The organism is Nocardia bovistercoris (assembly GCF_015674855.1).
GTDB lineage: Bacteria > Actinomycetota > Actinomycetes > Mycobacteriales > Mycobacteriaceae > Nocardia > Nocardia bovistercoris.
On sequence record NZ_JADMLG010000020.1, the window covers coordinates 1 to 57,671 of the forward strand.

The 57,671-nt window shown below is 68.8% G+C and carries 40 protein-coding genes and 1 pseudogene (1 of these 41 running past the window's edge); 11 read left to right on the forward strand and 30 right to left on the reverse strand.

The genetic code is table 11. The annotated features are described in order from the left end of the window. From IT779_RS32445 to IT779_RS32455, 3 genes are all read right to left on the reverse strand, one after another. Window positions 1-1,110 (reverse strand): cytochrome P450 (locus tag IT779_RS32445; RefSeq protein WP_196153303.1); only part of this gene is annotated, 1,110 nt, incomplete at its 3' end. Between the two features lie 94 nt (window positions 1,111-1,204). Continuing rightward, window positions 1,205-2,503, reverse strand: a complete 1,299-nt coding sequence (locus tag IT779_RS32450; RefSeq protein ID WP_196153304.1) for a glycosyltransferase — start codon at window positions 2,501-2,503, stop codon at window positions 1,205-1,207. Window positions 2,504-2,559: 56 nt separating this feature from the next. After that, window positions 2,560-3,765, reverse strand: coding sequence for a cytochrome P450 (locus IT779_RS32455; protein ID WP_196153305.1), 1,206 nt, complete (start codon window positions 3,763-3,765; stop codon window positions 2,560-2,562). 227 nt (window positions 3,766-3,992) lie between these two features. On the opposite strand from IT779_RS32455, the gene IT779_RS32460 reads away from it, so the two are divergent. After that, on the forward strand, window positions 3,993-5,153 hold the full coding sequence (locus tag IT779_RS32460) for a DegT/DnrJ/EryC1/StrS family aminotransferase (protein ID WP_196153306.1): 1,161 nt from the start codon (window positions 3,993-3,995) through the stop codon (window positions 5,151-5,153). Then, on the forward strand, window positions 5,150-5,866 hold the full coding sequence (locus IT779_RS32465; RefSeq protein WP_198429194.1) for an HAD-IA family hydrolase: 717 nt from the start codon (window positions 5,150-5,152) through the stop codon (window positions 5,864-5,866). Before IT779_RS32460 ends, IT779_RS32465 begins: the two co-directional genes overlap by 4 nt. 144 nt (window positions 5,867-6,010) lie before the next feature. Here the strand turns inward: IT779_RS32465 and IT779_RS32470 are convergent, their stop codons facing one another. From IT779_RS32470 to mhpA, 5 genes and pseudogenes are all read right to left on the reverse strand, one after another. Beyond that, window positions 6,011-6,208: a hypothetical protein gene (locus IT779_RS32470; protein WP_196153307.1), complete on the reverse strand. Its 198-nt coding sequence runs from the start codon at window positions 6,206-6,208 to the stop codon at window positions 6,011-6,013. Window positions 6,209-6,257: 49 nt separating this feature from the next. Beyond that, window positions 6,258-6,578, reverse strand: a pseudogene (locus IT779_RS39150) (hypothetical protein); the annotation flags it as partial. Then, a complete protein-coding gene (locus IT779_RS32475; protein WP_196153308.1) occupies window positions 6,475-6,723 on the reverse strand; it encodes a hypothetical protein in 249 nt (82 codons plus the stop codon). The pseudogene IT779_RS39150 and the gene IT779_RS32475, both read right to left, overlap by 104 nt. 127 nt (window positions 6,724-6,850) lie before the next feature. After that, window positions 6,851-22,282, reverse strand: a complete 15,432-nt coding sequence (locus tag IT779_RS32480; RefSeq protein WP_196153309.1) for a type I polyketide synthase — start codon at window positions 22,280-22,282, stop codon at window positions 6,851-6,853. A 41-nt stretch (window positions 22,283-22,323) separates the two neighbouring features. Continuing rightward, window positions 22,324-23,823 (reverse strand): bifunctional 3-(3-hydroxy-phenyl)propionate/3-hydroxycinnamic acid hydroxylase MhpA, encoded by a 1,500-nt coding sequence (mhpA, locus tag IT779_RS32485; protein WP_196153310.1) that lies wholly within the window; start codon window positions 23,821-23,823, stop codon window positions 22,324-22,326. 263 nt (window positions 23,824-24,086) lie between these two features. On the opposite strand from mhpA, the gene IT779_RS32490 reads away from it, so the two are divergent. Genes IT779_RS32490 through fabG form a run of 3 tightly spaced genes read left to right on the forward strand, consistent with a single transcriptional unit; the run spans window position 24,087 to window position 30,048 of the window. Beyond that, window positions 24,087-28,076, forward strand: coding sequence for an amino acid adenylation domain-containing protein (locus IT779_RS32490; RefSeq protein ID WP_196153311.1), 3,990 nt, complete (start codon window positions 24,087-24,089; stop codon window positions 28,074-28,076). Further along, entirely contained in the window at window positions 28,073-29,302 is a 1,230-nt protein-coding gene (locus tag IT779_RS38955) for a cytochrome P450 (RefSeq protein ID WP_196153312.1), read from the forward strand. The genes IT779_RS32490 and IT779_RS38955 overlap by 4 nt, the downstream gene beginning before the upstream one ends. After that, window positions 29,293-30,048, forward strand: coding sequence for a 3-oxoacyl-ACP reductase FabG (fabG, locus tag IT779_RS32500; RefSeq protein ID WP_332839069.1), 756 nt, complete (start codon window positions 29,293-29,295; stop codon window positions 30,046-30,048). Before IT779_RS38955 ends, fabG begins: the two co-directional genes overlap by 10 nt. A 62-nt stretch (window positions 30,049-30,110) precedes the next feature. Here fabG and IT779_RS32505 read toward each other — a convergent pair whose 3' ends face one another. Together IT779_RS32505 and IT779_RS32510 are read right to left on the reverse strand one after the other, a co-directional pair. Beyond that, window positions 30,111-31,049, reverse strand: coding sequence for an ROK family protein (locus IT779_RS32505; protein WP_196153314.1), 939 nt, complete (start codon window positions 31,047-31,049; stop codon window positions 30,111-30,113). Beyond that, window positions 31,046-32,146 carry a Gfo/Idh/MocA family protein gene (locus tag IT779_RS32510; protein WP_196153315.1) on the reverse strand — a complete coding sequence of 367 codons (1,101 nt, stop codon included), beginning with the start codon at window positions 32,144-32,146 and terminating at the stop codon, window positions 31,046-31,048. Before IT779_RS32510 ends, IT779_RS32505 begins: the two co-directional genes overlap by 4 nt. Before the next feature lie 611 nt (window positions 32,147-32,757). On the opposite strand from IT779_RS32510, the gene IT779_RS32515 reads away from it, so the two are divergent. Both IT779_RS32515 and IT779_RS38645 read left to right on the forward strand, forming a co-directional pair. Further along, a complete protein-coding gene (locus IT779_RS32515) occupies window positions 32,758-33,546 on the forward strand; it encodes a thioesterase II family protein (protein WP_196153316.1) in 789 nt (262 codons plus the stop codon). Between the two features lie 4 nt (window positions 33,547-33,550). Continuing rightward, a complete protein-coding gene (locus IT779_RS38645) occupies window positions 33,551-33,676 on the forward strand; it encodes a hypothetical protein (protein WP_269781690.1) in 126 nt (41 codons plus the stop codon). A gap of 1 nt (window position 33,677) precedes the next feature. Here the strand turns inward: IT779_RS38645 and IT779_RS32520 are convergent, their stop codons facing one another. After that, window positions 33,678-34,421, reverse strand: coding sequence for an alpha/beta hydrolase (locus tag IT779_RS32520; protein ID WP_198429196.1), 744 nt, complete (start codon window positions 34,419-34,421; stop codon window positions 33,678-33,680). A 361-nt stretch (window positions 34,422-34,782) separates the two neighbouring features. Here IT779_RS32520 and IT779_RS32525 point away from each other — a divergent pair, with 361 nt between their 5' ends. Both IT779_RS32525 and IT779_RS32530 read left to right on the forward strand, forming a co-directional pair. Next, a complete protein-coding gene (locus IT779_RS32525) occupies window positions 34,783-34,959 on the forward strand; it encodes a hypothetical protein (protein WP_196153317.1) in 177 nt (58 codons plus the stop codon). Between the two features lie 122 nt (window positions 34,960-35,081). Further along, window positions 35,082-35,372, forward strand: a complete 291-nt coding sequence (locus tag IT779_RS32530) for a hypothetical protein (protein ID WP_196153318.1) — start codon at window positions 35,082-35,084, stop codon at window positions 35,370-35,372. Window positions 35,373-35,466: 94 nt separating this feature from the next. Here the strand turns inward: IT779_RS32530 and IT779_RS32535 are convergent, their stop codons facing one another. The 3 genes from IT779_RS32535 to IT779_RS32545 form a co-directional block, all read right to left on the reverse strand. Beyond that, window positions 35,467-35,751: a hypothetical protein gene (locus IT779_RS32535; protein ID WP_196153319.1), complete on the reverse strand. Its 285-nt coding sequence runs from the start codon at window positions 35,749-35,751 to the stop codon at window positions 35,467-35,469. Then, window positions 35,748-36,953 carry an amidohydrolase family protein gene (locus IT779_RS32540; protein WP_196153320.1) on the reverse strand — a complete coding sequence of 402 codons (1,206 nt, stop codon included), beginning with the start codon at window positions 36,951-36,953 and terminating at the stop codon, window positions 35,748-35,750. Before IT779_RS32540 ends, IT779_RS32535 begins: the two co-directional genes overlap by 4 nt. A 67-nt stretch (window positions 36,954-37,020) precedes the next feature. After that, the gene (locus IT779_RS32545; RefSeq protein ID WP_196153321.1) at window positions 37,021-37,887 is read right to left on the reverse strand and encodes an amidohydrolase family protein; all 867 of its coding nucleotides are present in this window, start codon (window positions 37,885-37,887) and stop codon (window positions 37,021-37,023) included. Window positions 37,888-38,138: 251 nt separating this feature from the next. Between IT779_RS32545 and IT779_RS32550 the strand changes: the two genes are divergently transcribed. Then, window positions 38,139-38,726: a TetR family transcriptional regulator gene (locus IT779_RS32550; protein ID WP_196153322.1), complete on the forward strand. Its 588-nt coding sequence runs from the start codon at window positions 38,139-38,141 to the stop codon at window positions 38,724-38,726. A 36-nt stretch (window positions 38,727-38,762) separates the two neighbouring features. On the opposite strand, the gene IT779_RS32555 is transcribed toward IT779_RS32550, so the two are convergent. The 16 genes from IT779_RS32555 to IT779_RS32630 all read right to left on the reverse strand — a co-directional run bounded on the left by IT779_RS32555 (window position 38,763) and on the right by IT779_RS32630 (window position 57,321). Beyond that, complete coding sequence (locus IT779_RS32555; RefSeq protein WP_196153323.1) at window positions 38,763-41,462, reverse strand: branched-chain amino acid ABC transporter permease/ATP-binding protein; 2,700 nt, start codon at window positions 41,460-41,462, stop codon at window positions 38,763-38,765. A gap of 1 nt (window position 41,463) precedes the next feature. Further along, window positions 41,464-42,186 carry an ABC transporter ATP-binding protein gene (locus tag IT779_RS32560; RefSeq protein ID WP_196153324.1) on the reverse strand — a complete coding sequence of 241 codons (723 nt, stop codon included), beginning with the start codon at window positions 42,184-42,186 and terminating at the stop codon, window positions 41,464-41,466. Between the two features lie 72 nt (window positions 42,187-42,258). Further along, complete coding sequence (locus IT779_RS32565) at window positions 42,259-43,449, reverse strand: ABC transporter substrate-binding protein (protein ID WP_196153325.1); 1,191 nt, start codon at window positions 43,447-43,449, stop codon at window positions 42,259-42,261. A 384-nt stretch (window positions 43,450-43,833) separates the two neighbouring features. Then, a complete protein-coding gene (locus IT779_RS32570; RefSeq protein ID WP_232542323.1) occupies window positions 43,834-44,526 on the reverse strand; it encodes a hypothetical protein in 693 nt (230 codons plus the stop codon). 55 nt (window positions 44,527-44,581) lie between these two features. Then, window positions 44,582-45,538 carry an MlaD family protein gene (locus IT779_RS32575; protein WP_196153326.1) on the reverse strand — a complete coding sequence of 319 codons (957 nt, stop codon included), beginning with the start codon at window positions 45,536-45,538 and terminating at the stop codon, window positions 44,582-44,584. Further along, a complete protein-coding gene (locus IT779_RS32580; RefSeq protein WP_196153327.1) occupies window positions 45,535-46,545 on the reverse strand; it encodes an MlaD family protein in 1,011 nt (336 codons plus the stop codon). The genes IT779_RS32575 and IT779_RS32580 overlap by 4 nt, the downstream gene beginning before the upstream one ends. Then, window positions 46,545-47,639, reverse strand: a complete 1,095-nt coding sequence (locus tag IT779_RS32585; protein ID WP_196153328.1) for an MlaD family protein — start codon at window positions 47,637-47,639, stop codon at window positions 46,545-46,547. The genes IT779_RS32580 and IT779_RS32585 overlap by 1 nt, the downstream gene beginning before the upstream one ends. A gap of 1 nt (window position 47,640) precedes the next feature. After that, the gene (locus tag IT779_RS32590) at window positions 47,641-48,588 is read right to left on the reverse strand and encodes an MlaD family protein (RefSeq protein WP_232542324.1); all 948 of its coding nucleotides are present in this window, start codon (window positions 48,586-48,588) and stop codon (window positions 47,641-47,643) included. A gap of 47 nt (window positions 48,589-48,635) precedes the next feature. Beyond that, the gene (locus IT779_RS32595; protein ID WP_196153330.1) at window positions 48,636-49,655 is read right to left on the reverse strand and encodes an MlaD family protein; all 1,020 of its coding nucleotides are present in this window, start codon (window positions 49,653-49,655) and stop codon (window positions 48,636-48,638) included. Beyond that, on the reverse strand, window positions 49,652-50,728 hold the full coding sequence (locus IT779_RS32600) for an MlaD family protein (protein WP_196153331.1): 1,077 nt from the start codon (window positions 50,726-50,728) through the stop codon (window positions 49,652-49,654). Before IT779_RS32600 ends, IT779_RS32595 begins: the two co-directional genes overlap by 4 nt. A gap of 4 nt (window positions 50,729-50,732) precedes the next feature. Continuing rightward, window positions 50,733-51,560: an MlaE family ABC transporter permease gene (locus IT779_RS32605; RefSeq protein ID WP_196153332.1), complete on the reverse strand. Its 828-nt coding sequence runs from the start codon at window positions 51,558-51,560 to the stop codon at window positions 50,733-50,735. Then, window positions 51,560-52,249 (reverse strand): ABC transporter permease, encoded by a 690-nt coding sequence (locus IT779_RS32610; protein WP_408637814.1) that lies wholly within the window; start codon window positions 52,247-52,249, stop codon window positions 51,560-51,562. Before IT779_RS32610 ends, IT779_RS32605 begins: the two co-directional genes overlap by 1 nt. 601 nt (window positions 52,250-52,850) lie before the next feature. Continuing rightward, window positions 52,851-53,696 (reverse strand): enoyl-CoA hydratase-related protein, encoded by an 846-nt coding sequence (locus IT779_RS32615; RefSeq protein ID WP_196153333.1) that lies wholly within the window; start codon window positions 53,694-53,696, stop codon window positions 52,851-52,853. Beyond that, complete coding sequence (locus IT779_RS32620) at window positions 53,693-55,210, reverse strand: class I adenylate-forming enzyme family protein (RefSeq protein WP_196153334.1); 1,518 nt, start codon at window positions 55,208-55,210, stop codon at window positions 53,693-53,695. The genes IT779_RS32615 and IT779_RS32620 overlap by 4 nt, the downstream gene beginning before the upstream one ends. 100 nt (window positions 55,211-55,310) lie before the next feature. Continuing rightward, entirely contained in the window at window positions 55,311-56,273 is a 963-nt protein-coding gene (locus tag IT779_RS32625) for a PDR/VanB family oxidoreductase (RefSeq protein ID WP_232542325.1), read from the reverse strand. A 58-nt stretch (window positions 56,274-56,331) separates the two neighbouring features. Beyond that, the gene (locus tag IT779_RS32630) at window positions 56,332-57,321 is read right to left on the reverse strand and encodes a GNAT family N-acetyltransferase (RefSeq protein WP_196153335.1); all 990 of its coding nucleotides are present in this window, start codon (window positions 57,319-57,321) and stop codon (window positions 56,332-56,334) included. A gap of 101 nt (window positions 57,322-57,422) precedes the next feature. Between IT779_RS32630 and IT779_RS32635 the strand changes: the two genes are divergently transcribed. Then, window positions 57,423-57,671: the 5' portion of an aromatic ring-hydroxylating oxygenase subunit alpha gene (locus tag IT779_RS32635; protein WP_196153336.1), read on the forward strand. Its footprint extends 921 nt past the window's final position; 249 of the gene's 1,170 nt are visible here — the first part of the coding sequence; the start codon lies at window positions 57,423-57,425; its stop codon lies beyond the right edge, outside the window.

Here is a 57,671-nt window from a genome sequence, read left to right on the forward strand (position 1 = left end):
CAGGTTGACCGGTACGTCGTCGCGGACGCGGATATCGCTGTAGCGCTCGATCAGAATCTCCATCGCGATCCGCACCTCGAGCCGCGCAAGAGGCGCACCCAAGCAGAAGTGAATACCCTTACCGAAAGTCAAGTGGGAGTTGGACTCCCGATGGATGTCGAACCGATCCGGATCGGCGAACACACGCTCATCACGGTTCGCGGTGGTCAACCACGCGAGCACGAACGCACCGGCCGGAATCCGCTGCCCGCCGATCTCGGTGTCCTCGGTCACCCGTCGCCCCGACACCCGGGAGAAGGACGGCCGCAAACGCAGCGATTCCTCGATCGCGGCCGGAATCAGCGCGGGTTTCGCCCGCAGATCCGCCCAGACCTCCGGGTTCTCGTGCAGTGCGAGAACGATATTACCCAGGGCGGAGGTCGCGGTGACGTGCCCGGCGAGCAACAGATTACCGAGGTAGCCGACGGCTTCCTCGTCGTCCAGCCGCACGCCGTCGTCCTGCACCGCCAGCAGTTTGCTGGTCAGGTCGTCGCCCGGATTCTCGCGGCGGTCGCGGACGAATTCCAGTAGGTGAGTGTGCAACTCGCGCGTCAACGGCACCGGATCGGCGTTGTGCACCTCGAAGAAGATATCGGACAGCCGCTTGACGAACCGACGGTCGGTGACCGGAATGCCGAGCAGCTCGGCGATGACGATGAACGGCATCGGATGGCCCAACCGCTCGATCAGATCCCACCGATCACCACCGGCGTCCGCTTCGTCGAGCAGCCGCACTGTCACCTCCGTGATCCGCGACTCGAGTTCGGCCACCCTTCTCGGGGTGAACGCCCAGCTGATCAGACCGCGCATGCGATGGTGCACCGGATCGTCGGCCCGGACGAAGTTGCCCTTCTTGAACAGGTCGTAGTCTTCCTGCTTGGGCGCGAGCGGGGCGACGGAGGAGAAGGTCACCGGGTCGGTCAACACCCGGACGGTGTCGTGATAGCCGAACACGTGCCACGCTTTGATCTTTTCGTCGAAATGCACGGCCCCGCGCTTGCGCAGCACATCCAGATGGGCGAGAAATCTGGACAGTGTCCGTTCGGACTGTTCGGACTGTTTCACACTCATAGAACTCACTTCTCTCGTGCCGTCCGGTCCACGTAGGAAGGACAGCGGCGGCCCGCGAGGACGGGAGGCCGTTCGAGCCGAAGCTCGGACCGCGTCAAAGGAACTCGGTCAGGCGGGTCACGAGCTCCGCGGGGCCGGGCATGGCGGCGATCTCGGCGGCGAGGTTCTCGGCCGCCCGTCGGGCGTCAGGATCGGTCAGCAGTTCGGCGGCCGCCTCGGCGACGACCGCCGCGGATACGACATGGGCGCGCCGCTGCTCGTCCCGGTCGACTTCGTCGGGCAGTAACCGCTTGCCCGCGCCGGTGGCCGCCACCGCGCTCGCGTTGAGGAAGCCGTCGAACCGGATGGGCAGAAACAGCTGTGGCAGAGCGACAGCGGCGGCGGCGAGGGTGGTCCCCGAGCCGCCGTGATGGACAACGAGATCGACCAGCGGCAGCAGATCCGCCTGCGGCACCCAGCCCTCGAGGTGCACATTGCCGGGAAACGCGCCCAGATCGTCCAAGGAGATGTTCGGCCCGGCCGCGACCACCACATCGACGTCGAGGGCGGATACTCCTTCGACGGTGGTACGCAGCGCGCGGGCGGTGCCAACCGTGGTGCCCAACGTCAGGTAGACCAGCGGTCGTTTCCGCTCGGCCGCCACGATCCGCGGCAGCGCGCTGGATTCGCCGAATGCCATCGGACGCAACGGCACCCGTTCCGGACGATCCAGGAACGACGATTCCTGGAGCGAGGACGGATAGATGTCGAGGTATCGGTCACCGAGCAGGTAGTGCCCCTCGGACAGCTCCACGCCGACCTCGGCGGCGACCTCGTGCAGCAGCGTCATACCGCGCTGCCGCCACTGTCTGGCCGCGAGCACCCACGGGAGCGTGCGCACGGCCGATGCCGCGGCCCCCGATACGCCTGCTGCGGTGCGGTCGTCGCCGTGGCGCCCGGATTCGCCGTCGGCGTCTTCTCGGTCGATCGCATCCGCTTGGGCGTTGGAATGACACAGTGCGGGAATATCGCAGCGGCGCGCCGCGAGCCCGGCTCCCGGGTTGCCCGCTTCGTACACCACCAGGTCGGGTCGTTCGGCCCGCAGCACGGGCATCAGATCGGTGGCGAACCTGCGGGGCAGTACCTCGTTGAACGCGCGGGCCGCTGGCTCGAGCCAGTCCTGGCGCAGCCGCTTCCCGGTCTTGCCTTCCGGCTCCCCGAAAACGATGCCGAAGGCATCGTGAATCGGAATTCCGACGGAAACAGTGCGGAATCCGAGGCCGAGCAGCAGCGGGTGGAATTTCTCGCCGGTGGCGTAGACGACGTCGTGGCCCGCCGCACGGGCGGCGATGGCCAGCGGCAGCAGCGGGTAGATGTGACCGTAGCCGGAAAGACTGGAGAAAATTATCTTCATGGCATCGAAAAATGCATGACGGAGACCTCATCCCTCGATTCGACAGCACCCGTGCGTCAGGCTCGGCGCACCTCGATGGGCAGCCGGTTGACGCCGATCATCGCCCAGGGATTGCGCAGGTTGACCGGTACGTCGTCGCGGACGCGGATATCGCTGTAGCGCTCGATCAGAATCTCCATCGCGATCCGCACCTCGAGCCGCGCAAGAGGCGCACCCAAGCAGAAGTGAATACCCTTACCGAAAGTCAAGTGGGAGTTGGACTCCCGATGGATGTCGAACCGATCCGGATCGGCGAACACACGCTCATCACGGTTCGCGGTGGTCAACCACGCGAGCACGAACGCACCGGCCGGAATCCGCTGCCCGCCGATCTCGGTGTCCTCGGTCACCTGCCGCCCCAGGCGCGGGAACGGCGGCCGGAAACGCAGTGACTCCTCGATCGCGGCCGGAATCAGCGCGGGTTTCGCCCGCAGATCCGCCCAGACCTCCGGGTTCTCGTGCAGTGCGAGAACGGTATTGCCCAGCGTCGAGGTCGCGGTGACGTGCCCGGCGAGCAACAGAAGGCCGAGGAAGCCGACGGTCTCCTCGTCGTCGAGCCGTACGCCGTCGTCCTCGACCGCCAGCAGCTTGCTGGTCAGGTCGTCGCCCGGATTCTTGCGGCGGTCGCGGACGAACTCCAGCAGGTGGGTGTTCAATTCGCGCAACAGCGGCGCGACATTGTTGACCGCGCTTTCCCCCAGGGAGTCCAGCGACTCCTCGGGATCGACATTGTGCACCTCGAAGAAGGTGTCGGAGAGCCTGCGGACGAACTGACGGTCGGTGACCGGAATGCCGAGCATCTCGGCGATGACGATGAACGGCAACGGATAACCCAGCTGCTCGATCAGATCCCACTGAGGGCCACCGGCGTCCGCCTCGTCGAGCAACTGCACGGTCACCTCCGTGATCCGCGACTCGAGTTCGGCGATCATCTTCGGGGTGAACGCCCGACTGACCAGACTGCGCAGCCGTTGGTGCACCGGGTTGTCGGCCCGGACGAAGTTGCCCTTCTTGAACAGGTCGAAATCTTCCTGTTTCGGGGCCAGTGGGGCGACGTCGGAAGAGAAGGTCACCGGGTCGGTCAGCACTTGATAGGTGTCGTCGTAGCCGAGCACGTGCCACGCCTTGATCTTTTCGTCGAAATGCACGGCGCCGCGCTCGCGCAGCCCATCCATGTATGCAAGAAAATTGGACAGTGTCCGTTCGGACTGTTTCACGCTCATGAAGGCTCACATCTCTTGTTCCGCCGGATTCCGCGATTTCCCCCAGCCACGGTAGGTCCGGGCCGAACCGGCCGGACATCCTTCACATTGCTAGTTGTCGTCGCCGCGGGACGCGCGCCGGAATGGCCTGCGTGAAAGCGGCTGTCGCGCTGTCAGGTTGAGGGATAGTGACGCTCTCGTTCGACGTCGTACCGTAAGGCGCATCGACCAGAAGGAGCCAGGTAGAAATGAGTCCGCGACCCGGGCCGACCTTTCCGGATTGGCCACAATTCGATGACACCGAACGCCGAGCTCTCGATCGCGCACTGACCCAGGGCCAGTGGTGGCGCATGGGCGGCAACGAGGTGGACAGCTTCGAGCGGGAGTTCGCGGAGTATCACGGAACCCGCCACGCCCTCGCTGTCACCAACGGCACGCACGCTCTGGAACTCGCTCTCCAGGCCATGGGCGTGGGAGCGGGCGCCGAGGTGATCGTGCCCGCGTTCACCTTCATCTCCTCGTCCCAGGCCGCGCAGCGGATCGGGGCCGTCGCCGTGCCCGTCGACGTCGATCCCGACACCTACAACATCGACGTGACCGCCACCGCCGAGGTCATCACACCACGTACCCGCGTGATCATGCCGGTGCACATGGCGGGTCTCGTGGCCGACATGGACGCACTCGACAAGCTCGCCGCCGACGCCGGTGTCCGGATAGTGCAGGACGCGGCCCACGCGCACGGCGCGCGGTGGAGGGGCAAGCGGGTGGGCGAGCTGGACTCGATCGCGGCGTTCAGCTTCCAGAACGGCAAACTGATGACCGCGGGCGAGGGCGGCGCGCTGCTGTTCCCGGACGCGGACGAGTACGAGAAGGCATTCCTGCACCATTCCTGTGGCCGTCCACGCACCGACCGCGGCTATCACCACCGGGTGGCGGGCACGAACATGCGGATGAACGAGTTCTCCGCCGCCGTCCTGCGCGCTCAGCTGGGTCGCCTCGACCGTCAGATCGAGTTGCGGGAGCAGCGGTGGCCGTTCCTGTCGGCGCTGCTTTCCCGGATACCGGGCGTCCGGCCGCAGGGTGGTGACACTCGAGCCGACCGGAATCCGCACTACATGGCGATGTTCCGGCTTCCCGGTTGGTCGGAGGAGCGGCGAAATCTCCTGGTCGATCGTTTGGTCGAGAGGGGGATCCCCGCCTACGCCGGGTTCCGCGCCATCTATCGCACCGCGGCATTCTGGGAGACCGGCGCACCCGAGGAGTCCGTCGACGCGATCGCGCGGCGATGCCCCAATGCCGACGCGATCGGCCGGGACTGCGTCTGGCTGCACCACCGCACCCTGCTCGCGTCGGAGCAGGTGCTCACCGAGACCGCCGAGATCGTGGCCGACGCGGTGGCCGCCGGATGAGGATCCGCACCGAACCCGACCGTGACGATCCCGACCGTGACCATCCGGTGGTGGGCGGACCGATGCGCAGTGTGGTGATCTTCGACCTCGACGGCGTGCTGGTGGACAGTCACGAGGTGATGGGCCGGGCATTCGCCGTCGCGTACGCGGAAGTGGTCGGCCCGGGTACGGCTCCATTCGCCGAGTACCAGCGTTACCAGGGCCTGTACTTCCCGGAGATCATGCGACGGATGCGCCTACCGCTGGAGATGGAGGAACCGTTCGTCCGGGAAAGCTACCGGCTCGCGGACCAGGTGCCCGTGGTGGACGGGGTTGCCGACCTACTCGGGACGCTGCGCACCCGCGGGTTCCGGCTCGCGGTGGCCACCGGGAAGGCGGGTGCGCGAGCGCGCGCACTGCTGACCACGCTCGACTTGATCCGATACTTCGACCACGTGGTCGGCTCGGATGAGGTCGTCAACGCCAAACCCGCACCGGATATCGTGTTGCGCGCGCTCGACCTGCTCGACGCGGCGCCGGACACGGCCGTCATGGTGGGCGATGCTCCCGCCGATATCCGCAGCGCCCGCAGCGCCGGGGTGACCGCCGTCGCGGCGACCTGGGCGACCGTCGACGAAGACGACCTGATGGCGGCCGGTCCGGATCTGGTCGTGCACTCACCCCATGAGCTTCTGCCGATATGCCCGCCGGTGTCCGTTCCGGATCGGCGGTGACGGGCCGGCCGCGCCCCCGATAAAGCGTTGCTGCCAAGCTATTTCCGTGCTTTCATGACCGCGCCGCCGGTGTCCGTTGCGGGCCGGCGGCGACGGGGGGCCGCATCGCCGATAAAACATTGCCGCCGAGCTTCTTCCGTGCTTTCATAACCGCACCGAGATGTCCTCTCCCGCGATTTCCGCCAATGTCGACACCAACTCCGCAGGCACGGACTGGAACCGGATCTCCCGGCGCGAACGCTCGGCGACATCGCGATAGGCCCGGTCGCCGAGCAACTCGCCGACCCGGGATTCGATGCGCGCCACGGTGATCTCGCTGTGGAGCAGATGGTGGCCCCGCACCGCAGGCCGAGAAGATGTCCCCGGTGGTCATCTGCTCGGAGATCTGACCGATGGCCAGTTGGGGCATGCCGTAGACGCCTGCGGTGAGCGCGGCGCCCACCCCACCCTGGTGCACGACCGCCCGACAACTCGGTAGCGACAGGCGCAGGGGCAACGACTCCGCCACCCCACACGCCGTCCGGCACCGGGCCGAGAGCCGCGAGAGTCGCCGTGGACGGCGAGTACGACCTCGACTCCGAGATTCGACACCGCCTCGATCGCCCGGGTCAGCGGTCCGTCGCCGCCGGATGCCGGTCGGGCAGGGATCGATCCACGCCGACGGTGCGGTCCTCACCGCAGCGCCGAACTGCCGATAGATGTCGACATACACGGGCAACGGCGCCGGGCTGTTCTTCGTCATCCCCGGTGCGAGCGGCCCGCCCACCGAAATGCGCGAGGGCCGGAATGCCGAGCGCCGCAGCGGCGACGAGACCGGCGAAGGTGATCGATTCGTACACGATCAGGTCCGGCTGCATGCCGCGCGAACTTCACGAACACCCGCCATCGCCTTCGGCGAGGTCGTACATCGTGTTCGCCATCAGTGCGAACCAATGTCGCGTCGGGAGTCGTCGAGTTCGTCCGAGGTCGGCCCTGCTCGCGGGCTCACCCGCGCACTGTCTCGAGCCGCCCGACGAGGTACCTGGTCAGCGCCGCCGGGGTCGGGTTGTCGAACACCGCGGCCGGGGTGACGGCGATGCCGGTATGGCCGCTCAGGCGCCGGGTCAGGTCGAGGGCCATCAGGGAGTCCAGACCGACTTCGAAGAATCCGCGTTCCGGCTCGACCGGTTCGTCCAGACGCAGGACGCGAACCAGCTGTGCCTGCACCAGGTCCGACATCGTCTTCTCCCGCTCCGCGCCGACCTGTGTGGTCAGCAGCTCGACCCACCGACCCGGCTGCTCCGCGTCGGCCTGCGCTCGGTACGCCGAGCGCCGTGTCGGGCGTACCAGACCGCGCAGCAACGGAGGTACCGGCAGGCCTGGCTCCGGCGCCGCCCACCGCTGCGGCTCGCCGGGAATCGGGAACGGTTGGCCGGTCTCGACAGCCGAACTCAGCGCCCAGTCTTCGCCGTCGACCGACATCGGCGCGCGGGCTCCGCAGTGCGCGGCGGCGGCCCGGGCGAGCCCGTCGGCGGCCGCCGTCGCCGCCCGATCCGCCGGACCGCTCAGTTCCGCCGTCGTGGTGACGACGGCGAACAACGCGAGGTCGTGGTCGGCAGTGAGTTCGGCGAGATATCGCAGCGACTCGCTCCGGGCGCCGAGGACCGTACCGAGCCGTTCGGAGTCCAGCTCCGCCAGCGGCGTGCGGTCGGCCATTCCGGCGGCGTGCACCACACCGGTCAGCGGGTGCCGCGCCGGGATCTCGGCCGGCAGTCGACGCAGCGCGTCCCGGTCGGCCGCGTCACAGGCCACGACGGTCACGACCGCGCCGAGCGCGGCGAGTTCGGCGACCAGATCCGCCGCCGCGGGAGCGGCCGGACCACGGCGGCTCGCGAGGACCAGACGGCGCACGCCGTGGTGGGCGACCAGATGCCGGGCCACGCGGGATCCGGCCCGGCCGGTGCCGCCGACGATCAGGACCGTGCCCGCCGGGTCGAGCGGCCGGACCGCCGGTCCGGCTTCGGCGACGGCCGACAGTCGGGGGATGTGGACGCGTCCGGCCCGCACCGCCGCCTGCGCGAGGCCGACCGCCCGCACCGAGTCCAGACCGACGTCGGGATCGGCATCCGGATCGACGTCGACGAGCGCGAACCGATCGGGGTATTCGGCCTGAACGGCGGCGATCATGCCCCGGACGGCCGCCGCGGCCGGATCGAGTGCGGCATCGGGATCGACCGGGACCCCGTCGCGCGTCCTGACCACCAGCCGGGAGCCCGCCAGGCCGGGCTCGTCCAGCCATGCCTGCGCGACGGCGAGCGCACGCACGCATGCCGCGACGGGTTCCGTACCGAACGCGACGTCGAGGACCGCGACAGCATCGGCCAGGACGGACGGATCGTCACCGAGTTCGAGTACATCGTCGTCGCTGTGCACCGGGATGATTCGCGGCGGGGTCGTGGCGGTTTCCCGATCGAGTTCCGCCCACTCCATCCGCAGCGCGCCGCCCCGCAGGCCGCGGCGGGGCTCACGCGCGGGCCGCGTCGCGATCCGACCCGCGGTCAACACCGTACGACCGGTGTCGTCGGCCGCGGTCAGGGTGAGGCCGTCCTCGGCCGGGCGCAGCCTGACGCGCAACGAGGCGGCACCGGTCGCGTACAACTCGACATCACGCCATACCGCCGCGCGGTCGCCGTCCGCCGCACGGCTCGCGGCGTGCAGCAGCAGCGGGTGGATGCCGAAAGCGGCGGCCTCCTCGCGGAACTCGTCGGGCAGGACCAGCTCCAGGAAGGTCTCCTCGGCGCGCCGCCAGACGCGGTGTACGGCTCGGCCGCCCGCGCTGTCCGGCGGCCAGACCGCGGTCACCGGATCGGCGCCGTCCAGCGGGCAGGCCGCGGTCACCGGATCAGCGCCGTCCGGCGGCCAGACCGCGAGTTCGGACTCTCCCGTATCGGCGCCGGTCGAGCCGACGAGCACACCCGTCGCGTGCAGCGTCCAGCCCGACCGGTCGCCGACGGCCGAGGCAGGGGTCGACCGCACGGTCACCGTTCGCCGACCGGCCGGGTCGGTCCCGCCGACGCAGACCTGCACCGCCAGCGCCGCTGCCCGGTCCAGCCACGCGGGCTCGATCACGTCGAGCTCGGCGATCGTTCCGCAATCCAGCTCGTCGCCAGCCCGGATCGCCAACTCGACCCAGACCGAGGCGGGTACCTCGACCGGGCCGTCCCCTGTGGCACGGGCGAGCCAGGGCTGCCGGTGCGCGGACAGCCGCCCGACGGCGAGCACACCATCGGAATCCGGCAGGCCCGCCACCACGGTCAGCAGCGGGTGACCCGATTCCTCCGCCGCCGCGACGACTCCCGAACCGCCGCGCAACCAGTAGCGGCGATGCTCGAACGGATGGGTCGGCAGGTCGCGGCACAGCTCCCGCCAAGCGAGTCCGTCGCCCGGGACGGCGGCCGACCAGTCGACCGGCAGCCCGATCGCGAATGCCTCGGCCATCGCGGTGAGCACCTGATGTGCGCCACCGCGGTCGCGCCGCAAGGTGCCGATCACCCCGACCGGCCGACCGGCGTCGGCGACGACATCGAGAATCGAGGAAACCAGGCCGGGATGCGGGGACACCTCGATGACCGCTCGCATGTCGGCGGTCACCGCGCGGACGGCGTTTTCCAGTTCGACCGGCCTGCGCAGGTTCCGGAACCAGTAGCCCGCGTCGAGAACCTCGTCCGGGCCGATCCACCGGCTCTCGACCGTGGAGTAGAACCGCGGCGCGCCGTCGACCTCGCGCACCCGGCGCGCACCGACGCCGTCGAGCCGGTCCAGCATCGGGCGTTCCAATTCGTCGACGAGGAAGGAGTGCGACGCGTAGTCCGCCCGCAGCCTGCGGAACCAGATCCGCTGCTCGGCGGCGAAGGTCGCGAGTCGCTCGATGGCGGCGACCTCGCCGGAGACGCCGACCATCGCGGGGCCGTTGACCGCGGCCAGCTCGAGCCTGCCCTCGTACGGGGCGAGCAACTCCGTCGCCCGCGCGCGGCCGACGCCGAGGACGAGCATTCCGCCCGAGGGAGGCAGCGCCGCGGCCAGCCGGGAACGCACCACACAGACCTTCAGCGCGTCGTCCAGCGACAGCAGCCCCGCCAGATACGCCGCGGCGAGCTCCCCCTGTGACGATCCGATCACCACCTCGGGGGTGATTCCGGCTCGGGCCCAGAGCTGCGCCAGCCCGGTCATCAGCACGAACGCGGCGGGCTGGACGACGTCGGTCCGGGACAGATCGTCGTCGCCGAGCGCCTGTTCGAGTGTCCAGTCACAGTCGTACTCGTCGAGCAGCGCCTGGCACCGGGCCACCCACGACCGGAATTCCGCGAAGTCGGCCATCAGCGCTCGGCCCATGCCCGCCCAGCCGCCGCCCTGGCCGGGGAAGACGAAGACCGCGCCGTTGCCGGGACCGGACCGTCCTGCGACCACCTCCGGGTCGACATCGTCGGCGGCGAGTCCGCGCAGCCGCCGCGCCAGGTCGACGTGATCGGCCGCGAGCACGGTGGCGCGAGCCCGATGCCTGGTCCGGCCGAACGCCAGCGCGGCGGCGAGCAGCGGCAACGAAGGCCGCCCGAGGTCCACGGCGTCCGCCAGCCGGGTCGCGACCACGGCGAGACGGCTCGGGTCGCCCGCCGATACGACGAACGGCAACAGGCCGCCCGCGCCGGACTCGGCCGGTTCGGTCGCGGTGACCGGTGCGCGTCGAGGCGGCTCCTCGAGGATGACGTGCGCATTGGTGCCGCTCGCCCCGAACGCGGAGATACCCGCGCGGCGCGGCCGATCCTGGCGGGTCGGCCACGGCCGCGCCTCGGTGAGCAGCCGGATCGTGTCGGCGGACCAGTCGACCTCGGGGGTCGACGCGTCCACGTGCAAGGTCGCGGGCAGCATCCGGTGCCGCATGGCCAGCACCATCTTGATCACACCCGTCACCCCCGCCGCCGCCTGGGTGTGGCCGATATTGCTCTTCACCGATCCCAGCCACAGCGGCTCTCCGGTCTCGCGCCTGCCGTAGGTCGCCTGGAGCGCCTGCACCTCGATCGGGTCGCCGAGCCGGGTGCCCGTACCGTGCGCCTCGACGACATCCACCTCGGACGGCGCCAGTCCGGCGACCGCGAGCGCCCTGCGGATGACCCGCTGCTGCGCGAGCCCGTTCGGAGCGGTCAGGCCGTTGGAGGCGCCGTCCTGGTTGACTGCGGAGCCTCGGATCACGGCGCCCACCGTGCTCCCCTGCGCCGTGGCGTCCGGAAGTCGCTGCAGCAGCACCACACCGACACCCTCCGACCAACTGGTCCCGTCCGCGGACGCCGCGAAGGCCTTGCACCGCCCGTCGACCGCGAGTCCTCCCGCTTTGGCGAATTCGACGAACGCGTTGGGCGTCGCCATGACCGTGACGCCACCGACGACGGCGAGCGAACACTCGCCGTTGCGCAGGGCCTGCATCGCCAGATGCATCGTGACCAGCGACGAGGAGCACGCCGTGTCGACCGACATCGCGGGCCCCGTGAAGCCGTACACGTAGGACACGCGGCCCGACGCCACCGAGAGCGCACCACCGGTGACCCGCAGACCGTCGGTCTGCGGGTCACCGCCCTGCATCCCGTATCCCTCGCCCATCACGCCGATGAACACCCCGACATCGGAACCTCGATAGGCGGCCGGGTCGAGCCCCGCGTCCTCGAATGCGTCCCACACGACCTCGAGCAGCAGCCGCTGCTGCGGGTCCATGGCCATCGCCTCGCGCGGCGAGATGCCGAAGAATCCGGCGTCGAAGTCGGCCACGTCGGTCAGGAAGCCGCCCGCCGCCACCGGGACAGCGGACAGATCCCAGTCCCGATCGGTCGGCACCGCCGACCGACCCTCGCCGCCCGCGGCGAGCAGTTCCCAGAACCCGTTCGGGCCGCGCACACCGCCCGGCAGTCGGCAGCCGAGCCCGACCACCGCGATCGGATCGGCCGGGTGCGCCGCCACAGCGGTCTCGACCTCGGCCTGCGCGTCACGGCCTGTTAGCCGCTCACGGAGGAATCGGGCCAGTTCCACCGGCGTCGGATAGTCGAAGACCAAGGTCGCGGGCATGGCGAACCCGGCCAGGGCGCTGAACCGGTTACGCAGCTCGAGCGCGCCGAGCGAGTCCATACCGGCGGCCTGGAACGGCGCGTCGGGCGCGATGTCCTCGGCCGACGGATACCCGAGTATCAGCGCCGTTGAGGTGCGGACCAGGGACAGCAGGGTGCGCTCCTGCTCGGCCGCCGACCTGCCCGCCAGCGAGTCCGCCAGATCACCGGCGGATGCCGTCCGGCCCGCCCGGCGACGCACTCGGACCAGGTCGCGCAGCAGCGGCTGCACCGGTGCACCGTCGGCCGCGTCGGCCCGCGCGGCGGCGAGGTCGAGTCGGATCGGCACGAGCTGGGCCGCACCGCTGTCGACGGCCGCGTCGAACAGGGCGAGCCCGTCCTCTTGGCGCAGCGGCGACACGCCCGCGCGGCGCATCCGCGCCCGGTCCGCGTCACCGAGGTCGGCGGTGATGCCGCCCTCCTGCGCCCACAGACCCCAGGCCAGCGAAACGCCGTGCCGCCCGTTCGCGCGCCGGATCGCCATGAGACCGTCCAGATAGGCGTTGGCGGCGGCGTAGTTGGCCTGTCCGGCCGAGCCGAGCAGGCCTGCGGCGGAGGAGAATGTGACGAACGCGGCGAGGTCGTGGTCGCGGGTCGACTCCTCCAGGTGGCGGGCGGCGTCCGCCTTCGGACCGAAGACGGCGTCGAGCCGGTCCGGCGTCATCTCGGCGATCAGCCCGTCGTCCAACACACCCGCGGTGTGCACGATCGCGGTGAGCGGGCGCTCCGGCGGGATCGCGGCGATCATCGCCGCCACCGCGGCCCGGTCCGCGACGTCACAGCTGATCACCGACGTTTCGGCGCCCAGCTCGGACAGCTCGGCCACCAGTGCGTCGGCGCCGTCCGCCGCGCTGCCACGCCTGCTGACCAGGAGCAGCCGCCGAACGCCCCGGGTCCGCACCAGGTGCCGCGCGACGAGCGCGCCCAGCGACCCGGTACCGCCGGTGATCAGCACCGTCCCCTCCGGATTCCACGAGGTCGGCTCCTCGACCCGCGGCCCGGCTTCGGCGAGGCGGGGGACCCGGAAACCATCGGCGCGGGCCGCGAGCTGTGGCTCGTCGAGGGTCAGCGCGGTTCGCAGGACCGATCCGGCGTCGAGGCCGGACTCCGTGTCGAGCAGCAGCACGCCGGGCATCTCGGCCTGGGCCGCGCGGACCAGGCCCCACACGGCGGCACCGGTCGCGTCGGTGACGCCGCCGGTCCCGCCGTCGACGCCGCCGCGGGTCCGCACGACGAGCCTGCGGTCCGCGATGGCCGCGCGCTGCCATGCCTGGAGCACGGCCAGGACGCCCGCGAGTACCTCCGCGGGCGGGCCGGTCGGTGGGTCGTATACGAGTACCGGCGGCCGACCTGGTGCGGCGACATCCTCGGCGCTGTGGATTTCGACGGGCGCAGACCGGTCGTGCGGTACCGCGCGGACGGCCACGGGGTGCCACGCCACCCGGTACATCGCGTCCATCACTGGGCGAGCGCCGAGGTCCTCGGGACGGATCGGCGTCGAGCCGATCGAGCGCACGGACAACACCGAGCGGCCGGCCTCATCGGTCGCGTCGAGACTCCAGCGATCGTCGTCCAGCCGGTGCAGATGAGCGCGTAACCTGCGCGTCCCGGCTGCCCGCAGCACCACCGACTCCCATCGCGTCGCGATCGAACCGGGGTCGATCACCATTCGGGTCACCGTGTCGAGCAGGGCCGGGTCGAGGCCGAACCCCTCGGACTCCGCGTCGTCGGCGAGCGCGACCTCCACGAAGGTGTCCGCGCCGCGATGCCACAGCCCGAGCAACTCCGAAGGCCCGGTGGCCGCCGTGTCGGTCGCGACCGGTTCGGCGTCGGACGGCGGCCACACGGGTACGGGTCCGGGTTCGACGACGGACCCGGCTTCCAGAGTGCCGACGGCATACCGGATCCAGCTCGTCGCGCCTTCGCGCGCACCGTGGACGGTGAACGGGCGAGTGCCGCCCGCATCGGCTCCGACCACGATCTCGAGCCGCACGACCGTCTCCTCGGAGAGGGTCAGCGGCGCCTCGACCGTCAGGTCGCCCAGTACGCCGCAGCCGAGCTCGTCACCCACCCGCACGGCGAGGTCGATGAAGGCGGCGGGGGGCAGGATCGCCACGTCGTGCAGTCGGTGCCCGGCGAGCCAGGGATGAGTCGTCGACGCCAGCCGGGCGGTGCCGATGAGACCACCGGTGTCCGGGACCGGCACGATCGCCGACAGCAGCGGATGCTCGACCTCGACCTGCCCCAGATCGGCCACGTTCACCGCGCCGGGTGCCGGGGTCAGCCAGTAATGCTTGCGATCGAACGCGTATGTCGGCACCGCCACCCGCGGAGCGTCCGCAGGCACCAGCGGATGCCAGTCCACCGGCACTCCCCGCACGAACAACGCGGCCAGCGCGTCGATCACGGTGTCCGGTTCGCCCTGCCCGTCGCGCAGCGCGGACACGCACACCGGTTCGTAGCCTGACTCTGCCGCCGTCTCCAGGATCGGCGCGGACAGACCCGCCCCCGGACCGAGTTCGACGAACAGTCGCCCACCGCGGTCCAGGGCGGCGCGGACGCCGTCGGCGAAGCGCACCGTGCGCCGGACGTGGTCGACCCAATAGCCGGGGTCGGTCAGGTCGGCTCCGTCGTGGGCGACCACCGGAATCCGGGCCTGCTGCCAGACCACGTCCGCGATCGCGGAGCGCAATTCGGCGAGCATCGGTTCCATGCGCGCCGAGTGGAACGCGTGCGACACCGGCAGTCGGTGCACCTTGCGGCCTTGTTCCCGCAGTGTCCGCAGCGCGGCATCGACTGCGTCCTCGTCTCCGGAGAGCACGACCGAGGCCGGGTCGTTCACCGCGGCCAAGCCGACGCCCGCGCCGAGGAACGGTCCGACCTCCTCCTCCGTCGCGGCCACCGCGGCCATCGCGCCACCGGTGGGCAGCGCCTGCATGAGGCGGCCGCGGGCGGCCACCACGGTCGCCGCGTCATCGAGCGACAGCATGCCCGCCGCGTGCGCCGCGGCGATCTCGCCGACCGAATGCCCGAGCAGCAGAGCGGGGCGCACGCCCCAGGATTCGACGAGCCGGAACAGCGCGGTCTCGACCGCGAACAGCGCCACCTGGGTGTAGACGGTCTGGTCGAGCAGAGCTGCCGCCGCACTGCCCGGCTCGGCGAAGACCACATCGCGGACGGATCGGTCGACGACGTCGGCCAGCCGCTCGTCCAGCCGCGCGCACGCGTCGTCGAACGCGGCGGCGTAGACCGGGAATCGGTCGTAGACGGCGCGGCCCATGCCCGGCCGCTGCGCGCCCTGACCGGGGAATACGAAGACCACCGACGCCGCGGCGCCCGCGGCCACGGCGCCGAGCGCCGTGCCTCGGCCCGCCGCACCCGCCGCGAGCGTGTCCAGACCCGCGAGCAGCGCGACCGGGTCGTCGGCGGTGACCACCGCTCGGTGCGGGAGCAGCGCGCGGTCCGCGACGAGCGCCCGGGCCGCCCCAGGCAGCGACAACCCCTGCGCCACGGCGGTGCGCAGCCGCCGCACCTGTCCGGTGAGCGCCGCCGCGCTCTGCGCGGACAGGACGAACGGCAGCGCGACCGGCGCGACGTCGTCGCCCCGCGCCTGCGCGGCCTGCTCGGGGATCTGTTCCAGGATCAGGTGAGCATTGGTGCCGCTGATGCCGAACGACGAGATTCCGACGCGGCGCGGCCGGTCGACTTCGGGCCAGTCGACGGCCTCGGTCAGCAGCCGCACGTCACCGTCCGACCAGTCGACATGGGGGGTGGGTTCGTCGACGAAGAGTGTGGGCGGCAATTGCCCGTGCCGGATCGCCTCGACCATCTTGATCACCGCGACCACACCGGCCGCCGCCTGTGTGTGGCCGAGGTTGGACTTCACCGTGCCGAGCCACAACGGTCGCCCGTCGGAACGGTCGCGGCCGTAGGTCTCGATGATGGCCTGCGCCTCGCTCGGATCACCGAGCGTGGTGCCGGTGCCGTGTGCCTCCACGGCGTCGACGTCGTCCGGGCCGATGCCGGACGCGGCGAGCGCGGCACGGATGACCCGCTGCTGGGCCAGGCTGTTCGGGGCGGTGAGGCCGTTGGACGCGCCATCCTGGTTGATCGCGGAACCGCGGACGACCGCGAGCGGGCGATGTCCCTTGCGCAGCGCGGTGGACAGTCGTTCCAGCACGACCACGCCGACCCCTTCGGACAGCACGGTGCCGTCGGCCGCCGCGGCGAACGCCTTGACCCGACCGTCCGCGGCCAGGCCCCTCGCCCGCGAGAACCCGGTCAGACCGACCGGTGACCCCATGACGGCGACCCCGCCCGCGAGCGCCGCCTCGCATTCGCCCTGACGCAGCGCCTGGGCGGCCAGGTGGATCGCCACCAGCGAGGACGAGCACGCGGTGTCGATCGTCATCGCGGGACCCTCGAGACCGAACAGGTACGCCACCCGGCCGGATGCCACGCTGCCCGCCGTCGCGGTGGTCGTGAAGCCCTCGAACTCCGCAGGCACGCGCGCCAGGTCGCCCAGGTAGTCGTGGATGGACATACCGGTGTAGACGCCGACGGATTCGCCGCGCAGCGACGAGGGATCGATGCCCGCCGTCTCCAGTGCCTCCCACGTGGTTTCCAGCAGTAGCCGTTGCTGGGGGTCCATCGCGGTCGCCTCACGGGGCGAGATCCCGAACAGCGCGGCGTCGAAATAGCCCGCGTCGTGCAGGAAGCCGCCCTGCCTGGTGTAGGTGGCGCCCGGCCGGTCCGGGTCCGCGGCCAGCAGTCGGTCGAACTCCCAACCGCGATCGACCGGCAGCGGGGACATGCCGTCGCGGCCTTCGGCCACGAGATCCCAGAGCTCGGCGGGTGTGGTGACCCCGCCGGGCAGGCGGCACGCCATGCCGACGATCACGATGACATCGTCGGTGGCCAGCGCCGGCCGCTCGGGGATATCACGCGCGGCGCCCGCATCGGCCGACCCTCGGACCTTCTCGACGAGGTGAAGGGCCAGCTGCCGTGGGGTCGGGTAGTCGAAGATCAGCGTGGCCGGAAGTTTGACCGCGGCCGCCGTCGTGAGCCGGTTGCGCAGTTCGACCGCGGTGAGCGAGTCGAATCCGATCTCGCCGAAACGGGTGTCATCGGCGGAAGGGTCGACATCGGCGATACCGAGCACGGTCGCGAGTTCGGTGCGCACGAGGGCGAGCACCAGGTCGATCTGCTCCTGATCGGTGAGCCCGGCCAGACTCCGGCCGAGCGCGCTGCCCGGCCGGACGGCGACGGCGCGCGCCGTCCGCCGCGGCGAACGCACCAGCGACCGGAACAGTGCAGGCACGACACCGTCGGCGCCCGCCTCGTCACGGACCGCACCGAGGTCGAGTCCGATCGGCACCAGCAACGGAGCCCCGGCGCGGATGCCCGCGTCGAAATCGGCCAGCGCCTCGGCGGTCGGCATCGGTCGTACACCGCCCCGGCTCATCCGGGTTCTGTCGGTCTCGGCGAGATGGCCGGTCATCCCGGTGACCGAGCTCCACAGTCCCCAGGCCAGCGCCACCGCGGGCAGTCCGGCGGCGGCGCGCGCGGCCGTCACGGCTTCGGCATACGCGTTCGCGGCCGCGTAGTTGGCCTGGCCCGCGGAGCCGAAAACACTGGCCGCCGAGGAGAATACGGCGAAGACCTCGGGGGGGTCGTCCCGGGTCAGTTCGTCGAGGGTGCGCAATGCCGCCTTCGGCGCGAACACCCGGGCCAGGCGGTGCGGGTCGAGGCCGGTGAGGACGACGTCGTCCAGCACCCCGGCCGCGTGGATGACGCCGGTGAGCCTGTGCTCGGCCGGGACGGCGGCGAGCAGCGTGGTGAGCGCTTCGCGGTCCGTGATGTCGCACGCGGCCACCCGGACCGACGCGCCGAGGCTGCCCAGTTCGGCCACAAGTTCGGTCATTCCCTCGGCCGCGGCGCCGCGACGGCCCGCCAGCACCAGATGCCGTACGCCGTGCTCGGCGACCAGATGCCGGGCCAGCAGCGTGCCGAGCACGCCGGTCCCGCCGGTGATCAACACGGTGCCGCCGTCGGCGAACCCGGCCGCCGACACGGTGCGCACCGCACGGGCCAACCGTGGGGCCGACACGGTGTCCCCGCGCACCGCGACCTGCGCTTCGCCCGCGGCCAATCCCGCGGCGATGGACGCCGCGCCGTCTGTGCCCGACTCGACGTCGATCAGGACGATCCGGTCCGGGTGCTCGGCCTGCGCGGAGCGCACCAACCCCCAGACCGCGGCGCCCGCGGGATCGGTGACCGGACCCGACGCCGCGACCGCGCCGCTGGTCGCCACCACCAGGGGCAGCGACGCGAGGTCCGGCTCCTCCAACCAGGTCTGGATCACCTCGAGCACCCGGTTCAGCAGCGGCAGCGGTTCGGCATCCGCGTCCGATCGCGCGTCGAGCACGGCGATGTCGGGGCTGGATTCGCCGAGCTCGCCATCCATGGCGAGCCGCACCACATCGCCCGAGCTCCCCACCGTGACCTGACTCCTCGGCGCGGTGGTCGACAGTGCCACGGGCAGCGGCGTCCAGTCGACCTGCCAAAGCGAGTCCGGTGCCCGGCCCGCCGTATCCGTGATCGGTAGCGACACCAGCGATTCCATGGACAGCACGGGCGCGCCGGTACCGTCCGCGGCGTCGAAGGACAACGCGTCCGGTCCGCACGGCGCGACCCGGACCCGCAACGCGACGGCGCCATGGGCATGCAGCCGGACGCCGTTCCAGGCGAACGGCAGCACGGCGCTGTCGTCCGCGCGCCGATGGAAGGCGTTCGCGTGCAGGGCGGCGTCGAACAGCGCGGGATGGATGCCGAACCGGTCGACGTCGTCCCGGTGGTCGGCGGGCAGCGCCGCCTCGGCGAAGATCTCCGCACCGCGCCGCCAGACGGCGGTCAACCCGGCGAAGGCCGACCCGTACCGGTATCCGCGGTCGGCGAGGCGGTCGTAGAAGTCGTCGACCGGTTCCGCGACGGCGCCGGGCGGCGGCCATGCGCCGAAGTCGAAACCGCTGCTCGGCGACCGGTCATAGGCGTCGGAGAGCAGTCCGGCGGCATGCCGGGTCCACTCGCCCCCGGTATCGGAGCTGTGCACCTGCACCGCACGGCGACCCGCGGCGTCCGGTGCGCCGACGGAGACCTGCAGGCTGACGGAGGAGTCCGCCGCGAGCATCAGCGGCGCCTCGATCACCAGCTCGTCGATTACGCCGCAGCCGAGCTCGTCGCCGACCTGGATCGCCAGGTCGACGTAGGCGGTGCCGGGCACAAGGACGTTGTCCCGAATGCGGTGCCCGGCCAGCCACGGATGGGTCGCCAGTGACAGGCGGGAGGTGCACACCACACCATCGGTCTGCGGGAGTCGCAGCACCGCACCGAGCAGTGGGTGGCCGCTGGTCACCTGCCCGAGCGCTTCGGCCCCCGCGGCGGCGGTCGGCATGGTGATCCAGTACCGCTGGTGGTCGAACGGGTAGGTGGGCAGCTCGACCCGCCCGGCTCCGGCGCTCTCGGGCAGCAGGGTCGGCCACGCCACCGGTACGCCGCGCACGAAGACCTCGGCGGCCGAGGTGGCCAGCCGGGCCGGACCGTCCTCCTCGCGCCGGATCGACCCGACCGCGAGTACATCCGCGTCCAGCTCCGCCGCGATCCCGGTGATCGACGGCAGCAGCACCGGATGGGCGCCGAGCTCGATGAAGACCCGGTGGTCCCGGGCGATCAGATCGCGCGCGGCGGGTTCGAACAGCACCGGCCGACGCAGGTTGCGATACCAGTATTCGGCGTCGAGCGCCTCGTCCTGCCCGCGGCCGAGCTCGACCGTCGAGTGGAACGGGATGCGCGGCGCGGCGGAGGTGACCGCGGCGAGATCGCTCAGCAGCGCGGAACGCACCTCTTCCACGTAGTGGCTGTGCGACGCGTAGTCCACCGGTATCCGGCGGAACCTGGTGGCGCTGTCCGCCAGCCGCGCGGCGAGCTCGTCCAGCGCGGCGCCCGCACCGGCGACCACCACCGAGGCGGGCCCGTTGAGCGCCGCCACCTGCAGGCGTTCGCCCCACGGTGCGATCAGGGCGCGCACCGCTTCCTCGGCGAGCCCGATCGATGCCATCCCGCCCCCCGCGGGCAGCAGTTCGGCGATGGCCTGGCTGCGCAATGTCACCACTCGGGCGGCATCGGCCAGCGAGAGCGCTCCCGAGACGCAGGCGGCCGCGATCTCACCCTGCGAATGACCGATGACCGCGTCCGGGACCACGCCGAGCGATTCCCAGACCGCCGCCATGCCGAGCATCACCGCGAAGCACGCGGGCTGCACGACATCGACACGGTCGAGGTCTTCGGCGTTCTCGCCGCGCAGGACATCGACCAGCGACCAGTCGATCCACGGTTCGAGCGCCTTCTGGCACTCGGCGATCCGGTCGGCGAAGACCGGCGAGGTGTCCAGGAGCTGAGCGCCCATGCCGACCCACTGGGTGCCCTGTCCCGGGAAGACGAAGACGACCTTGCCGGGCCCGCCCGTGCCGACCGAGCCCGCGATCACCCCGGCCCCGGTCCGGCCCTCGGCCACCGCCGCGAGCCCCGCGCGCAGTTCCGCCCTGGTCCGCGCGACCACCACCGCGCGATGATCGTGTACCGCGCGTCCGGTCGCCAGCGCGTGCGCCAGATCACCGAGCTCCACGTCCTCGTCCACGATGCCGGTGAGCCGCTCGCCCAGATTGGCCAGAGCGGTCGCCGTCTTGGCCGTGACGACGAACGGGAGCGCCCCACCGTCGACGGCCCGCGTACCCGTCCCGCCGATCTCGGGCTCACCAGGCTCGGCGATGTCACGCTCGGCCTGCTCGGGAGCGTCGCGCTCGCTCGGTTCGGCCACATCGCGCACGCGCGGATCGGGTGCGGTCGGCGCCTCTTCCAGGATCATGTGGACATTGGTTCCACTGGCGCCGAACGCGGAGACGCCGGAACGGGCCGGACGACCGGTGTCGGGCCACGCGCGGCCCTCGGTCAACAGCTCGACGGCGCCCGAGGACCAGTCGACCTGCGGAGTCGGCGCGTCGACGTGGCGGGTGGCGGGCAGGTAGCGGTGGCGCAACGACAGAACGGTCTTGATCACCGCCGCGACGCCCGAAGCGCCCTGGGTGTGGCCGAGCACCGATTTGACCGAACCCAGGTGCAGGGGCCGCCGCGGGTCGCGTCCCCGACCGTAGGTGGCAAGCAGTGCCTGCGCCTCGATCGGGTCGCCGAGCGTCGTACCGGTTCCGTGCGCCTCCACGGCGTCGATCTCGTCCGCCGACAACCCGGCGGCGTCGAGCGCGGCGCGGATGACACGCTGCTGCGCAGGCCCGTTCGGGGCGGTCAGGCCGTTCGACGCGCCGTCCTGGTTGACCGCGGAGCCACGGATCACCGCGAGCACCGGGTGCCCGTTGCGCTGGGCGTCGGACAGCCGCTCGAGCAGCACCACGCCTACTCCCTCGGCCCAACTGCTGCCGTCCGCCGCCGCGGCGAAGGATTTGCATCGGCCGTCGCGCGCGAGTCCACGCTGCCGGGCGAACCCGACGAAGCCGCCCGGCGTCGACATCACGGTGGATCCGCCCGCCAGCGCCATCGCGCACTCGCCCCGGCGCAGCGCCTGGGTCGCCAAGTGGATCGCGACCAGCGAGGACGAGCACATCGTGTCGACGGTGACCGCCGCTCCCTCGAGCCCGAGGCAGTACGCCACCCGGCCCGAGGCGATGCCGCCCGCGCTGCCGAGCGCGCGTTCGAGGCTGAGGAAATCCAGCGCGCCCGCGATGTCGGGCGCGTAGTCCTGGTGCACGATGCCTGCGTAGACGCTGGTCGTGGTGCCGCGGAGGCTGTCGGGGTCGATCCCGGCGCGCTCGATCGTCTCCCAGCACACTTCGAGCAGTTGCCGCTGCTGCGGATCCATCGCCGTCGCCTCGCGCGGCGAGATCCCGAAGAACCGCGCGTCGAATTCGGCGGCGTCGTGTAGGAATGCGCCCTGTTCGACGTACGTCGTTCCGGGCGTGTCCGGGTCCGGGTCGTACAGGTTGGCCAGATCCCACCCCCGGTCGTCGGGGAACGGGGTGTAGACGTCGATGCCCTCGGTAACCACCCGCCAGAAGTCCTCCGGCCCGGCGATGCCCCCCGCGAAGCGGCACCCCATCGAGACCACCGCGATCGGCTCCGAGGCCGCGGCGAGCAATTGGCTGTTCCGCCGTTTCAGTCGGGTCGTCTCCTTGACCGACTCGCGCAATGCCCGGACGAGATCGTGATCTGAGGTACTCACATCGGTCAACGCTAGGGGCGGGAAACGGCGGCCGGAATCCCTCAGCCTGACGGACGATGCGCCCCGATCCGGTCGAGCAGACCGCCCGCCAACGCGGCCGTCGCGCCCGCGACGGCGGTGCCGTAGACGTGGTAGTCCGGCCGGACCAGAACCGACGCCGCGCTCCGGTCCCGCAGGTAGTCCAGATATCCGGAATCGGTCCGGTCTTCGGGGTCGAGGTGGACGACGGCGGCGCCGAGCCCGGACAACAGGGCGCGCTCGATGTCGCCGAGCGCCTCCGGCGGTTCGGTCGTGATCAACAGGAAGCCCGCGGCGATCAGGGCGTCGTGTCGCCCGCCGGGGATCACGTCACCGCCGCCGGGCCGGAGCAGTCCGGCGGTCAGCGGTGTCGCCTCCGGCGGTGGCGTCGGTCGGCCGCCGCCGTTGGCCAGGATCGACGCGTCGCGGTCGGCGGCGGCGGCCGGATCGGTGACGCAGATGACCCGGCCGAGTCTGACCGAGGCGAGTACGGCCGCCTTGGTGTGGGCGCGCCGCTCGACGGTGTAGGTGTCGAGCAGCCGTTCGTCGGCCCGGCCGCCGAGCGCCATGTCCAGTTTCCACGCCAGATTGCTGACGTCGCGGATACCCGAGCACATGCCCTGACCTGCGAACGGCGGCATCAGATGGGCGGCGTCGCCCGCGAGGAACACCCGGCCCCGCCGCCACTGCTGCGCCCACCGGGCATGAGATCGATACACCCCGCTCCTGAGCAGTTTCGCCGTCTCCGGTGTGATGCCGTGCGGCGCCAGCAGCCGCCACGCCGTGTCGACGTTGTCCAGTTCGGCGGCGGACTCCCCCGGCAGGCACATGAATTCCCAGCGCCGCCGATCACGCCCGCTGCCGACCAGGGTGGTTGGCCGGGCCGGATCGCACAGTTGCACATTGGTCGGCACGAATTCGCGGGCCTCGTGCAATTCGACGTCGCACAGCAGCCACTCGAAGGAGAACCCGAGGTCGGTCATCGGCACGGCGCTCAGTTCGCGCACGACGCTGTTGGCCCCGTCGCAGCCGACCAGCCAGTCGGCCGGGAAGGCATGGGTGGCGCCGGTGTCGTCCTCGGCGATCGCGGTGACATCGTCCTCGGTCTGGCGAATATCGATGACCGACAGGCCACGCCGGACCTCGACCCCGGCTTCGGCGGCCAGCGCGGCGCCGAGCAATCGCTCCAGCGCCGGTTGGTGCATCGTATTGGCGTCCGGCCACCCGTACCGGCCGTCCTCGGCGAAGGTGATATCGAGCAGGACCTTGCGGTCCGCGCCGCGCCACTGGTAGCCGGTCGCGGGTACCGAGATCTCGGACAGACCCGCCCCGACGCCCGCGGCCGCCAGCAGTCGGGCGGTCTCCCCGTCGAAGCTGGTGGCGCGGGGCAATCCGAAGACCTCGCGATGCCGCTCCAACACGGTCACCCGGCGGCCGCGGCGGGCCAGCAGACTCGCGAGGACCGCACCGCTCGGACCGCAGCCGACGACCACGACGTCGGCCGGTGAGGGCGAAGTAACCATGTCACGCCTTCCGCTGGACCTTGTGGCGACTGCGCGACCATACGCAGCCGACGCGGCGCGCTGCCATCGCTCGCCCTGACAGTGCCCGCGCACGGCCACGGGCGCGGCGCTGGTCGGCACTGTCAATACGAGGGATCCGCGACGGCGCCCGCCGCCCATAGCGTTGCCGTGCACACCTTTACAACGAGCTGGTCAGCACTGGCGCCCGGCCGCGCGGCCGATCCGCCGGTCGCGAGATCGTCGAGCTGCATCGGAGATCAACATTGCGGAGGAACGACCACTACGTCCGCCGGATTCTCGGTCGGCTCGACGCCGACCCCGGCGCCATCACCGTGACGCTCGGGGACGAGCCGTTCTCGGCGGAGCGGGTCGCCAGGGCGATCCGCACGACAGCGGCGTGGATGCGATCGGCAGGCGTCGGCCCCGGCGCCTCGGTCGCCGTGCTGACCAGTCCGAACACACCGGCGACGCTGATCTACCGCTACGGGGCGAATCTCCTCGGCGCGACGGCGGTCCACATTCGGGGAATCAACGCCGCCGACCCGCACGACGAGATGAGTCCTCGAGTCCAGGCCGAGATCCTGGCCGGTCTGCGGCCGACCGTGCTCGCGGTGGACCAGGACAACCTCGAACGGGCCCGTGGCTTGCGCGCCTCGGCCGGATCGGAATTCGGCATCGTCGCACCCGGTCCGTCCGGACCCGGCGTGCTCGACATGACCCTGGCTCCGGCCTCGGAGTTCGACGACTCGACGGCCGCAGCTCCGGAGATCGCGGCGGTGACGTTCACCAGCGGCTCGTCGGGCAGGCCGAAGGGCGTCAGCTGGCCCTTCGCCGTCAAGAACGACATGGCCGCCGTCATGGTCGACGCCGAACCGGCCGTATGCCTGGTCACCGGATCCCTCACCCATTCCAGCGGCTTCTCCGCCGATGACGTGATCATCGCCGGGGGCGCGGTGGTGCTGCACAACGGGTTCGAGGCCGAGGCGGTACTGCGTGCCGTGGCACGACACGGCGTCACCCGCTTGGTCCTCGCCTCGCCGCAGGTGTACGCCCTCACCGATCATCCCGCATTCGACGACTACGACCTGAGCAGCCTGCGCGAGGTGTACTACACCGGGAGTCCGGCCGCTCCCGAGCGAATGGCGGCCGCCGCGAAATCCCTCGGCCCGGTGCTGTTCCAGGTCTACGGCACGAGCGAGACCGGCATGATCAGCCAGCTCACCCCGCAGGACCACCTGGACCCTGACCTGCGCCGCACCGTCGGCCGTCCGCCCGCGAACGTCAGGATCACCATCCGCGATCCGCGGGATGGTGACCGGGTCCTCGCGCCGGGCGTCTCCGGCGAGATCTGTGCCTCCGGCCCTTGGGCGATGAGCCACTACTGGAACGATCCGGAGCAGACCGCTCGCGTGGTCCACGACGGATGGGTGCGCACCGGCGACATCGGGCGCCTCGACGAGTCGGGATACCTGACCCTCGACGGCAGGCTGGACGGCGTCCTGAAGGGCTACGGCGTCCTGATCTACCCGGAAGCGGTGGAGCGCGTGCTCCTCGAACACGCGGACGTGGCCCAAGCGGCGGTCTTCGGGATCGAAGACGCGGACCGCCTGGCACGGGTCGACGCGGTGGTGACACCGACGTCCGGTTCCACGCCGCGACCCGACGAGTTGCGCGGGCACGTGGCGGAGGCGCTCGGCGACCACCACACGCCGGTGGAGATCGAGGTCAGACCCGTACTGCCGCTGCGGGGATCGGCCAAGCCGGATCGCAACCTGCTCCGGAAGCAGGCGCTCGGCGCGCGGCACTGGCGTTCGACGTTGCACGAAGTCACCGGAACCTCCCTGCTGCGGGACCTGATCACGCCGCCCGCCGGAGACATTCCCGATGCCGCGTTCCTGGTGCGCCGGATCGATGCCGCCACGGCCGGATGCACCCGCGAGGAGCCCGCCGCCCAGAGCGCGGTGCGCGCGGTGTGGGCGGCGCTGCTGCGTTTGCTGGGGGCGGGCGCGCCGGTGGTCTTCGGGCAACGGGAGGCCGGTGCCGACCCCGACCTCGGGCCGCTCGTGGTGACCGTCGCGCCCCCGGACTCGCTCGGTGTCGTCGCGGAGCGGGCCGGGCAGGCCGCGGCCACGGCGGCCGAACACGCCGCGCTCGGACCGCAGGGGCTGGCGGTGCTCGACGCCGCCGCCGACACTCTGTTCGACACCGCGGTCGGTTTCGGCCGTCCCGGGAAGACCCTGCCCGACCTCGCCCGACCGCTCACCGCCGAACTCAGGGTCGACCGTGAGGCGAGCGAACTCGTGCTGACCCTGGTCACCGATCCGCGGCGAATCGGCCCCGCCCCCGCGGCATGGCTTCTCGACCTGGTCGTGCGACTGCTCGAAACCTTTCGCGAGTCGCCCGACCGACCACTCGCGCGCCTCGACCTTCTCGACGCGCACACCCGCCACCGGGCGCCCCGGGATCGGGACACCACCCCGCAACCACGGCGCCCCGCGACGCTGGGCCGACTGTGGCAACGCGCGGCGGAGGAACACGCCGACCGACCCGCCGTGGAAGCGGCGGGCGTCCCGACCTCCTATGCCGAACTCGATCGCCGGGCGGGCCGCCTCGCGACGGCGCTCGCCGCGGCGGGTGCGGCGCCGGGGCGGCTGGTGGCGCTCGTGCTGCCCCGTTCGGTGGATCTGATCACCGCGGTACTCGCGACCGCCCGAACCGGCGCGGCCTTCGTCCCCGTCGACCCCGGGTACCCGCGGGAGCGGATCGCGGCGATGCTGGCCGACTGTGACCCGACGGCCGTCTGCACGACGGCATCCGCCGAGTTCCCGTCGATCCGTCCCCTCCCGGTCATCCACGTGGACGACCGGGAGACCCTGGCTGGAGCGGACGTGTTCCCCCTGGTCGAGTCGCGGCAGACCGATCCGGCGTACGTCATCTTCACCTCCGGCACGACCGGGCGGCCGAAGGGTGTCGCGGTCACCAACGCCGGACTGGCGAACCTGGCAGCGACCAAACGCGAGGGCCTTGGACTGGACGACACCGCCCGATTGCTCCAGTTCGCCTCACCGAGCTTCGACGCGTTCGTCGCCGAACTGACGGGGGCGTTCACCTCGGGCGCCACGGTGGTCGTGCCGCCGCCGGGCCCCCTCGCCGCGGACGCGCTGACAGCGGTCCTGGTCGAGCACGGGATCACGCACGCCATCCTCCCGCCGGTCGCGCTGTCGAGCATGGATCCCACCGCCGTGCCCGGACTGCGCGGCCTGATCAGCGCGGGCGAGGAATGCCCGGCGGAACTGGCCGCGCGGTGGTCGCGGGGCCGCCGGATGGTCAACGCCTACGGCCCCACCGAGGTCACCGTCTGCGCGACCCAGAGCGGACCGCTCGTCAACGGCGGGCGGCCGACGATCGGGCGTCCGATCGCGGGCGCCCGCGTCCACGTGCTCGGACCCGCTCTTCAGCCGGTGGCGACCGCATTCCGCGGGGAACTCTACGTCGCGGGTCCCGGCGTCGCGCGTGGCTATCTCAACCGGCCCGCGGCGACGGCCGAACGATTCGTGGCCGACCCGTTCGGCCCGCCCGGCAGCCGGATGTACCGCACCGGCGATATCGGGTCGTGGCGCGAAGACGGCGACCTGGACTTCCACGGCCGGGCCGACGACCAGATCAAACTGCGAGGCTTCCGGATCGAGCCGCGCGAAGTGGCGGCGGTGCTCGAGGAACTGCCCGCGGTCACCCGCGCGGTCGTCGGCGTCCGCGCGGATCGCGCGGGCCGCGCCCGACTGGTCGCCTGGGTCGTGCCCGTCGGCGAGGCCCCCGACGACGCACAACTGCGCGACCACGCCGCACGCCGATTGCCCCAGCACATGGTGCCCACCGGCTACGTGGTCGTGCGTACCCTTCCCGTCACGCCCAACGGCAAACTCGACCTGGCCGCACTGCCCGCGTTCGCCGAGTCGGAGAGTCCCGCGCTCGCGACCGCACAGCCCACCCTGCGAACCCCGGCCGAACGCACACTGGCCGCCCTCTTCGAGGAGTTGCTCGAGGCCACCGACGTCGGCGTCGACAGCAACTTCTTCGCGCTCGGCGGTGACAGCATGCTGGCCATCTCGCTGATCCGGCGCGCCCGCCAGGCAGGTCTCGCCCTCTCCCCGAAGGAGATCCTGGCGAACCCGACGGTCGGGGCCCTCGCCGCGGTGGCGACATCGCTTTCGTCCGCACCAGCTCGAAATCCGCACGTGGAAGGCCACCGATGACCCGCCCTGTTGTCAGCCCGGAACTCCTCGACTCACTCGACCTCGCCGATCCGGTGCTGCACGCCGAGCACGAACTCTCCGAGGTGTGGCGCAGGCTCCGCGAGGACCGGCCGCACTACTGGCACCCGCCGAAAGGGGATCGTCCCGGCTTCTGGGTCTTCCCCCGCCACTCCGACGCGATGGCGGTCTACCGCGACAAGGAACACTTCACCACCGAGGGTGGCAACGCGTTGGCGACGCTGCTCTCCGGTGGCGACTCCGCGTCCGGCTCGATGCTCGCGGTGACCGACGGTGACAAGCACACCCAACTGCGCAACGTGTTGAACGCGGCCTTCTCCCCCGGTCGGCTCAAGAACATCCGCGAGGCGATCCGGCGCACGATCGATGACCTGATCAGGGCCGCGATAGAGAAGGGCGAGTGCGATTTCGTCCACGACGTGTCCGCGAGCGTGCCGCTCGGCGCCATCTGCGGTCTGATGGACGTGCCCGAGGCGGACCGCCGCTATCTGCTCGGATTGACCTCACACGCGTGGAGCTCCGACGACGCGGACGCCCCGCCGCAGGACAGCTGGCAGGCCAAGAGCGAGATACTGCTCTACTTCGCCGACCTGGCCCACACCCGACGCGGTAGTGACTCCGACGACGTCGTCAGTCTGCTGGCCAACTGTCACCTGGGCGGCCAACCGCTCAGCGACGCCGACCTGATGTCCAACTGCTACGGACTCATGATCGGCGGAGACGAGACCGGACGTCATGCCATATCCGGCGGCGTCCAGGCGCTGATCGAATGGCCGGACCAGTGGCGCGCGCTCAAGGAGGGCGCCGTCGGCCTCGACACCGCCGCCAACGAGGTGTTGCGCTGGACCGTTCCTTCCTTGCACGGTGGACGCCTGGCGACCGGGGACACCACGGTCAACGGGCAGCCGGTCAAGAAGGGTGACATCGTCAGCGTCTGGATCTCCTCGGCCAACCGGGATCCCGAGGTCTTCACCGATCCGGACCGCTTCCAACTCGATCGCACGCCGAACAAGCACCTGACCTTCGCCTTCGGCTCACATATCTGCCTGGGACACACGCTGGCCCGCATCGAGGTCGAGGAGGTGCTCGACTCGCTGCGCACGCTCGTGTCGTCGGCGGAACAGACCGGTCCCGAGCGGTGGATCTACTCCAGCATCCTGCACGGCATGAGTTCCCTTCCGGTCGTGCTGAACCCGGAATCCGCGTGAACCGCGTCGCCGTGGTCACCGGATCGGCCCGTGGCATCGGCGCCGCGGTGGCCGATCGGCTGATCCGCGACGATATCGATGTCGCCGTCCTCGATCTCGACGCCGAGGCCGCGCGACGCACCGCCGCGGCGCTGGAGCAAGCGGGCGGCCGCGCCACGGCCGTCGGCGTCGACGTGAGCGACGCCGACTCGGTCCGCGCGGCGGTCGACGAAGTCGTCGACCGGTTCGGTACGCCCGGCATCCTGGTCAACAACGCGGGCGCCACCCGGGACAACCTGCTCTTCTACCTGTCACCCGCCGACTGGGACCTGGTCATCGATGTCAACCTGCGCGGCACGTTCCTGATGACGCGCGCGGTCGCCGAGCACATGGCCAAGATCGGCTGGGGCCGCGTGGTGAACGTGTCGAGCATCGCCGCGGTCGGCAATGTCGGCCAAGCCAACTATTCCGCGGCGAAGGCCGGAATCGAGGGCCTGACCAAGACGCTGGCCCTGGAACTCGGTCCGCTCAACGTCACGGTGAACGCCGTGGCGCCCGGCTATGTGGCCACCGAGATGACCGCGGCACTGGCGGCGCAAACAGGCCGCACGGTCGAGGAGCACCAGGCGCAGGCCGCGGCGACCATTCCGCTGCGCCGGGTCGGTCAGCCGCAGGACATCGCGGACGTGGTCGCCTTCCTGGCGAGCGACCACGCGTCGTTCGTGTCCGGCCAGATCATCCATGTCGCCGGTGGGCCGGTGTGCTGACCGGCGCGCCCGTCGGAATCCGTCGAACCGGAATAGTGGCCTTGCCGTCGATCGCCGCGATCTCAGCTACGGATGAGCAGCCGAGCCAACGCGACAGCCCCGTACAGCGTGGACAGCTCGCCGAACCGAGATCCTCGTATCGGCGGGGTACTCGATACGCCGGGGCGGGCCAGTGCGCGCGCGTGCGCGTCGATCGTGGCGACGAATCGCGGCAGCCCGGCCGCTACGCCACCCCCGACGACGACCACGTCGGGATGCAGCAGCTCGTTCACTCCGGTGATCGCCACCGCGAGCCGGTGGCAGGCTCGATCCATCGCTCGCACGGCCCACGGCTCATCGCCGAGCAGGCCGGATCTCAGTTCCGCGAAGGTCACCGGGGCACCGCGCAGCCGCCCGGCGCGCGCCAGGATCGCCGGTCCACTCGCGCAGGCCTGTAGGCAACCCCGCCTGCCGCATCGGCAGTCGGGGCCGTCCGCATCGGTGATCAGATGGCCGATCTCGAACGACCCCGTATCCGTCGAGCCGACGTATTCGCCACCGACGACCATGCCCCCGCCCACCCCGGTGCCGACCCCGACGTAGAGCAGACGCGCACCACCGCATGCCTCGGCTTCGGCCATCGCCGCCAGATCCCCGTCGTCGGCGAACCGGATCGGGGCGCCGCCGAACAACGCACCGAAGGCGCGGTGCACGTCCAGCCCCACCCACTCCGGGCGGTTCGGCCACGCCGAAACGACTCCGATCGAGTCGATCGTTGCGGGCAATCCCACACCCACCGCGTCGAATTCGGCCGAGATCTCCCCGCGCAGCAGATCCACTTCCCTCGACAGTTGCGCGAGGTCGGTGTCGACCCCGCCCACGGTCCAGTGGAACACCCGATCCCGCACCGCGCCGCCGTCGGTGTGGGCGCGCAAGGCTGTCTTCGTGCCGCCGATGTCGACTCCGAGCCAGGTGTGTCGCCGCCGCGGCGGGGCAGGCCGATCCTCGCGACGTTTGCTCATCCGACATCCTCCATCGCCGCCGACTCGGTCAGTGCGGTCGGCTCGCCCGCTGCGGCGTAGATGGCCTCGATCGTGTCGATGATCCGGCGCGCTCCGCGGATCGCCGTGCCGCGAGCCCGGGGGTCGGCGAGTCGGTCCCGGATCTCGTCGAGCAGTCGGTCGTACTCCGTGCCCGGCGGCTCCGTCGGCACCACGATCTCCTGGATGCGCCGGTCGGAGACGACCGTGATGCCCGGGCGCCGCTCGCGATTCGGGCTGAATCCGAATGTGCAACGCAGGGTGGCCGTTCCGGCGCTGCCCGTGACCCGGATCGAGGTCGAGTCGTGGGTGACCGCGGCCGAAGCCCAACTCGCGACAAGTCCGACCCCGACACCGCTGTCGGTCACCATGAACGCGCGAACGGTGTCCTCGACATCGGCGACGGCGACGGCGCCGAGCGACTCCTGACCCCCGCGCCATGTGGTGCCCTTGGACGGCGTATTCACGTGATCGTGCGACGTCATCGCCGTGACCTGACGGAAGGTCGCCGGACCGGCGATGTCCTCGAAGACATCGAGCAGGTGCCAACCCAGGTCGATCAGCACTCCGCCGCCCGCCAGCCCACGATTGGTGAACCAACCCCCGCCTCCCGGCACCCCACTCGCGCGCAGCCAACTCAGGTCGACCGTGCGCAGTTCGCCGAGTTGGGGCAGCAGTGCCCGAAATTCAGCGATATCGGCGCGGTGTCGAGCGGCGCTACCCGCGAGCAACGACACTCCGCCGCAATTCTCGGCCGCGGCCAGAAAATCCGCCTCCGTGGTGGACAGGCACACCGGCTTCTCGATGAATGTCGCGACACCGCGCTCGAGCAATCCGCATCCGACCCGGGCGTGCAGATAGTTCGGGAGGGCGACGATCGCGAAGTCGACGCGGTCGGGGTCGAACTCTTCGAGGCTCGGGATGGCGGGTCTGCCGGTGGTCGCGGTGAACCGGCTGCGACGACCCGGGTGGGGATCGACGGCCGCCACGACCTCGTAGTCCGCGGCGGCCTGCAGCCGCGGCAACCAGATATGTTGACTCGACCAACCGAAGCCGATCAGCGCTGTGCGTATGGTCATGCCGCGGCCTCTGGCTCGGTGGCGTAGCGCCGCCGCCGATTCGGGTACACCGGGATGAATCGGGAACTCATATCGCGAATCTCTCTTCTGCCGGCGGCACCTGGTGACCGAGAGTAGAAATTTCGTCCGGTGCCGCACATCCCTCGATCTGACAGATCGGCGGCGCCGCAGTTCCTTTCGCCGTATCGGTCGCCGATTCGACAGACGGATTCCGCGATACGGTTGCCATCGCGCGTGGAGTGCGGCATGCTCGAATCGATGCCGCTCCGAATCGGGTGGACCTTCCGTCAACGGTGTCGACGATCCGCCGGGGGTATCGGATGTCGAGTGGAATATTTACCGCAGTTCGATATTTCGCGATTCCCGAGTCGGCCTCTCACGCTGCTGTCGAATGTCTCGACGGCCACCGAGTCCCGAATGACGGCCACCTGAATGACGGCCGCTGAGTCCCGAATTCCGATCCTTGTTCCGGCAGCCCGGAATTGCCATCCCATCGACGACACCGACACGCTGTCACCGCGGAAACGAGGCAGGCGGCGGCGCATCGGTCCCGCACCGGGGATTTCACGGTCCACCCACCCGATACGACGACGAGATCGGATATTTCCCGCATGGTCAGAACCGACGACGATCGCCTGTGGTTCCGCAGGTTCAGCGAGGCGCCGGATGCGGCGGTCCGGCTGATCTGCCTACCGCACGCGGGTGGCGCCGCAAGTTATTTCGTGCCGGTCGCGCGGGCATTGGCGCCCGAGATCGAGGTACTCGCCGTGCAGCCTCCGGGGCGGCAGGACCGCCGCCACGAGCCGTGCGCGGAGACGATTCCCGATCTCGCCGAGGCCGTCGCGGCACGGCTGCGCGACTGGGCGGACAAGCCGATGGCGCTGTTCGGGCACAGTATGGGAGCGATCGTGGCCTTCGAGACCACCCGACGCCTGATCGCCGACGACATCCGCCCCGTCGCGCTGTTCGTGTCGGGACGCGTCGCCGCGTCGACGCACCGCGACGAGCGGACGCACCTGCTCGACGACGCGGCTCTCACCGACCACATCCGTCGACTCGGCGGCACCGACGACCGTATCCTGGCCGACCCGGAGATGGTCACGGCGATCCTCGCGGCAGCACGAGCCGACTATCGCGCGATCAGCGCCTACCGCTGTCTTCCCGGCCCGCCGCTGCCGACCCCGATCCACGCCTACCTCGGTGACTCCGATTCGCAGGTCACGCCGACGCAGGCCGAGGCGTGGGAGCGACACACCACGGGCGGATTCGATCTCCGGGTGTTTCCCGGCGGCCATTTCTATCTGGAACAGCATGCGGCGCAGGTGGTCCGATCGATCGGGGAATCGGTGGGTCGCGCGCTGCGCGAACGCGGTTCGAATTCGTCCTCGACCCCGGGGTGACCCGGTGCCGCCCCGACCGGGCGGTACCCGCCGAACAGCGGGTACCGCCGCGATCGGGGCGGTGGTGCGGCTCCCGGTCACCGCCGTCGAGGCGGGCCTCGACCCGTCCTCGACGCGCGGCCGGGTCTAGCTCACTTCAGGTGCCGAGCGAAGAACCGGGAGCCCTCTTCCGCCTCCGACGCCGGGATGCCGGTGTGCCCACCCATATTGGCGTGCAGCGCCTTCTCCTTGGAGCCGAAAGCGTCGAACAGCTCCAAGGACGACTGCCGGTCGTTGCCCTCGTCGTCCCACTGCAACATGACCTGCAACGGAATGTTGACCTGACCGGCCTCCGCGAACATCGCGCGGGGCACGTACGTTCCGGCGAACAGACGGGCGGCCACGATGCGCGGCTCGGCCGTCACCAGCCGGATGCCGAGGGCGATCGCCCCGCCCGAAAGCCCGACCGGGCCCGCGATCTCGGGCAGGGCGAGGGCGGCGTCCATGGCGCCCCGCCAGTGCGTGACCGCCCGGTCGAGCATCTGGCGGTTGATGAGCCGCTCGATGATCTCCTCATCGACCGGACCGCCGGACTCCAGCGCCTTCATCAGATCGGCGCGGGCCTGTTCGGCGCGGGTCTTCTCCTCGCCGACGGGCTGGGGAAGCTCGATGCTGACGGTGGCGAAGCCGTCGGCCGCGGAGTGCAGGGCCCTGGCCACCACTCGGGGGTACATCCTCCGCAGTGCGCCCGGGTGGCCGAGCAGGATCAGCGGCGCCGGAGCGGACGCGGGTGTCCATACGATGCCGCGGATCTCGCCGAGAGTGAACTCGCGCTCAAGGACGTCGCCGTCGAGACGCTGTTCGGAAGTGAACTGAAGCTCAGAAGTGATCTGCAAAGTAGTGCCTTTCGGGAGTGCTCATGAACGGCGCTCCCGGACGACCTACCGCCCGACCGTGACCTCAGAGAGGAGCACCAATGTCAATACTGCGTCCACGGGTACCACCTCCTTGTCATCTCGCACGGCCTCCGAAAAAGTAGCAGCAGGAGCCGTGATCGTCAAATACTTCGGTAGACGTGTCGTCCGCGACTCGGTCGGCCGGGAAGTCCACCGGTCGGCCGGGGCTACCCACCGCCGCGACATGACTTTTCGAGTTCGCCCCGCCCGCGTCGGATGTCGGCGTCGCCAGTATGGATCGTGCCGGCGGCCGGGCGCGCCACCTGCTCGACCCGATCCCGCTCGAAACCGAAGGTGCGCAGTGCTCCCGGATCGAGCGCTCACCGACCCATCGGCGAATCACCAGTTGGATTCCGTTGTCGCGCATGATGGTTCGGCATTGCTCAGCGGCGTGAACAGCCGGGACAGCTGCGGCTCGACGGTCAGCGACCTCGTCGCCGCGATGGAAGCCGAGATGCAGGCCCGCGCGCGGATCTAGCGGCGCTGTGGCGGCCACGGCCTCGACATGCCGCGGTTCGGCGGTGCGGGAGGCGGTGTCGGCAGATTTCCCACCGGTGGGATCGGCCTGCGCAGATCGATCATGATCGCTGCCGGAAACGTGTGCTCGCGCTCGATGATCGGCGCGATTTCCGGGGACTCGACGGAGACCGTCACGGTGCAGTCACCAGGTCCGAGAGCGGCGAGCATGCCATCTCGGACGGCGGCCGTGAGCGGCCGGAAAAGAACAGTGATGCCGAGTTCGAGCTCGAACTCGCCCACTCGATCGCCATCGACGGCGACCTCGAGGCGAGCCGAGTAACTCCGCGTCCCATGCCCACCTTCTTCGAATCGGAGCTCCTCGGTCGCTGTCCCGTCCGGGTGGCGCCCGAATGGGAGAAGATCGCATGGTGAACCGAATCACGCGTGACACGAAGAGGTCTCGTGTAACACCGAACGTTCGGCAATCACCTCAACGCCCGGAACCATCGGTCTGCGACTCGGTCGTTCACGAAGTCCAGCGGTCGACCAGGTCGGCCCACCGCCGCGAGATGGTCTTCTCGAGTTCGCCCCGCCTGCGCCGGGTGTCGGCATCGTCGGTGTCGACCGCGCCGATGGCCAGGCGCGCGACCTGCTCGACCTGATCCGGCTCCAGACCGAGGGCGAGCAGCGCTTCGAGGTCGTGGGTGGTGTCGATCCGGTCGGGCAGCGGGGAGCGAGCGAGTAGCACCGCCGCGTTCTCCTCACCGACCTCCGACAGCATCGCGACCAATCCCGCCTTCTCGACCCTCACGAGCGCTCGCCGACCGGCCTGCGTATCGATAGTTCGATTCCGTTGTCGCGCATGATGGTTCGACATTGCTCCGGTGTGTAGTCGAAGTTCCGCAGATCCTGGATGTAGGTGGCCGGATCCGCCAGACCTTCGACATGGGGATAGTCCGAACCCATGATGATGCGCCGCTCGCCGATCAACTTGCGCAGACTGTCCAATTCGTCCTCGTAGAAGGGCGAGACCCAGACATGGCGTTTGAAGGTCTCGCGCGGGTCTTCCTTGTAGATGAAGGGAATCTGCCCGTAGGACTTCGTGAGCTTCTCGAACAGATGGAATACCCAGGCGGAGCCGCTTTCGATGGATGCCATCCGCAAATTGGGGAAGCGTAGGAACAGGCCGCTGTGCAGATGGTTGGCGAAGGTGTCCTGCAACGCGTCGCCGGAGAACAACGATCGGAAACCGAGCAGCGCCTGAAAGGACATCATGTAGTCCGGCTCACCCCAGGCGGGCATGAACTTGGAGTAGTACGTCTCGCCGGAGTGATAGCACACCGTGATTCCGGATTCATCGGCCAATCGCCAGAAATCGTCGAACATCGGGTCGCCGGGTGCGCGCATGCCGACCTCGGTCGAGACGGGTCCGGGGATCATGACGACGAAGCGCGCGTCGCGCTCCAAGGCCCATTCCAGCTCGCGTACAGCGGCGTCGGGCCTGCACAGCGTGATGTAGGGTGCGCCGAAAATACGTTCGCGGTAGGCGAATCCCCAGTCCTCGTCCATCCAGCGGTTGAAGGCGCGGAACGTGGCCACGACGGCGTCGAGGTCGGGCAGCAGCGCCTGTTCCATCCCGACGCCGAGTGTCGGCAGCAGGATGCAGCCCTGCATGCCTTGTTCGTCCATCAACGCCAGTCGCGCGTCGCGGTCGCGGTATTCGGGCCGGATGGGCTCGAGCTCCCCGAACATCGAGTTCAAGTCCGCGCCATGGGGATTGCGGCCGCGGAAGTATTCGTCGAGGGCGCCCGGCTTGCCGACCGGGTCGAAGGTCGGATTCGGGATGAACCTGTTGATCCTGCCGCCGACCATCAGCCGCTGTTTGCCGTCGACCTGCGCCCATTGGATCGCCCGTTTCCGGTATCGCGGGTCGATGTGGCGAGTGAAGGCATCGATGGCCTCGTAATAGTGGTTGTCGCAGTCGAAGTAGGTGAACCCCAGTTCGGTCGTCATCGCGACGGTGTCCTTTCCTAGCGGATTTTCGGTCGATAACGGTGTGCGCGTGGCAGGCCGTCCGACCTCAGCCCTCGAGCCCCAGAATGCGCGCGGCATTGCCGTACAGGAACTTCGGCCACACCTCGTCCTTCAACGCCACGTTCGGCAGCTCACCGAAAATGCGCTCGAGCGACAGACCCATCGGGAAGTAGCCGCCGTAGAGGACTTTGTCCGCGCCACGGGAGTTGGCATAGTCGATGATGGCCTCGGGGTAGTACTTGGGCGCGAACGCCGAAGTCGAGTAGTAGAGATTGGGCCATTTGAGCATCAGCTTGACGGCGAGATCCTCCCACGGCTCGCATCCGTGTCGGGTGACGAAGACCAGGTCCGGGAAATCGAACATCACGACGTCGATGCGGGAAACCTCTTGCGGCGCGAAAGGAACGCGCGGACCGGGTACACCCGCGCAGACGAAGATCGGGATCCCGAGTTCGACGCAGGTGGCATAGATCGGATACATCTTCGGATCATCGATCGCGACCTGTGGGAAGGTGCCCGCGGGGAATACCGACGTCGCTCGGATGCCGTACCGCTCGTAGTCGCGGCGAATCGCGTTCACCGAACCCATCACGTCATTGGGGTCGGCGACCGCGCCGGAAGCGATGAATCGGTCGGGGAAATTCGCGAGCGCCGACGCGGCGGCTTCCTCGGTGACCCCGATCATGGCCTTCTCGATGCCGAAACGGTCCATCTGCCGCAGGAGCAGCGACACCGGATCGTCGGTCCGCGGCGCGTCGGGTACGTCCTTGAACATGTACTCGACCGGGAACTCGAAGCTTTCCCTCGACTCGCGATCCTTGGTCTGCCTGCGGATGAAGTCGTACTGCGCCGAGCCATCGTGCGGGAAGCCGATCATGGTGTCGATTACCGGTAGACCGACAGGTCCGGACATGGCGTCCTCCTACCAAGCATGGATGCGACAGATGCGGTCGCTGCCCGCCATTATTGAAACACCGTTCTACCTATGTCAAGGCATCGGAGGTCCTTCGGACACCGAATATCGATGTCAGATGCGGATCTGAGATATCGTTGAGGACGAGAATCCAGAACAAGGTTCTCTGCCCATCCAGCTCGAACGGAGGTCGTACGGTCAACAGCAAGATCATCCGCGACACGCAAGCCGACGTGGTCCCGCCGACGGACATGACCAGCTCGCAGCTGGCCAGACGAGCCAAGATCATCGAAACGGCCATCGACCTGATCGCCGACGTGGGCGCCGACGCGGTCCAGATGCGCGATGTGGCCAAACGCTCACACGTCGCGCTGGCGACCCTCTATCGCTACTTCAGATCCAAAGAACACCTGTTGGCGGCGGCGCTCGAGGACTGGCAGAAGCGATTGACCCGGCGATTCCTCGTGGCGAGCGGTCGCGCGGGCGCGGACCCGGTGTCGGGGGTGCTGGACTATCTACGTCGCGCTCAACGCGCGTTCCATCGCAATCCCGGCATGACCGCACTGATGCTGCAAACAATGACCTCGGTCGATCCGGAGGCCAAAGCCGCGATCGACCGGATGAATCAGACGAACGCGGAGCTGTTCGACCGCCTCCTCGAAGGAATGGCGCCGGAGGTCGTGTCGAATCTGGTATTCGGCATCAATGCCGCACTGAGCAGTGCGCTCGCCGCGGTGTTGACCGGCGGTATGGATTCGAACAAATCCCTGGACCAGGTGGAGTGGGTAGCGCGCACCCTGTTGACGCAGAGTCGCCGCACGGATCCGAATCCCCCCTGAACATGGCCCGACACCCGCGTGGTTCCACGAACTCCGTCACGGTGTCGCCTCCACGAGACTCTCGCCAAGGTACGCGCGACGCACGGCATCGCTGCGCCTGATCTCGGCGGGCGTGCCTTCGGCGATCACCCGTCCGAAATCCAGAACCATGACGCGGTCACTGTTGTCGAGCACGAGTTCGACGTCGTGCTCGATCAACAGCACACCGATGCCCCAGTCGTCGGCGAGGCGACGGATGAGCCTGCCCAGTTCGGCGCTCTCGTGCTCGTCGAGTCCCGCGGCGGGTTCGTCGAGCAGCAGCACCGAGGGCCGCGCGGCGATCGCCCGCGCGATCGCGACCAATCTCCTTCGCGCATAGGACAACTCCTGCGGTCGCCGGTGCAGCACGTCGGTGAGTTCGAGTTCCTCGACGGCGGCGCAGACCGTATCGGTCATCCGCGGCGTGCCCGCCCGAACCAACCCGGTGAAGTACGCCGCGAGATCCTGTTCCTCCGATGACGCCAGCAGGTTCTCGCGCACCGTGAGGTCGTCGAACAGTTCGAGGGACTGGAACGAGCGGACGAGGCCCGCGCGCGCCCTTCGATGCGGCGGCCATGCCGTGACGTCCACGCCGTCCAGTACGACCATGCCCGAAGACGGCCGGTTGTAGCCGGTGACGACATCGATGAGCGTCGTCTTGCCCGCGCCGTTGGGGCCGAGTACCCCGACCACCTGGCCCGGCGCGATGGTGAGGCCGACCTCCGCCAGCGCGGTGAAGGCGCCGAAGGTCTGGGTCACCCCGCGCACCTCGAGCGACTTGGGCGCCACCGGTGTGCGCGGCGCCGAGGCGGTCACCGCTTCGTCGTCACGAGCACGGCGCGGCCACAGCCGCCGCACCGGCGCCGCCAACTGGTCGACCACCCCGTTCTGATTCAGGACCAGCGTCAGCACCAGCACGATGCCGGTGATCAGCGGCACGAACCGAACGAAGCTCTCGTCCGAGGACGACATCGCCGACGAGGTGTCGAACAGCAGGACCGCGACGCCACCCGGCGCCAGCAGCGCGCCGACCACCGGCCCGCAGACGTACCCGACGCCGCCGATCACCGTGACCACGAGCACCGTGATCGACAGGTCGGGAACGAACAGTTGCTGATAGAGCACGGTGGGATAGCTGAAACCGAACAGGACGCCGCCGACGCCCGCGATGCCCGCCGACAACACGAAGGCGTACAGCTTGTTCTGGAACACGCTCACCCCCATCGCCGCGGCGGCGCGCTCATTGGTGCGGACCGCGAGCAGGCGACGGCCGACTCGCCCGCGCCGCACCGTCGCGACCACGGCCGCGAGGACGAGGAACCATACGGCGCAGAGCAGACCGTAGTTGTCCGCGTGCACGATCGGGTCGACATCGAGGCCGAGGAAGCGCAGCGACTCGAGCTTCGTCTGGAACTCTCCGCCGGTGTAGTCGCTGTTGCTGAACAGGATCTGGTGCAACGCGAAACCCAACCCGAACGTCACCACCGCGAGATTCACCCCGCGGGTGCGCAACGCGGGCAACCCGAACAGCAAACCGAGCAGCATCGCGCCGACCACGCCCGCGAGCAGGGCGAGTTCGAACGGCCAACCGTGGGCGGCGGCCAAGCGCCCGGCCACGTAGGCGCCCGTCCCGCCGAGCGCGAATTGCGCCAGCGACAGTTGTCCCGCGTAACCGGTCAGCACAACCGTCGACAGCCCGACGATGGCGAAGCAGATCGACACGATCAGGGCCGGGTACCACCCGCTCGGCGTCGCGTATCGCAGCAATGCCAAGCCTGCCACCGCTATCGGGACGACCAGAGCGGGGTGCGCGCGACCGGTTCCGATCCGAGGAAGGGAGTCGGCCGCACTGCCGCGAACCGGTAAACCCTTGCCCCGCATGACCAGAACGACGACGATGACCAGGAACGGCACGGCGTCGGCTACACCGGTCTGGTCCACATACCGTGTCGTGAGCGCCTGCACGATGCCGATCGCCAGGCCGCCCGCCAGAGCGAGGTTGTAGGAGCGGAACTGCGCGAGCAGCGCGGTCGCCAAGCCGCCGATGATCAGCACGCTCATCTGGCCGATCGAGATGAACCCGGTGGATGTCGCCGGGAACAACGCACCGGCCAGCCCGGCGAGCGCACCGCCGAGTCCCCAGGTCAGCGCGGCGAGCAGATTCGGCGACCACCCGAGTGCCGCGGCGGCGCGGGCGTTCTCCGCGGAGGCGGTGAGCGCGTTGCCCATCCGGGTTCGCAGGGTGGCGATCGACAGTGTCACCGCGACCACGACGACGATGGCGACGAGGTAGAAATTCTGCTTCCCGACGACGACCTCGGAACCGAGGTGCACGGGCCCGGAAGGCACCGGCACCGGCACGGTTCGCTGTTCGGCGCCGTACTCGAGCAGGACGCCCTGGATCAGGACGGTGTGCACGCCGAGTGTCGCGATGACGCGGGCCAACGGACTCGCGGTCCGCAACGGCCGCATGACGAGCACCTGCACCAGCAGTCCGACCGCGGCGGCGCCGAGCACCGCCGCGCCGAGCGCGACCGGCCACGACATGTCGTGCCGGGTTCGCAGGTCCATCACGATGAACGCGCCGAGTAGCGCGAACCCGCCGTGCGCGAAGTTGATGACGCCGGAACCCCGGTAGATCAGCACGAGCCCGACGGCCAACAGCACGTTGATCGACCCCGTGCCGAGCCCGATCAGGGCGAAGGTCACCGCTTCCATCTCATGCCTCCCCGGAGATGTAGTGGGCGGCGATCTCGCTCGCGCGCGCCCGGAGTTCGGCGCCGGATCCCGACATGACGACCCGACCGCGGTGCAGGACGTAGCCGCGGTCGGCGATGCCGAGCGCCTGATGGACGTGCTGCTCGACCAGCACCACGGCGGTACCGCCGTCGGCGGCGGCACGCAGCACCGCAAGCAGCCTGCGCACGATGATGGGCGCCAACCCCAGCGACAGTTCGTCGGCCAGGACCAATCGCGGTCGCGCGGCCAGGATCCGGCCGAGGGCGAGCATCTGCTGCTGTCCGCCGGACAGCAGCCCGGCGCGCTTGGCGAGGTGCGGCTCGAGCTCGGGGAAGAACTCGAGCGCGCGCTCGGCGGGCCCGCGACCGAGCCGCAGATTCTCCCAGCCGGTCAGTTCCATGAACACGCATCGCCCCTCGGTCAGATATCCGAGGCCGCGGCGCGCCCGGTAGTCCAGCCCACGCCGCGCCCCGAGGCCGAGTACCTCGACCGACCCGGCCATCGGGGTCAGCTCACCGGCGAGGGTGAGCAGGGTGGTGGATTTCCCCGCGCCGTTGGCGCCGAGCAGTACGACGACCTCGCCCGCGTGCACGGCCAGGTCGATATCTTGGACGGCGGGCGTTCCGGCGTACCCGGAGCTCAGGCCCATCGCGCGGACCACCGATGCACCGGTGTCGCCCGCCGGTGGCGAGATGGCGTTCATGTGCGGTCATTCCTTGTCGAAGCGGGTGAGCACGCCCATGCCACACCGGATATCGGTGTGGCACAGTGCCTGTCAGCCCGCGAACAGTGGGGTGAGGTTCTCGAATCCGCCGTCCTGGACGACGGCGCCGCCCTTGGCCTTCACGAAGGTGATGTTCGGGTTGAAGACCCGGTTGATGCCGGGGACGGGGAATTCCTTGGAGAAGTCGATCGGCGCCGTCAGGCCACCGGCCTTGGCGGCGGTCATCTTGTCGAGCGCGGCGGTGACCGACGCGGCCGAGATGTCGCTCGCCCCGCCGACCGCCTCGATCAGCACCTGGTAAGCGGCCCAGGTGTTCTGGTTGTAGGGGTAGGTCCAGTCCACCTTCGTCGAAGCCGTCTTGGCCCCCTGCCAAGCCGGGTCCGTCGCGGCCACGAAGTTCACCGCGGAGGTCGCCCCCTCGAGCGCGTCGCGCGCGCCGCTGAGCACCTGATCGTTGAGGGCGCCTTGCAATGCGTAGTACCGCGTCTTCTCACCGAGTGTCCGCGCCGCGGTCGCGAGCGCGACCACCTGGTCGTTGGGCAGACCGACGATGGCGCAATCGGATTTGCCCGCCGTCTTCGCGATGCTGCTGAAGTCGGTAGTCGTGGTGGGGACTTTGATGTGGTCGGCGGGCTTGCCGTTGCCTCTGGCGAGACCGAGGTTGATCAACTGCGCGGCCTTCTCCGACGGCGGTACGTCGTACAGCACCATCGAGGTGGAAGCACAGCCGTCCGCGGCGGCTCGGGCCCCGATTCCGGCGAAGGCGGCCGCTCCCGACACCAGTGGATAGGCCACCTTGCTGGAGAGTTCCTCGGCGGAGAGGGCGGGACTGCCGATCCACGGAATTCCCGCCTTCTCGAGGATCGGCACGACCGTACCGCCGTTGGTGGTGAATCCGCCGAGCACGGCGACTGCGTTGGCACTGACCGCTTGACGCGCGCAATCACCCGCTTGGTTGGCGTTGTTCCCGTCATTGCAAGCCAGGAGTTTCACCTCGTGGCCACCGAGCCCGCCCGCGGCGTTGATGGTTTTCACCGCCGCCTCGGCGGCGGTGATGATTTCGGGTGTATTCATGGCCGCGGACTTCACCGGTGCGAGCGTCATGACCGTGACAGGCGCGCCGGTGAAAGTGTTCGCACCCCCCGCACTCCCTTCATCGGAGTTGTCGCCGCAACCCGCCAGGGCGAGTACGAGGGTCGTTCCGATGGCTGCGTATCGCAGCTTCACGATGGTCGAGGACATCTGCGCCCAACTCCTGTCACACGGATCGGAAGGTCACTACCGTGACCTGAACCACTTCTATCTGAATGCGGACAGACTAAAGCCGATAGGCCATAAACCGCAAGGCTTTAGGTAAAATCCCTACAGATACCGGTGTCTTGCTGGTCAGATATCGATCCTAAGATATGAACACAGATAAATATCTATGACGGCGAAGCCGAAGAAGACTACAACGGCAGGACGGCACGAACCATATTTGATTGCCATCAGCTATTACCGAGCACAGGCGAACTCTCTCAGCGAGCAGGCGGCGTGGGAGACATCCGATAGGACGAGGCCGCGAGCGACGACGGCCGGACAGTGCGACTACGCACCGTCAGCGACGACACAGCGTCGAGTGTCGACTCACCGCGGCGCGGTACCCGCGCCCATCGCCGAACCGATCCCGCCGATATCGGTGATCGTCCAGTTGTCACGGCTGTCGATGTTCAGTTGGTAGGTCGCCGTGGATTGAATTCCCTCGGGCGCTTGGCTGTTCTTGGTCAGAATGCTCACGAAACAGTCGACCGAATACGCGCCGTTGTTCTCCGAACGTACCTTGGCGGCGATAGGCGTCGCGGTCGAGACCCACTGCAACGGGACGATGATCTGTTCCATGGATGTGGCGGCCTGCGTGAGACGGCCCGAAAGTTCCTGGCTGGTACCTTTCGTCAGCCGGATTCGCCAGGCCGACAGATCCTGGAAGTTCATCTGAGCGGCCGCGGTCGAGTAGTCGAGCGCGACCTGTTCGGCGCGGGCCGAATTCTCGGCCTCGGTGTGCACCGAGTCCAGACGGGCCGACTCGCTGTGCAGTCGCCAGCCCAGCACTCCGATAGCGCTCGCCATCGCCAGTACCACCACGCCCGAGATCAGCGCCTTGAACGAAATGGAGAACTCGCCCACGTTCCGTCCGCTCCGCATGACCGTGCGCCAACGCGAAGGGGACGGCGAGTCGGCCGAAGCATCCGAGGCGGTGGATTCTTCGCCGGGGGCAGTGGATTCTTCGCCGGGAGTCGGTACCCGGTTCTGTGAGTTGTCGGTGTCGGTCGGGTGGGACATGATGTCTTTCCTCTGGGAGTGCTTGCTGAGCTGGGACGCGCGTGGAAGGCGGCGATCACCTCCCCGGTGGTCGCACGCGCACGGTGACCGCATCACCGGATGCCACCGCGGCGGTGGCGTTGTCGAGAAGCTGCCCGATATTCACCGTTGCCATCGCGGCGCCCGCGGCACGCACACCCGGCAGCAATTCGACGCCGAGGGTGTGCAGGTCGGCCGCGGTATCGTCCAGGAAAGCCTGCAATTGGTCGAGCAGTGGGCCCGCACCGAACTCGATTCCGTCCTTCAGCGGACCGAAGGACGCCGCGAAGGAGATTCCGGCCAACAGGTCGCGGAAGCCCGATCCGAAGTCCCCGAGGATCGGCGTCGCGCTCGCCAGGTCGCCCGGGACGGTTCCGGTGCCGCGCAGGATCGGTTGCATTCCCGACAACACGGTGGTGAGGTTCGTCGACTGCTGAATCAGCATACCCGCCAACAACTCTCCCGCGCGGGACAGATCGCCGAGCACCCAGGGGTCGTCGGGCAACGCGGTGTCGACGGTCTCGAATATCCGACGAACCCGGTCGGGCTCGACCTGTTCCAGCAGGACGGTCAGCCGCTCGGACAACTCCTTGAATGTCGTCGGGACGACGACATGATCGGCTGGGATGACCGCGTCGTCCGTCAGATACGGCCCCGCGGCGGCCGGGACAACCGCCAGATACGTCTCGCCGAGCGCGGACAGATTGTCCACCCGGAAACGACTGTCGACCGGGATGCGGTATTTCCGGTCGTAGTTCCAATCGATCCGTATCCCGCCTGCGGACGAATGGACTTCGGTGACATGACCGACCGGTATTCCGCGCACCAGTACCCGGGATCCGACGACGAGGCCGTTGGTGTCCGGAATGGACAGGCTCGCCGTCTTCTTGTCCGCGAACGCGTCGTGTTCGAGACCGAGCCGGTCGAGATACACCAGCGACGCCGCCGCGAGGGCCGCCATGCCGAGAATCGACAGCGGTGTCTTGGCCTTCATTTCACGGCTCCCAATATGCGCAGCAGATTCTCGACGTCGGCGACCATCTGCTCGCCCCGCGGGGATTCGATCGAACGGATGTCGACGGAAGGGTGCTGCGCGAAAGGCAACACCGTCGTGCGAAGGAAGTCCGAAAGCTTCGCGGCGTCCGCGGGCGCGGTGGTCCATATGTCGCGCATGACCGCACCGCTGTCGGCGAGCGAGTTCAACATCGGAACCAGCCACAACCCGCCTTGGTAGACACTGCCGACCGAGGGCAGGATCTGGCTGATGTAGGAGATGGTATCGACCGCTACCCGCCGCCAATAGTGCGCGGTCTCCGGCGCGAACAAGGTGGCCAGCGTCGCCGCCTTCGCATTCAACGCGACGGCCGTGGCGTCGAATCCATCGAGCAGACGGTCGATCTCGCCGGTATCGTGCGCGAGATCACGCAGATCGACGGCGACGACGGAAGCCAACCTTCGCACGTCCTGACTCGCGGGCATCGCCGTGTTGATTCGACCCATCGCGTCCTGGATACGTCGGATGCTGCCGCCGTTGACGAAGTACGCCAACACCGCCATCGTGTCCTCCAATTGCGGAGGCGAACTGGTGCGATCGACCGCGACCACCCCACCCGGGCCGAGGAACCGCCCGTCCGGATCGATCGTTCCGTGATCGAGGGCGATGTAGGTGTCGCCGAGCAGAGTGTTCTGGCGGATCACCGCGCGCACGTCGGCCGGAATCCTGCTGCCGTTGTGCACTCCGACGGTGACCCGCACGGTGTCGTCGAGCACGGCCACGTCCCGGACTTCACCCACCCGCAAACCGTCCATCATGACGTCGGCGCCGTTCGGCAGATTCATCACGCTGAGGAATTCGAAGCCGACGGTGAATCCCGCCCCCGTACCGCCGCGCACCGACGGCAGGTCGTCCGGTCCCAACGAGCAGCCGCCGAGCGCGAACAGCGCACAGCATCCGGCCACCAGCACCGCGACCCCGCGCACGAGCACGAATCTCGCCGACATCAGCGACCTTTCGCGAGTACGAGATCGAGCAGCGCGGTGGCGGGGATCTGCGCCTGCCCGTTGGGCGAGGACGTGCAACTCCCCGGCGCCGCGCGGTTGAACGCCGCGCACACGTCGGCGGAGGCGCCCGCGTCGAGACGGACCGTCGGCGGCTGGTAGGTGACAGTCATCGCGGCATCCCCGGCGCTCTGTTGCCTCAGCATCGCCGCGACGGCGGGAAGCGACTCGACCATCTCGCGGATATCGCCGGATCGGCCCGCCGCCGAATGGACGGCTTCGGCGACCGGCCCCCGCAAGGTCGGCCAGAGCACATCACCGTAGTCGGTGTGGATGTCGTGCAGGACGTTCACCAACCACCCGACACCGACACACACGTCGATCGTCCCCGGCCACAGGTCGATCCCCGCGGCGACGACCGCGGGCAGCTGGTCGAGAATCGACTGGATGTCGGACCATCGACGCAGGGCATCGTCGGTCAGCGGGGCCATATCGCGGATGATCGCGCCGATATCGGCGACGAGCCGGTCGGGGTTGTTCGCGGCGGCGGAAGCGCGCAGCATCATCGCGCGCGCGTTCTGGCCTTGTCCGCGCAACGCCTCCTCCAAGCCCGCGACGGCGTCGCGCACACTCTGCTTCCCGTCGCCGGGACTCAGTTCGGCGATGAAATCCGCGGCCGAACCGGTGATTTCGGAAATGCTCTTCGGTGTGAAGCTGCGCTCCAGCGGGATGCACTGCCCCGGTACCAGTTCGGGCCCGCTCTCGTAGTTCCCGACGAGTTCGACACTGCGGTCGGCCAGGATGGATTTGGACCGAGTGACCGCCTTGACATCGGCGGGGAACCGACGCGTACCGTCGAGGGTGAACTCGACCTCGACGTGGTCACCCGAGAGTTCGACACGCTCGATCGTGCCGACCCGCAATCCCATCTGTGTCACCGGATTCCCTGCGTACACACCGATGGAATCCGGCATTCTGGCACAGAATCCGCCGGTACCGCGTCCGCCTGCGTCGACGGCGGCGACACCGGCACCACCGAACGCCACGACACCGACGATGGCCAGGAGCCCGATCCGGCGAGCCGTCTTCCTTCGCACTTCAGCACGTCCTTCCGGGCAGCGGAATACAGATCTGCGACGCCGAGACCGTGCCGCCCCCGAGCGTCGCGAGCCCCTCGGGTGTCAGCCACCGGGCCAAACGCGCGCGCAGATTCTCCAGTTGGTCGATGGCGGGGCCCATATTCGCCTGGAAGTCCTCGATGGAACCCCGGACGCGGTCGACCGCCGATCGCACCTCGTCCTTGTGATCGAGGTAGTACCGTTCGAGGGGCTGTAATCGCGCGAGTACGTCACCCAGTAACCGGTAGGCCTCGTTGAAGCCGACATGGGTGTTGTTGTAGGTCGAGACGACGATGTCGACCCGGCGGACCAGATCGAAGACGAATTCGCGGTCGGCGTTGAACGATTCCAGGTATTCGGAGGCCAGATCGGCGATCCTGGCCACTTGATCACGTTGGTGGTCCATCACCGTGGCGATACTGTTCATCCCCCCGATCAACGCGCCAACCGATGCCGGGTTGTGTCGCAGCGCGGTGGCGACCTGATCGATATCGGCGTCCACCGTGGCGGCGTCGACATTGTCGGTGACGTGGGGGGCGGCCTGCAGGACATCGCCGATGGAATACGGCACCGTGACGTGCTCGGGCGGTATCACGGCGTCACCGAGAGCGGCGTCACCGAGTGGAACGAGGGTGACCGCGTAGCCGCCCACCGGCGTCAACATCCGCACCTCGACGCGCGATTCGGCGCCGACGAAGGTCTCCGCCGAGATCCGCGCCTGCACCCGAACCACCTCGGCGCGCAGTGCGACCGAGGTGATCTTTCCCACCGTGATGCCCGCGACCCGCACTTCCAGTCCTGGTGCGAGCGCTGCGGCGTCGGTGGTTTCGAAGGTGATCGTGCGCTGCCCGAGTGGCCGGAGATACAGGACGGTCACCGTCGCCAGGGTGATGACGGCGATCAGCACGACGGCGGCTCCGAGCAACATCTCATTGTGGGCGAGCCGACGTAGTCTCGACAGACCGGCTGAGCGGATCATCGAGGCCCGTTGCATACGACCACCTCACTTCCGTTGAGCAGCACCCGAACCTCCGTCGGTAGTTGCACGACACCATTGCCGCACTTCAGCGCACCGGCCGCCGGGGTGGTCAACTGCGGCAGTTGCAGACCGGCGAATGCCACCGGCAGCAGGCGCAGCGCTTCCGCCGCCGACGACGTCGACGCGAATGCCCGACCGACCAGTTCATCGACGTTCATGTTCGGATCGAGACCGAGTTCGTCGAGCAGTCGGTGCACCGGGGTGAGGAATTCCGGTCCGTAGGCGGCGGTCTTGGGGAATTCCTGGAGCACCGTCATCGCCTTGGCTATCGGGAAACTCAGCGAGTGCAGAAATCCGACCACCTGAGGCGACCTGCCGCCCATGCTGTCGGCGATGCGCGAGATGTTGGCGACGAGGGTCGAGATCACCTGCTCACGATCGCGAGCGAGGTCGGCGAGGCGCTCGACGCTGTCGAGCATGGGCGCCAAGCCCGAACCGTCGCCCTGGAGCAGGGTGATCGCGTTGGCCATGAAGGTGTTGATCTGCTCGGTGCTCATGGTGTCGAGTACCGGCTGCAAGCCGTTGAACAATTCCGTGATGTCGAAGGATGGCCGCGTGGCGGTCGCGGGTAGTCGGCGCACCGCACGCCCGGCGTGTTCCGGAGTTTCCAGATCGATGAAACGAACGCCGGTGAGGTTCTGGTACTTCACGGCCAAGACCGTATTGTCGAACAGGCGGTAGGAGTCCGCCAACGAGAACTCGACCTCGGCCTTGCTCCGGCTCCCGTCGCGGATCAGTTCGATCGAGCGGACCTTCCCGATACGAACACCCTTCGTACGGACGTCGCCGTTGACGTGCAGGCCCGACACATCGGTGAATTCCGCTGTGTAGAGGGACGTCTCCCCGTCGACCGGATTCGTGATCGCGCTCAGCACGATGGCGAACAGCGCTACCGACAGCGCCGCCGCGACGGCTAGTTTGCCCAGGGTGAGCAACATCCCGACCCGCGCGCTCATCGCGGGCCGTCCGGTACGACGCCGGTGACCGCGAGCGGCGCGGCGACCATCGGGAGTTCGTCCAGGACGATCCGGAGGCCGAGTGTCTTCCCCGGCCCCGATGCGCTCAGCACGGCGGTGTACCGGTCGATCAGTTCCCTCAGTTTCGCGGGGGCCGCGCCGCCGTCGAGCATGTGCGGCAGCGCGTCGATCAATGCCTTGACGAGCAGGGTGGACGGGGTCAGCTCGGCACCGTGGGAGGCCAGCAGAGTCCCCGCCTTGCCGAACAAGCTGTTCGCCGCCAGCCCGAGACCCGCGGCGCTGTAATCCATGAACGCGTCGTCGACGCCCCTCGAGCCATCGGCCTTGCGGTTGTACACGCTGTCGTAGGCGAAGCCGAGGCTGTCGATCGCCTCGGCGCTGAACGCGGGCAGCACCGCCAAGATGTCATTGGCGTAGCGCAGTAATTCCGTCGGCAACGCCTGTTGAGTGGCGGCGACGCGGTCGGCGAACACGATGCCCGATCGGATCAGAGGGGTCAGCCCGTCGGTGTAGCGAACGACCTTGTCGAGGGACCTGACCATCGACGTGGTCAGTGACCCGTCGATGGCCACCGACCCCTTCTCCAGCATGGTCGACATGGTGAAATCGCCTCGGGGGGTTCTGCTGAGCGTGCGCCCCGCCACCAAGGCGTCGCCGCCGGGGCGGTCGACCAGATCGACCGCGGTGATCCCGAAGTAGTTCTGCGGTCGAAAGTCCACCTCGAACGAGTCCGTCAGGCCGTCGATCTTCGCCGGCGCCAAAGTCACGGTCATCCTGACGGAATCGAGCCCGGTCCTCCCCAACGCGGTGACCTCACCGACCTCCGCCCCGTGCAGAACGACTTTCGTCCCCGTGCCGACGCCGGGACCGACGTAGGGCATCTCGATGTTCATCACCAGCCCTTCGGGCTCATCGACATGCGGGTGGACCCACACCACCCCGATCAGGGCAGCCACCGCGACCGCGAGCACGGCGGTCGCCGCACCGTTGACGACTCGCGCCTGCCGACCATCGGTGCCGCGGATGAAGTCCTGGTTCCTTGTGCTGCTCATCGACCTATCCTTTGAAGAGCAAAAGCGGGCTCAGTCCCCAAAGAGCCACCGTCATAGCGAAATTGAGTACCACGATGACAACGAGGCTCGCTCGAATCGCACGACCGGACGCCGCGCCGACACCGGCGGGTCCGCCGGAGGCGAAGTATCCGTAGTAGCAGTGGATGATCGTCACGACCGCGCAGAAGGTGACGGCTTTCGATACCGACGCCGCGAGGTCGGCGACGCTGAGGAACTGTGCGAAATAGTGGTCGTAGGTGCCCGCCGGTTGTCGATGGAACACCTTCGTGATGATCCCACCGGTGCAGAAACTCACGACCAGGCCCATGAGATAGGCGGGCACCACCACGATCATCCCACCGATGAGTCTGGTGCCGACGACGAAGGGAATCGCCTGTAAACCCATGGATTCCGTCGCGTCGATCTCTTCGGATATTCGCATGGCGCCTATTTCGGCCGTCATACGACAGCCCGCCTGCGCCGCGAATCCGATTCCGGTGATGATCGGCGCGATCACTCGAATATTGCCGAAGGAACCTATGATTCCCGTCAACGCGCCGAAACCGAGCAGGTTCAATGCCATGAACGCCTCGATCGCCACCACGGCCCCGACCGCGACGCCGAGAAAGAACATCAGGCTGACCACACCGCCGTCGACTATCAACGAGCCGCTGCCCCAAGCCATGTTGTTCATGACCTCGAACGTCTGCTTCCGGTAGTGGCGAACCGTTTTCGGAAGCAGGCCGATCGACTTGGCGGTGAATACCGCGATCTGGCCGATCTCGCCGACGAAGGTCGTGGCGGCACGCCGTAGTGAGGGGCCCATGGTCATCACGCCAGCCGAGCCGGGAAGAACATCATCTGCAACTGGCTGACGAGGAGGTTGGTCAAGAATATGCAGAACACGCTCAGCACCACCGAGGCGTTCACCGCGTTGGCCACGCCTTTGGGCCCGCCTTTGGCCTCGAGGCCGCGCACGCTCGCGATAAGTACCACGATGGCCGCGAACAACAGCGTCTTCACAACCGAGAAGGCCAGATCGGTCGGTGTCGCGAACGCGCCGAAGGACTGCCAGAAACTACCCGGCACAACGTTGTTGACATTCGCCGAGATCAACAGCCCGGCGAAGACACCCGCGAAGACGATGATGATGCACAGCATGGGGGCGATGGCGATCATCGCGAGGAAGCGTGGCATGACCAGGCGCTCCACCGGATCGACGCCCATCACACGCATCGCGTCGATCTCCTCGCGGATCGCCCTCGCGCCGAGATCGGAGGCGATGGCGGATGCCGCGGCGCCGCTCATGAGCAATCCGGCGGCCATCGGCGCGCCTTGGCCGACCACACCGAGCCCGCTCGCCGCGCCCGCCAGCGAATTCGCCCCGACCTGATTCATGATCCCGCCGACTTGGACCGACACTTCCGCACCGATCGGAATGGCCATCAGCAACGCGGGCAGCGCGGTGACTTTCAGCAGCGACCACATCTGGTCGACCAATTCCTTGACCGGCATTCTCATACCGACGATATCGACGATCGAATACCGGACGACGGATGCGGTCAACTGCACCGATCTGCCCAGCGTCGACAGGCTTTGCGCGGGAGCCTTCGAAATATATTCGGCGACACGCTGCGCGGACGACCGGCGCGGCTCCGGTTCGCGACCATTTTCCAGCGACGATACGGGCGATTCGCCGTGCGCGACGGGTCCCGCGCTGAATATTCGGCCGGTGCTCACCGTAGGGCGCGATGATCGGTCGGCCACTTCGGCGGGATCACCTTCGAGTTTCATTGTTTCGATACTCCGTTTTCCACGATGACCGTGCCCCCGCTCCTCGGACGGTGGAGCGCGAAGAAGGCCGTGACCGCCTGTGCGATCGCATCCGAAACGCGGGCCGCGATGCACGCCTCCCGCACGGAGTAATAGTGTCGCGCCTCACAGAGGAGGCTACTTCATGTTACGTGTTACGTCAATCGTAATTTGTAAAGCTCACACGCCCGACGCTCGAGGGCCGGTGCGGGATCAATTCGATTGGTATGAAATATTTTTCATTCAATCGAGGCCGCCGCTCGGTACCACCCTCGCCGTCGCGAACTACTGTCGGCTCGCGCCGGTCGCACTATCGGTCGAACAGCACGGGCAGCCCGTCCGCGACCGAATCGGCGAAAACCGGCTCGCGCTTGGCCAGAAAGGCGTCGACTCCTTCGCGCAGATCGCCCGATCTCGCGCGCGCGTGGATACCGCGCGATTCCGCGTGATGCGCGACTTCGGGACTCTCGGCGCCGAGCATGCGCCACAGCAGTTCTCGCGTCATAGCCACCGACACCGGCGACGTCCCGGCCACCAACGATCGCGCGATCTCGAGCGCACGCGGCAGCAGCCGCTCGGGCGGGAGCACCTCGCTGACCAGTCCGTGGTCCAATGCCTCCGAGGCCGAGACCATTCGGCCACTCAGCGTCCACGTCAACGCGGTGGAAATGCCGACGATTCTCGGCAGGAACCACGAGGAACACGCCTCGGGAACCAGCCCGCGGCGCGTGAACACGAAGCCGAAACGCGCGGTGTCGGAGGCTATCCGAATATCGGCGGGCAAGGTGCTCGTCACGCCGACGCCGACCGCGGGACCGTTGACGGCGACGACCACGGGTTTGTACGAACGATGGATACGCAGCGATACCTCACCACCGACGTCGGGTGGGATGGCACCGGCGTCATCGGATTCGGCGACGAAGGTGTCCGCGCCGTCGACGAGGTCGGCGCCCGCGCAGTAGGCGCGGCCCGATCCGGTCATGACGATCGCGCGTACCCCGTCGTCGCGGTCGCATTCGTCGAACGCGGCGAGCAGCTCGTCACGCATCTGCCGATTGAACGCGTTCAGCCGATCCGGGCGATGCAGGCGAATCACGGCGATCTCGCCGTCGCGGTCGAGTCGTACGACCCGCGCGATCCCAGCCGCCGACGTCATCGCAGTTTCTCGAACCGGTCTGCGACGTCCCGATATTCGGCGCGGATGGCGGTCTTCGACAGCTTGCCGCTCGGCAGTCTCGGCAGCGGCTCGTCCCTGATGATCACATATCGCGGCACCTTGTAATCGGCCACGAGACGATCACAGTGCTCGATGATCGCGGCTTCGTCGACATCGCCGCTGACCTTCACGATCGCGGCCGGGGTCTCACCGAATCGGGGGTCGGCGGCCGCGATCACCGCGACCTCCTCGACACCGTCGATACCTCCGATGACCCGTTCCAATTCGACCGGGGAGATGTTGATGCCTCCGGTGATGATGAGGTCTTTCAAGCGGTCGACGAACCGCAGTCGACCTTCTTCGTCTCGGCTACCGAGATCACCACTGTGCAGCCAGCCTTCGCGCAGCGCCGTCGCGGTCGATTCCGCGTCGTTCCAGTATCCCGGCGTCACCCCGGGGCCACGCAGCAGGATCTCGCCCTCGACCCCCGGCCCGGCGGTGCCGCCGTCCTCGGTGACGACCTTCACCTCGGTGAAGATGGAACCCGTGCCGCAGGAATCCGGGTGCTCGCCTGCCTCTCGGACCAGCGTCGCGGTGGCGACGCCACCGGCCTCGGTCATACCGTAGATCTGCCGCAGCGCGACCCCCTTCTTCGCCCACCGCTCGAGCAGTGCGACCGGCACCGCGGCGCCACCGACGATGGCGGTCCGCAGCGAACTCAGATCCGCGTCCTCGAATTCGCCCGACCGCGAGATCGCCTCGAAGATCAGCGGGACGCCGAACAGGGCCTGCACGTCGTGCTCGGCGAGCAGTCGGGCCGCTCTGCCCGGCACGAATTCCTCCTCGATGACGATCTTGCCCCCGAGCACGATGGTCATGAGCAGGCCCCACACCAGCCCCGGTGTGAACACCAGCGGCAGGACCAGCAGAGTCGTGCTTCCCGGGCGCAGCCCTTCCTCGACGAGGGACGCTTCGAAGACGATGCTCAAGAGGGTGCGATTGGTGCAGATCACCCCCTTGGACAGCCCCGTCGAGCCGCTGGTGAACAGCAGCGCCGCGGGTTCGTCCGGCTCCGGGTCGACACGGAAGTCGTCGGCCTCGCCCGCGCGCAGCGCGACGAACTCCTCGAATTCGATGGAGGCGAACGCCCCGCCCAGACTCCTCGTCTCGTCGACCGAGTCGACGAATTCGCCGGGCAGAACGACCGCGGTGATGCCCGCGTCGTCGACCACCTTGCGCAGTTCGGCCGGTTTCAACCGCGGGTTGAGCGGCACCAGGACGGCGCCCGCCTTCATCGCGCCGATGGCGATGGCGGACCAGGCCGAGGAATTCGGCCCGAGCACGCCGACGCGAACTCCGTTCCCGAATCCTCGGTCCACGAGCGATCGCGCGATCCGACTCGACCAGTTCTGCAACTCCCGGTAGGTCAGCGCGTCGTCGCCGACGACGATCGCGGTCGTATCCCCCTTGGCGCGAGCCCACCAGCTCAGGGCGGATCCGATTGTCGCTGCCATGATTTTCTCAACTCCTAGTCGTGGTACCCGACGCGAGGCGGGCCACCCGATCGAACGTGACGCGCGTCACTATTTATCTAATGGCGGTAGTTTAAACGAGTCAGAGGTCGAGCACCAGCCGCCTGCCGCGGCAGCGTGACACGCAGATCATCATCGCGTCGCCCGCCGCTCGCTCCTGCTCGGTCAGCACCGAATCGCGATGATCGGGCGCACCTGCGAGCACCGCGACCTCACAAGTCCCACAGGTGCCTTCCAGACACGAGAACTCGACCGAGACCCCGGTGCGTCGCAGCGCGTCGACAATGCTCTCGGACGCCCCGACGGAGAGCGTAGTACCGGTGCGACCCAATTCGACCTCGAACGCCCGATCGACCACACGCTCGCCTGTCGCCTTCGGCGCGAACCGCTCGACGTGGACATCGATGCCGCGCTCACGACCCAGTTCCTCCACCGCCGAGAGCAACGGTTCGGGGCCACAGCAGTAGACGGCGACGCCCGCGTCGGTGGCGTCGAACGCGCCCGCGATATCGAGCAACCCGGCCTCGTCCTGCGGGTGGATCTCGACGCTGTCGGGAAAGGCGCGAACCAGTTCTTCGGCGAACGCCATACCCGAACGCCTGCGACCGCCGTACACCAATCGCCACGGGGCGCCGAGTCGCTCGACACCGCGCACCATGGGCAGCAGTGGCGTGATTCCGATTCCACCGGCGATGAACAGATACGACGGCGCCTCAACGAGCGCGAAATGATTACGCGGCCCGCCGATTTCGAGAATGGCACCTTCTCGGAGCTCGTCGTGGACGAAGACCGAGCCGCCTCGCCCGGAATCCTCACGAAGTACCGCGATCGTCACCGCATCGGCGTCGGCCGGGTCACCGCACAGCGAGTACTGGCGAACCAGGCCGGGGCCGAGTACCAGATCGATATGCGCACCCGGCTCCCACGACGGCACATCGCCGCCGTCGATATCGGCGAGTCGCACCGTTACGACGCCGTCGGCGACTGTCTTCTTGTCGACCAGCCGCATCCGCCGCGGCGGCAGGCCGATCATGACCTCACTCATCGGTGTTCACTCCCAACAGAATCCACATTCCCAACCTGCGCACCGAATGCCGGACCGGTCATCCACGCCGATCGGCAGGCGGCTCGGCCCACTCCCCCACCTGATAGCAGGCGTGCGCCTGCTCCTGCTCGAACGACAGCAGGCGCGACATTCGCACCGCGCCCTCGTCGGACGGGTCCACGCGCATCCGGGCCAATTGCGCGCCGCTGTCGCGAAGCCGCTCGAGCGCGCGAGTCAGCAGAGCGGCGCCGAGCCCCACCCCTCTGGCATCGGCGCGCAGGACCAGCGCACGCACCGAGGCGGCTCGCAGTTCCGAGTGCTCGTGCAGTCGGGTATCGAACCACACGAAACCCAGGTCCCCACCGGTCGCATCGGAGGCTGTGAGCACCGCGCCCGCGTGCTCGGCGTATTCGGCGCGCAGCCGATCGACCTGCGAGTCGTTCAGATCCGCGTGCTCCAGAACGTCGCGCACACACGCGTCCGCCGTCGATCGATCGGGCGGCTCATCGATCGTCACCCCGCCCGGAACCACCGCCGCGTCGAGCGGCGCCGCGAACGGTCCGTCCAGGTGGCGCAGCACGGTCCACAGTCGCGCCACCGGCCGCACGCCGAACCGCCGAGTCAACCGTGCCGCCGCGGGGTGATCGCCATATGCCCACGCGCGCAACGCCGTTGCCCCGGTCCCGCACCAGCCGCCCGGCGCCGACACCGCCAATCCCAACTCCTCGACCAGAGTCGTCGCGATACCGCGGGACCGATAGCGGGGATCGACCACGAGCGCGACACTCCCGTGACCGCCGCGCTCGATCGACAGTCGCAGGTAGGCCGCCATCACCATGGGCGTGTCGGCGCGGACGCTCAGGTCGCGACGCACCTTGATCGGCAGATGCCACACCGCATGCTCGCCACCTTCCCCCGAGGCCGCCTCCCACGGGTCGATCGTGGTGAAGCCCGCTTCCATGTCGTAACGGCCCGCGGCGGTGACCAGCGCCGACACTTCGGCTCCGGCACTGTCGTCGAGCCTGCGACACCAGGCGTAAGTGATCATCTCGCCGCACTCCTCCCAGAGCCTCCCGTTTACACATAAACCTACATGAGTTAGATTTATAAGGGAATCGCGACAGCTCAGCCAGACAATGGAGGAATGCCATGACCGAGGTCGGGGCCCCACGCGAAGAACGCATCCGACGCGCGCTGACTCATCTGCGCAACGACACGACCGACGAGTACGAGCACATCACCTGGTTCGAGCCGGTGGAGTTCACCGATCCCGCGATCGCCGCTCGCGAACGCGACCTGATCTTCGGCGGATCACCGTCCATCGTCGCGCACGGCTCCGAGATCCCCCGCCCCGGAGATTTCTTCACCCTGCGAATGCCGAGGAACAACATCATCGTC

Coding starts and splice junctions, on each gene's coding strand:
- IT779_RS32455 (WP_196153305.1), bottom strand. CDS start 3,765: ATGAGCGTGAAACAGTCCGAACGGACACTGTCCAATTTTCTTGCATAC.
- IT779_RS32475 (WP_196153308.1), bottom strand. CDS start 6,723: ATGCAGCCGGACCTGATCGTGTACGAATCGATCACCTTCGCCGGTCTC.
- IT779_RS32570 (WP_232542323.1), bottom strand. CDS start 44,526: ATGTCCCACCCGACCGACACCGACAACTCACAGAACCGGGTACCGACT.
- IT779_RS32605 (WP_196153332.1), bottom strand. CDS start 51,560: ATGACCATGGGCCCCTCACTACGGCGTGCCGCCACGACCTTCGTCGGC.
- IT779_RS32580 (WP_196153327.1), bottom strand. CDS start 46,545: ATGTCGGCGAGATTCGTGCTCGTGCGCGGGGTCGCGGTGCTGGTGGCC.
- IT779_RS32560 (WP_196153324.1), bottom strand. CDS start 42,186: ATGAACGCCATCTCGCCACCGGCGGGCGACACCGGTGCATCGGTGGTC.
- IT779_RS32550 (WP_196153322.1), top strand. CDS start 38,139: ATGACCAGCTCGCAGCTGGCCAGACGAGCCAAGATCATCGAAACGGCC.
- IT779_RS32595 (WP_196153330.1), bottom strand. CDS start 49,655: ATGAGCGCGCGGGTCGGGATGTTGCTCACCCTGGGCAAACTAGCCGTC.
- IT779_RS32540 (WP_196153320.1), bottom strand. CDS start 36,953: ATGACGACCGAACTGGGGTTCACCTACTTCGACTGCGACAACCACTAT.
- IT779_RS32510 (WP_196153315.1), bottom strand. CDS start 32,146: ATGACCATACGCACAGCGCTGATCGGCTTCGGTTGGTCGAGTCAACAT.
- IT779_RS32575 (WP_196153326.1), bottom strand. CDS start 45,538: ATGAAGGCCAAGACACCGCTGTCGATTCTCGGCATGGCGGCCCTCGCG.
- IT779_RS32565 (WP_196153325.1), bottom strand. CDS start 43,449: ATGTCCTCGACCATCGTGAAGCTGCGATACGCAGCCATCGGAACGACC.
- IT779_RS32545 (WP_196153321.1), bottom strand. CDS start 37,887: ATGTCCGGACCTGTCGGTCTACCGGTAATCGACACCATGATCGGCTTC.
- mhpA (WP_196153310.1), bottom strand. CDS start 23,823: ATGGTTACTTCGCCCTCACCGGCCGACGTCGTGGTCGTCGGCTGCGGT.
- IT779_RS32625 (WP_232542325.1), bottom strand. CDS start 56,273: ATGAGTGAGGTCATGATCGGCCTGCCGCCGCGGCGGATGCGGCTGGTC.
- IT779_RS32590 (WP_232542324.1), bottom strand. CDS start 48,588: ATGTTGCTCGGAGCCGCCGTCGTGCTGATCGCCGTCATCACCCTGGCG.
- IT779_RS38955 (WP_196153312.1), top strand. CDS start 28,073: ATGACCCGCCCTGTTGTCAGCCCGGAACTCCTCGACTCACTCGACCTC.
- IT779_RS32630 (WP_196153335.1), bottom strand. CDS start 57,321: ATGATCACTTACGCCTGGTGTCGCAGGCTCGACGACAGTGCCGGAGCC.
- IT779_RS32600 (WP_196153331.1), bottom strand. CDS start 50,728: ATGAGCAGCACAAGGAACCAGGACTTCATCCGCGGCACCGATGGTCGG.
- IT779_RS32465 (WP_198429194.1), top strand. CDS start 5,150: ATGAGGATCCGCACCGAACCCGACCGTGACGATCCCGACCGTGACCAT.
- IT779_RS32515 (WP_196153316.1), top strand. CDS start 32,758: ATGGTCAGAACCGACGACGATCGCCTGTGGTTCCGCAGGTTCAGCGAG.
- IT779_RS32615 (WP_196153333.1), bottom strand. CDS start 53,696: ATGACGTCGGCGGCTGGGATCGCGCGGGTCGTACGACTCGACCGCGAC.
- IT779_RS32610 (WP_408637814.1), bottom strand. CDS start 52,249: ATGAGAATGCCGGTCAAGGAATTGGTCGACCAGATGTGGTCGCTGCTG.
- IT779_RS32450 (WP_196153304.1), bottom strand. CDS start 2,503: ATGAAGATAATTTTCTCCAGTCTTTCCGGCTACGGTCACATCTACCCG.
- IT779_RS32620 (WP_196153334.1), bottom strand. CDS start 55,210: ATGGCAGCGACAATCGGATCCGCCCTGAGCTGGTGGGCTCGCGCCAAG.
- IT779_RS32505 (WP_196153314.1), bottom strand. CDS start 31,049: ATGAGCAAACGTCGCGAGGATCGGCCTGCCCCGCCGCGGCGGCGACAC.
- IT779_RS32460 (WP_196153306.1), top strand. CDS start 3,993: ATGAGTCCGCGACCCGGGCCGACCTTTCCGGATTGGCCACAATTCGAT.
- IT779_RS32555 (WP_196153323.1), bottom strand. CDS start 41,462: ATGGAAGCGGTGACCTTCGCCCTGATCGGGCTCGGCACGGGGTCGATC.